General features: G+C 64.9%; 38 protein-coding genes (1 of these 38 cut by a window edge). 24 read left to right on the forward strand and 14 right to left on the reverse strand.

What is annotated here, in order from left to right:
* The 5 genes from folK to DWV00_RS30900 all read right to left on the reverse strand — a co-directional run.
* Nucleotides 1-490, reverse strand: the 5' portion of a protein-coding gene (gene folK, locus DWV00_RS30880; protein WP_115537415.1) for a 2-amino-4-hydroxy-6-hydroxymethyldihydropteridine diphosphokinase. The gene continues 41 nt to the left of window position 1, outside the view; only the first 490 of its 531 coding nucleotides appear in the window; its start codon is at nucleotides 488-490; its stop codon lies off the left edge, out of view.
* 54 nt (nucleotides 491-544) lie between these two features.
* On the reverse strand, nucleotides 545-2,104 hold the full coding sequence (pcnB, locus tag DWV00_RS30885; protein ID WP_115537416.1) for a polynucleotide adenylyltransferase PcnB: 1,560 nt from the start codon (nucleotides 2,102-2,104) through the stop codon (nucleotides 545-547).
* On the reverse strand, nucleotides 2,101-2,787 hold the full coding sequence (locus tag DWV00_RS30890; protein ID WP_115537417.1) for a histidinol-phosphatase: 687 nt from the start codon (nucleotides 2,785-2,787) through the stop codon (nucleotides 2,101-2,103). Before DWV00_RS30890 ends, pcnB begins: the two co-directional genes overlap by 4 nt.
* An 11-nt stretch (nucleotides 2,788-2,798) precedes the next feature.
* Nucleotides 2,799-3,542, reverse strand: a complete 744-nt coding sequence (gene hda, locus DWV00_RS30895; protein ID WP_181885650.1) for a DnaA regulatory inactivator Hda — start codon at nucleotides 3,540-3,542, stop codon at nucleotides 2,799-2,801.
* 110 nt (nucleotides 3,543-3,652) lie between these two features.
* The gene (locus tag DWV00_RS30900; protein ID WP_115537418.1) at nucleotides 3,653-4,729 is read right to left on the reverse strand and encodes an AI-2E family transporter; all 1,077 of its coding nucleotides are present in this window, start codon (nucleotides 4,727-4,729) and stop codon (nucleotides 3,653-3,655) included.
* 60 nt (nucleotides 4,730-4,789) lie between these two features.
* Between DWV00_RS30900 and purM the strand changes: the two genes are divergently transcribed.
* The gene (purM, locus tag DWV00_RS30905) at nucleotides 4,790-5,857 is read left to right on the forward strand and encodes a phosphoribosylformylglycinamidine cyclo-ligase (protein WP_115537419.1); all 1,068 of its coding nucleotides are present in this window, start codon (nucleotides 4,790-4,792) and stop codon (nucleotides 5,855-5,857) included.
* A 179-nt stretch (nucleotides 5,858-6,036) separates the two neighbouring features.
* On the opposite strand, the gene miaA is transcribed toward purM, so the two are convergent.
* Entirely contained in the window at nucleotides 6,037-7,026 is a 990-nt protein-coding gene (gene miaA / locus DWV00_RS30915) for a tRNA (adenosine(37)-N6)-dimethylallyltransferase MiaA (protein WP_245965104.1), read from the reverse strand.
* A gap of 5 nt (nucleotides 7,027-7,031) precedes the next feature.
* Complete coding sequence (gene mutL / locus DWV00_RS30920) at nucleotides 7,032-9,062, reverse strand: DNA mismatch repair endonuclease MutL (protein ID WP_115537422.1); 2,031 nt, start codon at nucleotides 9,060-9,062, stop codon at nucleotides 7,032-7,034.
* A gap of 207 nt (nucleotides 9,063-9,269) precedes the next feature.
* On the opposite strand from mutL, the gene DWV00_RS30925 reads away from it, so the two are divergent.
* From DWV00_RS30925 to DWV00_RS30945, 5 genes are all read left to right on the forward strand, one after another.
* Nucleotides 9,270-9,956 (forward strand): DedA family protein, encoded by a 687-nt coding sequence (locus DWV00_RS30925; protein ID WP_115537459.1) that lies wholly within the window; start codon nucleotides 9,270-9,272, stop codon nucleotides 9,954-9,956.
* 99 nt (nucleotides 9,957-10,055) lie between these two features.
* A complete protein-coding gene (locus DWV00_RS30930) occupies nucleotides 10,056-10,682 on the forward strand; it encodes a ParB-like protein (RefSeq protein WP_115537423.1) in 627 nt (208 codons plus the stop codon).
* Nucleotides 10,683-10,726: 44 nt separating this feature from the next.
* A complete protein-coding gene (locus DWV00_RS30935; protein ID WP_115537424.1) occupies nucleotides 10,727-12,454 on the forward strand; it encodes a SulP family inorganic anion transporter in 1,728 nt (575 codons plus the stop codon).
* 94 nt (nucleotides 12,455-12,548) lie between these two features.
* Nucleotides 12,549-12,878 carry a DHCW motif cupin fold protein gene (locus DWV00_RS30940; RefSeq protein WP_115537425.1) on the forward strand — a complete coding sequence of 110 codons (330 nt, stop codon included), beginning with the start codon at nucleotides 12,549-12,551 and terminating at the stop codon, nucleotides 12,876-12,878.
* 212 nt (nucleotides 12,879-13,090) lie between these two features.
* A complete protein-coding gene (locus DWV00_RS30945; RefSeq protein ID WP_115537426.1) occupies nucleotides 13,091-14,104 on the forward strand; it encodes a zinc-binding alcohol dehydrogenase family protein in 1,014 nt (337 codons plus the stop codon).
* Between the two features lie 118 nt (nucleotides 14,105-14,222).
* Here DWV00_RS30945 and icmH read toward each other — a convergent pair whose 3' ends face one another.
* From icmH to tssJ, 3 genes are all read right to left on the reverse strand, one after another.
* Nucleotides 14,223-15,005 (reverse strand): type IVB secretion system protein IcmH/DotU, encoded by a 783-nt coding sequence (gene icmH, locus DWV00_RS30950; RefSeq protein ID WP_115537427.1) that lies wholly within the window; start codon nucleotides 15,003-15,005, stop codon nucleotides 14,223-14,225.
* Complete coding sequence (gene tssK / locus DWV00_RS30955) at nucleotides 15,002-16,348, reverse strand: type VI secretion system baseplate subunit TssK (RefSeq protein ID WP_115537428.1); 1,347 nt, start codon at nucleotides 16,346-16,348, stop codon at nucleotides 15,002-15,004. Before tssK ends, icmH begins: the two co-directional genes overlap by 4 nt.
* Before the next feature lie 91 nt (nucleotides 16,349-16,439).
* Nucleotides 16,440-17,099: a type VI secretion system lipoprotein TssJ gene (gene tssJ / locus DWV00_RS30960; RefSeq protein WP_115537429.1), complete on the reverse strand. Its 660-nt coding sequence runs from the start codon at nucleotides 17,097-17,099 to the stop codon at nucleotides 16,440-16,442.
* 363 nt (nucleotides 17,100-17,462) lie between these two features.
* On the opposite strand from tssJ, the gene DWV00_RS30965 reads away from it, so the two are divergent.
* The 9 genes from DWV00_RS30965 (at nucleotide 17,463) to tssA (ending at nucleotide 28,264) form a co-directional block, all read left to right on the forward strand.
* Entirely contained in the window at nucleotides 17,463-18,128 is a 666-nt protein-coding gene (locus DWV00_RS30965) for a tetratricopeptide repeat protein (protein ID WP_115537460.1), read from the forward strand.
* A 37-nt stretch (nucleotides 18,129-18,165) separates the two neighbouring features.
* Nucleotides 18,166-18,696: a type VI secretion system contractile sheath small subunit gene (gene tssB / locus DWV00_RS30970; protein ID WP_115537430.1), complete on the forward strand. Its 531-nt coding sequence runs from the start codon at nucleotides 18,166-18,168 to the stop codon at nucleotides 18,694-18,696.
* 18 nt (nucleotides 18,697-18,714) lie between these two features.
* Nucleotides 18,715-20,205 (forward strand): type VI secretion system contractile sheath large subunit, encoded by a 1,491-nt coding sequence (gene tssC, locus DWV00_RS30975; RefSeq protein WP_115537431.1) that lies wholly within the window; start codon nucleotides 18,715-18,717, stop codon nucleotides 20,203-20,205.
* Nucleotides 20,206-20,282: 77 nt separating this feature from the next.
* Nucleotides 20,283-20,786: an Hcp family type VI secretion system effector gene (locus DWV00_RS30980; protein ID WP_115537432.1), complete on the forward strand. Its 504-nt coding sequence runs from the start codon at nucleotides 20,283-20,285 to the stop codon at nucleotides 20,784-20,786.
* A 135-nt stretch (nucleotides 20,787-20,921) separates the two neighbouring features.
* Entirely contained in the window at nucleotides 20,922-21,434 is a 513-nt protein-coding gene (tssE, locus tag DWV00_RS30985) for a type VI secretion system baseplate subunit TssE (RefSeq protein ID WP_115537433.1), read from the forward strand.
* A gap of 41 nt (nucleotides 21,435-21,475) precedes the next feature.
* Nucleotides 21,476-23,314, forward strand: a complete 1,839-nt coding sequence (gene tssF, locus DWV00_RS30990; protein ID WP_115537434.1) for a type VI secretion system baseplate subunit TssF — start codon at nucleotides 21,476-21,478, stop codon at nucleotides 23,312-23,314.
* On the forward strand, nucleotides 23,278-24,363 hold the full coding sequence (gene tssG, locus DWV00_RS30995; protein WP_115537435.1) for a type VI secretion system baseplate subunit TssG: 1,086 nt from the start codon (nucleotides 23,278-23,280) through the stop codon (nucleotides 24,361-24,363). The genes tssF and tssG overlap by 37 nt, the downstream gene beginning before the upstream one ends.
* A gap of 42 nt (nucleotides 24,364-24,405) precedes the next feature.
* Entirely contained in the window at nucleotides 24,406-27,138 is a 2,733-nt protein-coding gene (gene tssH, locus DWV00_RS31000; RefSeq protein ID WP_115537436.1) for a type VI secretion system ATPase TssH, read from the forward strand.
* A 1-nt stretch (nucleotide 27,139) separates the two neighbouring features.
* On the forward strand, nucleotides 27,140-28,264 hold the full coding sequence (gene tssA / locus DWV00_RS31005) for a type VI secretion system protein TssA (RefSeq protein ID WP_115537437.1): 1,125 nt from the start codon (nucleotides 27,140-27,142) through the stop codon (nucleotides 28,262-28,264).
* Nucleotides 28,265-28,369: 105 nt separating this feature from the next.
* Here the strand turns inward: tssA and DWV00_RS31010 are convergent, their stop codons facing one another.
* From DWV00_RS31010 to DWV00_RS31025, 4 genes are all read right to left on the reverse strand, one after another.
* Nucleotides 28,370-29,389 (reverse strand): OmpA family protein, encoded by a 1,020-nt coding sequence (locus DWV00_RS31010; RefSeq protein WP_245965106.1) that lies wholly within the window; start codon nucleotides 29,387-29,389, stop codon nucleotides 28,370-28,372.
* Between the two features lie 4 nt (nucleotides 29,390-29,393).
* On the reverse strand, nucleotides 29,394-30,380 hold the full coding sequence (gene tagF / locus DWV00_RS31015) for a type VI secretion system-associated protein TagF (RefSeq protein ID WP_115537438.1): 987 nt from the start codon (nucleotides 30,378-30,380) through the stop codon (nucleotides 29,394-29,396).
* Nucleotides 30,377-34,276, reverse strand: coding sequence for a type VI secretion system membrane subunit TssM (gene tssM / locus DWV00_RS31020; RefSeq protein ID WP_115537439.1), 3,900 nt, complete (start codon nucleotides 34,274-34,276; stop codon nucleotides 30,377-30,379). The genes tagF and tssM overlap by 4 nt, the downstream gene beginning before the upstream one ends.
* A 109-nt stretch (nucleotides 34,277-34,385) precedes the next feature.
* Nucleotides 34,386-35,252, reverse strand: a complete 867-nt coding sequence (locus tag DWV00_RS31025; protein ID WP_115537440.1) for a M15 family metallopeptidase — start codon at nucleotides 35,250-35,252, stop codon at nucleotides 34,386-34,388.
* Between the two features lie 127 nt (nucleotides 35,253-35,379).
* Here DWV00_RS31025 and DWV00_RS31030 point away from each other — a divergent pair, with 127 nt between their 5' ends.
* From DWV00_RS31030 to DWV00_RS31070, 9 genes are all read left to right on the forward strand, one after another.
* A complete protein-coding gene (locus tag DWV00_RS31030; protein WP_115537441.1) occupies nucleotides 35,380-36,294 on the forward strand; it encodes a phage tail protein in 915 nt (304 codons plus the stop codon).
* A gap of 419 nt (nucleotides 36,295-36,713) precedes the next feature.
* Entirely contained in the window at nucleotides 36,714-37,055 is a 342-nt protein-coding gene (locus tag DWV00_RS31035) for a DUF6916 family protein (RefSeq protein WP_147298015.1), read from the forward strand.
* Nucleotides 37,056-37,115: 60 nt separating this feature from the next.
* Complete coding sequence (locus DWV00_RS31040; RefSeq protein ID WP_115537443.1) at nucleotides 37,116-37,736, forward strand: phage tail protein; 621 nt, start codon at nucleotides 37,116-37,118, stop codon at nucleotides 37,734-37,736.
* Between the two features lie 165 nt (nucleotides 37,737-37,901).
* Nucleotides 37,902-38,480: a thiamine phosphate synthase gene (locus DWV00_RS31045; RefSeq protein ID WP_115537444.1), complete on the forward strand. Its 579-nt coding sequence runs from the start codon at nucleotides 37,902-37,904 to the stop codon at nucleotides 38,478-38,480.
* Nucleotides 38,481-38,501: 21 nt separating this feature from the next.
* Nucleotides 38,502-38,696 carry a hypothetical protein gene (locus tag DWV00_RS31050; protein WP_115537445.1) on the forward strand — a complete coding sequence of 65 codons (195 nt, stop codon included), beginning with the start codon at nucleotides 38,502-38,504 and terminating at the stop codon, nucleotides 38,694-38,696.
* A gap of 332 nt (nucleotides 38,697-39,028) precedes the next feature.
* Nucleotides 39,029-39,634, forward strand: coding sequence for a GNAT family N-acetyltransferase (locus tag DWV00_RS31055; RefSeq protein ID WP_115537446.1), 606 nt, complete (start codon nucleotides 39,029-39,031; stop codon nucleotides 39,632-39,634).
* 84 nt (nucleotides 39,635-39,718) lie between these two features.
* Nucleotides 39,719-40,060: a DUF6916 family protein gene (locus tag DWV00_RS35155; protein WP_115537447.1), complete on the forward strand. Its 342-nt coding sequence runs from the start codon at nucleotides 39,719-39,721 to the stop codon at nucleotides 40,058-40,060.
* Between the two features lie 82 nt (nucleotides 40,061-40,142).
* Complete coding sequence (locus DWV00_RS31065; protein WP_115537448.1) at nucleotides 40,143-40,763, forward strand: phage tail protein; 621 nt, start codon at nucleotides 40,143-40,145, stop codon at nucleotides 40,761-40,763.
* Nucleotides 40,764-40,812: 49 nt separating this feature from the next.
* Nucleotides 40,813-43,560: DUF4347 domain-containing protein (locus DWV00_RS31070; RefSeq protein WP_115537449.1), on the forward strand; the 2,748-nt coding region annotated here is incomplete at its 3' end.

Raw genomic sequence — 43,560 nt, forward strand, 5'->3', positions numbered from 1 at the left:
TTGCGCAGCGGCAAGTCTTCACCTTCTCGATGCGCTGATCGGCGACCGCGGGCAACAGCGCATCGGCGCGGCCGCGGCCCGGAATCGCGATGTCGGGATCGATCTCGACCAGCGGCACGAGCACGAAGGCGCGCTCGAAGGCGCGCGGATGCGGGATCACAAGATCGGGCTCGTCGATGCGTGCCTCGCCGTACAGGACGATGTCGATGTCGAGCGTGCGTGGCGCGTTGCGAAACGGCCGCTCGCGGCCGAAATGATGCTCGATCCGATGGCAAAGCGCGAGCAAGACCGTCGCGCTCATCGACGTCTCGAGCTTGACGACGAGGTTGTAGTAGTCGTCGCCGTTCGCATCGATCGGCGCGGTGCGGTAAAGGCTCGATTTCGCGAGCACGGTGACCGCGTGCTGCTGGGCGAGACAGACAACCGCATCCTTCAGGGATTGGCGAGCGTCCCCGAGGTTCGCGCCTAGACCGAGATAAGCAACCGTCATGGCATGGCTTCCTACGACTTCATGACTTCCGTTCGGCGGCGCACCGCCGCCCGTTCAGTCTTCTTGCGGGCTTTGCGCGTCTTGCGCGCCGGCCGGCTCCGCCTCTCCGCTCTTGCGGCTGCGTCCGCCGCGGCGGCGCCGCTTGCGCGGCGCGGCGGCGCGGCCGCCTTGCGACAAAAGCGTTTCGCGCTCGGCAGGGTTGCCGTCTAGGAAGGACGACCACCAAGCGCCGATCGCGGGATCGAGCTCGCCCGATTCGCACCGTAACAAGAGGAAATCATAACCCGCTCTAAATCTTTGGTGTTCGACGAGCTTCAGCGGGCTGCGGCCCGAGCGTTTTTCGAGCCGCGCCTGCAAGCCCCAGATCTCGCGCATATCGGCCGAGAAGCGCTTGTGGATCGCAAGCTTCTCGGTCTGCATGTCGAGCACGTCGTCCATCGCATGATGGAGCGCGGGCACCGCGAATTCGCCGTTCGCCTCGTATTGCTGCGCGCGCTGCTGCACGTCGTGCCAGAGCAGCGTCGCGAACAGGAACCCCGGCGACACGCCCTTGCCGGCTTTGACACGGGCATCGGTGCTGTTCAATGCGAGCGTGATGAACGATTCGCCGTGCGGCTGTTCGAGCACGACGTCGAGCAGCGGCAGCAGGCCGTGATGCAAGCCCTGCTTGCGAAGCTGCTTCAGGCAGGCCAGCGCGTGGCCCGAGAGCAGCAGCTTGAGCATTTCGTCGAACAGCCGCGCGGCCGGCACGTTGTGGATCAGATCGGCCAGCGGCTGGATCGGCTCGCGCGTGGCTTCGTCGATCTCGAAGCCGAGCTTGGCCGAGAAACGCACGATGCGCAGCATCCGCACCGGATCTTCGCGGTAGCGCGTGGCCGGATCGCCGATCATGCGCAACAGGCGGGCGCGGATGTCGCCCATGCCGTTGTGATAATCGAGGACCGTCTGCGTCGCCGGGTCGTAGTACATCGCGTTGATCGTGAAGTCGCGCCGGGTGGCGTCTTCGTGCTGTTCGCCCCAGACGTTGTCGCGCAGCACGCGGCCGCTCGCGTCGACGGCATGCGTGCGCCGATCGAGTTCGTCGCGGCGCAGGCGCTTAGGCGGAGCTTCCGCGGCCGGTGCAGGCGGCGGGGCATCGACGAGTGCGCGGAACGTCGAGACTTCGATGATCTCTTGCCCGAACTGCACGTGCACGATCTGAAAGCGCCGGCCGATCAGCCGAGCTCGGCGGAACAGGCGCTGCACTTGTTCGGGCGTGGCATCGGTGGCGACGTCGAAATCCTTCGGCGCGATGCCGAGCAGCAAGTCGCGCACGGCTCCGCCGACGATGAACGCGCGGAAACCGGCCTGCTGCAGGGTGTCGGTGACCCGCACGGCGTTGCGCGAGATCAGCGACGGATCGATGCCGTGGATATCGGACGATAGGATCACGGGCGCCTCGGGCCCGCCTGCGCTAGCTTTGGGCGCGGCCTTTTTGCGGCGTGGCTTGGCGACGGCCGCCGATTCCGCGGGCGCATCGAGCGCCGCGGCTTCTTCGGCGAGGGAGTCATCCCCGGTGGGGGCGGCCGTATCCGTGTCTTGGCCGAACAGCTTGCGGATGAGTTTCTTGATCACGACGGTTGGAATAGATCGAAGATGCGCCAGCCCTTCGCTTGCGCATGGGCAAGCAGCGTGGCGTCGGGGTTCGTCGCGATCGGATCGGTGACTTTCTCGAGTAGCGGAATGTCGTTGTGCGAATCGCTGTAGAAGTAGCTGTGTTCGAAGTCGGCCCAGGTTTTACCGAGCGAGGCGAGCCACGACTCGACGCGCACGATCTTGCCTTCGCGATAGCTGGGCGTGCCCGTGCCGCGGCCCGTGAACGGCGAGTGCGGCTGGCCGTCCGTGGTTTCGACTTCGCAGGCGATCAGCATCTCGACGCCGAATGCATCGGCGATCGGGCGCGTGATGAACTCGTTCGTGGCGGTGACGATGCAGCACAGATCGCCCGCCTCCTGGTGCTTGCGCACGAGTTCCAAGGCAACGGGCGTCAGGGCGGGCTTGATCACTTCGTGCATGAACTGCTCGTGCCACGCGGCGAGTTGCGCGCGCGGGCGATGGGCGAGCGGCGCGAGGATCGTCTCGAGATACGCATGGATGTCGAGCTGGCCACGCTTGTAGTCGGCGTAGAAGCGATCGATGTCACGCAGGTAGGTTTCGGCATCGACAATGCCGAGCTTCACGATGAAGCGGCCCCATTCGTGGTCGCTGTCGGTCGGGATGAGCGTGTGATCGAGGTCGAAGAGTGCGAGATTCGTCATGAGTGCGCATTTTACTTGAAGCGGCTCGGCGTGGCCGGCGAGCCTTCGGGAGCGGCGTCGGCGGCCGGCTGCGCGAGCATCGTGCGCAGCAGCGGCAGCGTGATCGCGCGCTTTTGTTCGAGCGAGAAGCGGTCGAGCGCATCGAGCAGGGCCATGAGGCTCGGCATGTCTCGCCGAAAGTGCGTGAGCAGGTAGGCGGGCACGTCGTCGGCCAGCGCAATGCCGCGCTCCTTCGCCGCGTGCTTGAGCACGGCGCTCTTGCGCTCGTCGGGCAGCGGAGCCAAATGGAACACGAGCCCCCAGCCGAGGCGGGTGCGCAGATCCTCGCGCACGGCGAGCCCGAGCGGCGCGGCGTTGCCGGTTGCGACAAGCGCGCTCGTCGGATGCGCGCGCACCTCGTTGAAGAGGTTGAACAGCGCGATCTGCTGCGCGCCCGAGAGCTTGTCGCAGTCGTCGACGGCGTAGATCGCCACGCTCGGATCGAACGCGAACGCCGCCAGCGCGCTTTGCGGCCCGAGGAACGAGGCGTGGCCGGGTGCCGCGCTTTGCACGAGCGCCGAGAGCAGATGGCTGCGGCCGCTGCCGCTCTCGCCCCAGACGTAGAACGTGCGGTCGGCGAGCGGGCCCGCCGCCAGCGCGCCCTCGAGCTCGGCGAGCCGGGCGACGAGTTCCGCGTTGGCGCCGGCAAAGAAGTTATCGAACGTCGACGGCGGCGGTGTGCCGAGGTCGAGCGTCAATTGGCGATGCACAGTCACGATGTGGGAAACGAGCAATCAAACGGTCAAACAAAAAATCAAATAATCCAACGAACGAAAAGGACCTAAACGATCGAACGAACGAAGCGCTCGATGTCACGCTCGGCTCCTCAATTCTTATAGAGCGAACTCGAGAGGTAGCCGCGCCGCACTTCGCGCAGGGCCGTGGACAGAATCGCGCTGACGGGCAGCGCGAGCAGTATCCCGAAGAAGCCGAACAGCTGGCCGAATGCGAGCAAGGCGAAAATCACCGCGAGCGGGTGCAGGCCGATGCGCTCGCCCACGAGGCGCGGCGTGAGAAACATGCTCTCGAGAATTTGCCCGACCCCGTAGACGACCGCCACGGCGACGAAGCCGTAGACGCTGCCGAACTGCAGCAGCGCCGCGAGCAGCGCGAGCGCGAGGCCGATCGCGAAACCGACGTACGGGATGAACACGGCCAGCCCGGTGAAGATGCCGACCGGCAGCGCGATCTCGAAGCCCGCAATGGTCAACGCGATGGCGTAGAACGCGGCGAGCACGCCCATCACGAGCAATTGGCCGCGCAGATACTGCGACAGCGTGCGGTCCATTTCAACCGCGAGTTCGAGCGTCTTGGGCAGCCAGCGGCGCGGCACGATCGACGCGAAGCGCGCGAGCATCTTGTTCCAGTCGTACAGCAGGTAGTAGAGCACGAGCGGGACCATGACCACATCCCCGATCACGGTGATCATGACGTTGCCGCTCGTGCGCAGCGACTTCCAGGCCGCGAGCGCGACGGTTTGCGCGCTGCCTTCGAGCTGCGATGTGAGCATGTCGCGCAGGCTCGAGAAATCGAAGATGTCGCCGTAGCCGAGCGCCGCGAGCTTGGGCTGCAGCCAGTCGTGCAGATGCGAGATCAGCCCCGGAATCTGCGCCTTCAGTTCGGGCCCTTCCTTTTGCACGACCGCGAACACGAGCAGCACGAGCAGCGAGACTACGAGCGCGAACACGAGCATCATCACGAGCGCCGCGAGGCCGCGGGGGATCCGATGGCGCACGAGCCAGGCGACGCCGGGCTGGAGGATGTAGGCCAGGATCGCGCCGAGCAGGAACGGCGTCAGTACGGGGCTGAGCAGCCACAGCAAGATGCCTAGGCCCAGCGCGACGGCGCCCCAGAAGAGCGCTTGGCGCTGGTAGGGCGTGAGAATCGGTGAATTCTGCGACAAAGGCGTATCCCAGTCAGCATCGGTTAAAATCGCATTTTACCGACCTTCTCGCTCTTCCCCATGAATCAACCGAAATCCTCGCCGGACGCCAACGCTGGCGCCCAGGGTCTGTCGTACCGTGACGCGGGCGTCGACATCGATGCAGGCGACGCGCTCGTCGACGCCATCAAGCCCTTTGCGAAAAAGACGCTGCGCGAAGGCGTGCTGGGCGGTATCGGCGGGTTCGGCGCGCTGTTCGAGGTGCCGAAGAAGTATCGCGAGCCCGTGCTCGTGTCGGGCACGGACGGCGTCGGCACGAAGCTGAAACTGGCGTTTCATCTGAACAAACACGATACGGTCGGCCAGGATCTCGTCGCGATGAGCGTGAACGACATCCTCGTCCAGGGCGCCGAGCCGCTGTTCTTCCTCGATTACTTCGCCTGCGGCAAGCTCGACGTCGGCACGGCCGCCACGGTCGTGAAGGGTATCGCGCAGGGCTGCGAACTGTCCGGCTGCGCGCTGATCGGCGGCGAGACGGCCGAGATGCCGGGCATGTACCCGGACGGCGAGTACGATCTGGCGGGCTTTGCCGTCGGCGCGGTCGAAAAGAGCAAGATCATCGACGGCAGCACGATCGCCCCGGGCGACGTCGTGCTCGGCCTGGCTTCGAGCGGCATCCATTCGAACGGCTTTTCGCTCGTGCGCAAGATCATCGAGCGCGCGAATCCCGACCTGTCGGCCGATTTCCACGGCCGCTCGCTGGCCGACACGCTGATGGCGCCGACGCGCATCTACGTGAAGCCGTTGCTGGCGTTGATGGAAAAGATCGCCGTGAAGGGGATGGCGCACATCACGGGCGGCGGGCTCGTCGAAAATATCCCGCGCGTGCTGCGGGACGGGCTGACGGCCGAATTGCAGGCGTCGGCTTGGCCGATGCCGCCGCTGTTCACGTGGCTGCAGCAGCATGGCGGCGTTGCCGACGCCGAGATGCATCGCGTCTTCAACTGCGGGATCGGGATGGCCGTCGTCGTGGCGGCGGACGTGGCCGATGAAGCCGTGCGCGAATTGACGGCGGCCGGCGAGCAGGTCTGGAAGATCGGCGTGGTGCGCGCGAGCAAGGAAGGCGAGGCGCAGACGGTCGTGGTTTGAGGCGCGTGCGAGGTGCTCGTTTGAAAGACAGTCCCGAATGCGGGTTGCTTACGCCTGCTCGGCGCAAGTATTCGCTAGATCAGTGGGTTGCGGCGTGCGATTCGGAGGCCCCGCTGCCGGCCGATCTTGCCGCCTGGGGTGGGGGCGAGCCGGTCGGTCGCGAAGTATGGCGCGGCGCGTCAAGTTCGAACGTGGGGATGTCCTGAAGGCCCCTCGTTCACCCCGACGGCTGCTTCGACCGCGCGTACGGCCCCGTCCGTAGCGCTCGGCGCGCAGCAATCGATGACGATCCGCTCGGGCATCGAGCGCAGCCAGGTCAGCTGCCGCTTGCAGAGCTGCCGCGTGGCGAAAATCCCCCTGTCGCGCATCGTCGCGTAATCGATCGCGCCGTCCAAGTATTCCCACGCCTGCCGGTAGCCGACGCAGCGCATCGACGGCAAGCCCGGATTCAAATCGCCGCGCGCTCGCAGGCGCTGCACTTCGTCGACGAAACCATTTTCGAGCATTGCATCGAAGCGCTGCGCAATGCGCGTGTGCAGCACCGACCGGTCGCTTGGTTCGAGCGCGATCGGTACGAAGCGGTAGGGCGTTTCGTTTTCATCTTTGCGTTCGGGTGCAGCCAGCAATGCCGACATCGGCTGCCCCGTCAGCATGAACACTTCGAGTGCGCGCTGGATGCGCTGCGCGTCGTTCGGCGCCAGGCGCGCCGCCGTTTCCGGATCGACGCCCGCAAGCCGCGCGTGCAACGCGGGCCAGCCTTCGCGCGCCGCATCGGCTTCGAGTGCGGCGCGCACATCGGGATCGGCGCCGGGCAAATCGTTCAGGCCCTGCGTCAACGCCTTGTAGTAGAGCATCGTCCCGCCGACGAGCAGCGGCACGCGGCCGCGCGCAACGATCTCGCCGATCGCGCGCAGGGCATCGGCGCGGAAATCCGCCGCCGAGTACGCTTCGGTCGGCTCACGCACGTCGATCAGATGATGCGGCACGCGTGCCTGCTCGCCGAGCGTTGGCTTGGCCGTGCCGATGTCCATGCCGCGATAGACGAGCGCGGAGTCGACGCTGACGATTTCCGAGGGATGCTTGGCCGCGAACGCGAGCGCCGCCGCGGTCTTGCCCGACGCCGTCGGGCCCAGCAGGCAAGCGATGGCGATGCGATGAGGCTCGTTCACGCGCTTCACTGCCCGCGCAAGAAAAGACGGTCGAGATCGCCGAGCGTCAGCTGATACCAGGTCGGCCGGCCGTGATTGCACTGATCGGCGCGTTCGGTCGCTTCCATTTGGCGCAGCAGCGCGTTCATCTCGTCGAGCGTCAGGCGCCGGTTCGCGCGCACGGCATGGTGGCAGGCCAGCGTGCCGAGCAGTTCGTGCTGGCGCTCGGTCAGCACGCGCGAGCCGCCGTAGGCGTGCAGATCGGCCAGCACCGCGCGTGCGAGCGCCGGCAGGTCGGCGTCCTTGAGCAGCGCCGGCACGGCGCGGATCGCGAGCGTTGTGGGCGAGAGCGCGGCAAGATCGAAGCCGAGCGCCTCGAGGGATTCGCGTTCTTCCTCCGCCGTGCCGATTTCGACGGCGTCGGCCGTCATCGAAACGGGAATCAGGAGCGGCTGCACGGCCACAGTCCGCTCGGACAACGCGCGCTTGAACTGCTCGTACAAGATTCGTTCATGCGCGGCATGCATGTCGACGATCACGAGGCCGCGCGCGTTCTGCGCCAGCACGTAGACGCCGTGGATCTGGCCGAGCGCGAAGCCGAGCGGCTGGTCGAGATCGGCGGCCATCGCCGCTTGCGATCCGCCGAACGCCGCCGGGCCCGCGGCATCCGCCGCACCGTCGCGCGCTTCGAAGGGCGACGATGCGGGCGTGGACAGCCAAGGTGCGCCATCGACGCGCCCCGCATCGCCCGCGTTCGCGCCGGCGCCGGCCTGCGCGGCATCCTTGCGCCCGAACAGCGCGTCATAGAGCGCAAGCGGCTGCGCGACGGGCAGCGTGCCCTGCGTCATCCGCGAATCGCGCATCCAAGTGGTACCGCCGCGGCTCGCCGCCGAAAGCGACACGCCGCCGGCCGCCGAGCCGCCCAAACCGGCTCCGCTCACTTCGCCGAGGCCAGCTCCAGCACGCGGTTCGATCTGAGCCGCATGGCCGAGCGCCGTCGTCTCGGGCGAAGCGCCGGCGTGGCGCGCGAGCGCGCGCTGCAGCGCATGGAACACGTACTGATGGACGGCGCGCGAATCGCGGAACCGCACTTCGATCTTCGACGGATGCACGTTGACGTCCACCGCTTCGGGCGGCAGATCGAGGAACAGCACGTACGACGGATAGCGATCGCCGTGCAGGACGTCTTCATACGCCGCGCGCACGGCGTGCGTGAGCAGCTTGTCGCGCACGAAGCGGCCGTTGACGAAGAAGTATTGCTGGTCGGCGCGGCCGCGGCTGGCCGTCGGCAGCCCCGCGCAACCGTACAGCGCGATTTCTCCGGCAATTTCCTCGAGCGGCAAATGCGCGCTCGCGAACGCTTCGCCGAGTATCTTCGAGACGCGCACCGGCGGCTCGCTCGCATTCCAATGCTCGAGCGCGCGGCCGTTGTGCATGACCGAAATCGCCACGTCGGGCCGCGCGAGCGCCGCGCGCCGGATCATCTCGACGCAGTGGCCGAGCTCCGTTTGTTCACTTTTGAGGAACTTCCGGCGCGCCGGCGTGTTGAAGTAAAGCTCGCGCACTTCGATCGTCGTGCCGACACCGCCGGCGGCTGGGGCCAGTACACCCGTCTGCGCGTCGATGCGCGTGGAATGCGCGGTGTCGGGCGTGCGGCTCGTGATGAACATTTCGGCCACGGAAGCGATCGAAGCGAGGGCTTCGCCGCGAAACCCGAGCGTGGCGACGGCCTCGAGTTCGGCCAGCGAGCGGATTTTGCTCGTCGCGTGGCGCATCAAGGCGAGCGGCAATTCGCTCGGCGGGATGCCGCAGCCGTCGTCGGCGATCGAGATCCGTTTGACGCCGCCCGCGTCGAGCAGGATGCGCAGCGTCTTGGCGCCGGCGTCGAGCGCGTTTTCGAGCAGTTCCTTGACGACCGAGGCCGGCCGCTCGACGACTTCGCCGGCGGCGATTTGGCTGATCAGCTGATCGGGCAGCGGGGCGATCGCGCGGCGTACCGCGGCCATCGCGGGCGCGGCACGCTCGGCGTCGGCCGGCGATTCGGGAAATTCGGACATGCGGCGATTATAGCGATTTGCCGCCGGTCGATTCTCAAGGCAGGCGCGGTTCGCCGAGCCGTTTCGAGATCGGTCATGTAGTTTCGGTATCATGGCGCGATGATTCGCGCGCAGGGAGCGGCTCTGTCGATTTCATAGATTGCGGCCTATTGCACTGTATTGCGCCGCGCGCCGCTTGGCTCGTTTTGATTTTAGGAAGGAATGCCTTTGGATACGCTGCTTCATCTCGTCACGCTGGTTCTGCACATCGACAAGTTCCTCGGTGATTTCGTCCATCAGTACGGTGCATGGGTATATGCCGTGCTGTTCCTGATCGTCTTTTGCGAGACGGGTCTCGTCGTCTTGCCGTTTCTGCCCGGCGATTCGCTGCTGTTCATCGGCGGGGCGTTCTGCGCGACGGGCGAAATGAATCTGGCTTCGTTGATCGTGCTGCTGCTCGTCGCGTCCGTCACCGGCAACACCGTCAACTACCTGATCGGCCGGGCGATCGGGCCTAAGGTCTTCAATACGCATATTCCGTTCTTGGAGCGCTTTCTCGATCGAGCCGCGCTGCAGAAGACGCACCGCTTCTACGAGCGGCATGGCGGCAAGACGATCGTGCTGGCGCGCTTCGTTCCCGTCGTGCGCACGTTCGCGCCGTTCGTGGCCGGCGTCTCCGAGATGCCGACGGGCCGTTTCCAGCTGTTCAACGTGACCGGCGCCGCACTGTGGGTCCTGTTGCTCGTGCTGGCCGGCTATTTCTTCGGCAATATTCCGTTCATTCGTCAGTACCTGAACGCGATCGTGCTGGTGGGCGTCGGCGCGGCGATCGTGCCGGTGGCGCTGGCCGCGCTCTACAAGCTCATGCGAAAGAAGTCGTCCACGGGTATCGCGCCGAACGGCGGCAACCGTTGAGCGGGTGCGCCGGGCTCGGTGCGGTGCGGTGCTTGAAGTAGGCCGCACGCAATAGCAATAAGACACGACGTGTCACGAGAAGAAAGGGGGGATGTCACCATGCAAGGTCCGACCGCCGATGTTCGCCTGATCACGGTCAAGCTCGAGACGCTCCGGCCCACGCAAGTCACGGTGGGCTATCACGAGGTCGAGGTCAAGCGCGAGCACTGGAAGTCGCTCGACAAGAAGGGGCGCGCGCAGGCCATCTCGACGCATTGGTTTCCCGCCGTGCTCGGCCCCGAGCGGCAACACTTCATCGTCGATCACCACCATCTCGGGCTCGCCTTGGTCGAAGAAGGCGTCAGCGAGGTCCAGCTGATGGTGCAGCGCGACCTCTCGTGGCTCGATCCCGTCATCTTCTGGCGCATGATGGAGCACTGCCAGTGGGTGCATCCGTTCGGCGCGGACGGCACGCGGTGCGACTACGACGATCTGCCCAAAACGTTGACCGAACTCGTCGACGATCCCTATCGCAGCCTGGCGGGGGCCTTGCGTCACGTGGGCGGCTATGCGAAAGACATGGCGCCGTTCAGCGAATTTCTTTGGGCCGACTATCTGCGTCCGAGGATTCCCGAAAAGCGCGTGCGCAAGGATTTCGACAAGGCCCTGGCGGCGGCGCTCGCCTGCGCGCACGATCACGAGGCGCGCTACTTGCCGGGCTGGGCGGGCAAAACCGCGGCACGCTGATTTCCACCTCGCTTCCACCTCGCTTCCACCTGGGGCTCGAGGCTATGACGATCGATACGGGGCACGCAGCCGCCGCGCATCTGCAGGATCCGTGTCAGTACGCACAGCCCGGCGCGCCGACGCCGCCGGCGCAGCGCGCCGTGAAGGACGCGCTCGCCGGGATGTCGATCGCCGGTTTGCTGCTGCCTGAAGCCGTCGCCTACTCGGGCATCGCCAATATGCCGCCGCAAGCCGGCGTCGTCGCGCTGCTCGCGGGGCTGACCGTCTATGCCTTGCTCGGGCGCAGCCGTTTTGCCATCGTTTCGTCCACTTCGTCGTCGGCGGCCGTGCTCGCGGCTACCGTCGGCGCGCAAGCGGGCGGCGGTGCCGCGGCGCACCTCGCCTATGCGGCCGCGCTCGTTTGCGCGACCGGCATTCTGTTCGTGCTCGCGGGCTGCGCACGGCTGGGCGGCATGTCCGACTTCGTCGCCAAGCCCGTGCTGCGCGGCTTTGCGTTCGGGCTCGCGCTGACCATCGCCGTCAAACAGCTGCCGACCATTCTCGGCGTCTCGTCGCACTACGGCGACGTGCCCCGCATGGCGTTCGATCTCGCGCGCCAGCTCTTCGCCTGGAACCCGCACAGCGTCGCCGTGGGGGGCATCGCGCTCGCCATCCTGTTTGCGCTGGGCCGCAGCGCGCGCATCCCCGCGACGCTCGTCGTCATCGTGCTCGGCATCGGTGCGGGGTACTTCATCGATTGGCATAGCTGGGGCATGACCGTCGTCGGCGCGATCGACGTGCAGGACGTCCGCTTCGGGCTGCCCGCGTTCGCGCGCACGCAATGGCTGCAGACGATCGAACTCGGCTTCGCGCTGATGCTGATCCTCTATGCGGAGTCGTACGGCTCGATCCGCAGCTTCGCGCTCAAGCACGGCGACCCGATGTCGGCCAATCGCGATCTCGTCGCGCTCGGCGGCGCGAACCTCGTCTCGGCGCTGCTGCAGGGGATGCCCGTCGGCGCGGGGTACTCGGCTTCGTCGGCCAACGAAGCGGCCGGTGCGCAGACGCGCTGGGCGGGGCTCGTCGCCGCGATCGTAGTCGGTTTGATCGTGCTTTTCCTACGGCCGCAGCTCGCCCGCATTCCCGAGCCCGTGCTCGCGGCCATCGTCATCTACGCCGTCAGCCATTCGCTGCATCCGGACGTGTTTCGGCCCTACATCGTTTGGCGCCGCGACCGGCTGTTGACGGCCGCGGCGCTCTTGGCCGTGCTCCTGCTCGGCGTGCTGCACGGCCTGCTCGTCGCGATCGGGGTGAGCCTGCTGCTGACGCTGCGCAATTTCTCGGTGCCGATGGTGAGCGTGCTCGGTCGCCTGCGCGACAGCCACGATTTCGTCGACCTGTCGAAGCATGCCGATGCGCGGCCCGTCGACGGCGTCATGATCCTGCGTCCCGAAGAGCCGCTGTTCTTCGCGAACGCCGATCGCGTGCTCAGCGAGGCGCGCAAGCTCATCGGCGCGCAGGCAAGCGTGCCCGGCACGGTGATGCTGAGCTTGGAGGAAACACCCGACGTCGACAGTACGTCGATCGAGGCGCTGCGCATCTTTTCCGCCGAGTTGCGCGCGCATGGCGAGCGGCTTGTACTCGTGCGCTTAAAGCCGCGCGTGCTCGAGGTGCTCGGCCGCGCCGCCGACGAAACGCTGCCGCGTGATGCGCTCCATGAACTTAGCGTCGACGAGTGCGTACAATCGGTGCTGGCGCAACTACCCCGCTTGCAAGTGCCGCAGCAGGGCTGACCTGACCCGGGCTGGCTCGGCGCTTTCGACGCATCCCTCCGCCTCACCTCACATTGCCTTATCCGTTTCCCCTTCCACAAGGAACGATCCGCCTATGAAGATGAGCGATATCCCCTTCGGCGTGACCGACTGGTCCGACGTCGAACCCGAACCGCATCCCGGCGATTCCGGCACGGCTTACTGGCGCACGCGCAAATTCGGCGACATCCGCGTCCGGCAAGTCGAATACACCCCCGGCTACCTGGCCGATCACTGGTGCGTGAAAGGGCACATCCTTTACGTGCTCGACGGCGAACTGCACACCGAACTCGAGGACGGCCGCCGTTTCGTGCTGAAGGCGGGGCAGAGCTATCAGGTCGCCGATGGGGCCGAGCCGCATCGTTCGAGCACGCCCGTCGGGGCCAAGTTGTTCATCGTGGATTGACGATCGACATGGTTCGCCGGCGTTGGCGGCGAGCCTTGCACGGCGATTGCGGCGAAGCGATTTTCATCGCGGCGATGAAACTGTAAAGCCGCGCCGATGCTGTTTCCGGCGCGCGCGAGCCGCGATGATGCGGATCAACGGAGCGGTGCCGCGGGGGAAACGACCCGCGCGCTGCCGCTCCCCCGCCACCGAAAATCAAGGAGCCCGCCGCCATGAAAGCCGTTGCCTACTACCGCAATCTGCCGATCGACAATCCCGAATCGCTCGTCGATATCGAACTGCCCGATCCGCAGCCGGGGCCGCGCGATTTGCTCGTCGAGGTGCGGGCCGTTTCGGTCAATCCCGTCGACGTGAAAGTGCGCGCGGGCGCCGCGCCCGAGCAGGGCCAGCCGAAGGTCATCGGCTGGGATGCGGCCGGCGTCGTGCGTGCGGTCGGCGCCGACGTGACGCTGTTCCGGCCCGGCGACAAGGTCTGGTATGCAGGCTCGCTCCTGCGCCCCGGCACGAACAGCGAGCTGCATCTCGTCGACGAGCGCATCGTCGGCCACATGCCACACTCGCTCGACTTCGCTCATGCTGCAGCGCTGCCGCTGACGTCGATCACGGCTTGGGAGCTGCTCTTCGACCGCCTGCGGGTGCCGGAAGGCCAAACGCCGACGGGCCGATCGCTGCTCGTAATCGGCGCGGCGGGCGGCGTCGGCTCGATTCTCGTGCAGCTCGCACGCCAGTTGACCGGGCTGACCGTCATCGGCACGGCCTCGCGCCCCGAAACGGCCGAGTGGGTGCGCGAGTTGGGCGCGCATCACGTCATCGACCATACGAAGCCGCTCGCCGAAGAACTCAAGCGGATCGGCGTCGACACGGTCGATTATGTCGCGAGCCTGACGCATACCGATACACACTTTCCGCAGATCGTCGAAGCGATCAAGCCTCAGGGCAGTTTGGCGCTGATCGACGATCCCGAGGCGCTCGACGTCCGGCAGCTGAAGCGCAAGAGCGTGTCGCTGCATTGGGAGTTCATGTTCACGCGCTCGATGTTCGGCACGCCCGATCAAGTCGCCCAGCACGAATTGCTCGATCGCGTGGCGGCCCTCATCGATGCGGGTACGCTGCGCACGACGCTGGCCGATCACTTCGGCAAGATCGACGTGGCGAACTTGAAGCGTGCGCATGCGCTGCTCGAGAGCAATCGCGCGCGCGGCAAGATCGTGTTGGAAGGATTTTAAGGGATTGAACGCCGAGACGCGCTGGAAGCACTTTAGAAGCGGGCGGCCGATGCGGTAACCGGCCGTCGCGAATCGAATCGAAGCGGGGCACGCGAGCGCATGCCCCGCTTTCGTTCGTTTACGGCAGCGAAATCGTGAGATTGGCTGAATCCGCTTCGGGCTGCACGAGCTGCGAGTAGGGCGCGAGCGTGTGCATCGTCGAATTGCGCAGGTAGGTGTTGAGCCCGAAATAGGCCCCGAGTCCGACTAGCGCGAAGACGGCGCCGATCGTCCACAGCGGCAATTCATGCTTGAGACGGTGCGCGATCTGATCGGGCAGCGGCCAATGCGGCGCGAACGGCGCGCGCTTGCCTTTCATCTGAGCGATTTCGTCGCCGAGCCGGCCCGTCAGGTAGGACAGCTTTTCAGGGCCCTCGAGCAGGTACTTCCCTTGGAAGCCGAGCAGCAGACACATATGGAAGACCTCGAGCGACTGCAGCCGCGCGATGCCTTGGGCGCGGCACGTTTCGAGCAGCTCGAAGAACTTCTCGCCGGCCAGTTGTTCGCCGAACAGCGTGAGCTGCAGCGGGCGGCGCTCCCATTCGGCGCGGATCTTGAACGAAGAGGCGAGCACCGCTTCGTCGATGGCCGCGCAAAAAGCGAACTTCGACGCGTAGACGTCGTCGGCCGGCGCGTTGAGCTTTTTCGCGCCGCGTTCGAAATCGGCGAGAAACGCCTGCACGCGGCCGCCGAACTCGGACGCTTCCCCGGGCTCGCGCCCCTGCTTGAGCAGGAACACCATGAAAAAGCCGTCGTACAGCAGATCGCGCAGCGAGCGTGCTTGAAACGGTCCTTCGGTTGAAACCGAGGGCGGCGCGGACATCGGTGCGCCGGCACCGAACAGCGAAGGCATTTGACTCAAGATGTCACCGCGATGAGTTCGAGTTTCAGATCGTTGATACCGGACGGCGCGTAGATCATCGCCGATTGCGCCTGCAGCATCCGGTCATAGAGGCTGCTGCGCGATTCGAACGCGAAATAGCAGGCGCCCGGCCGCACGGGCACGGCCGGCGGCACTTGCGGCGTATAGACGAGGCGTACGCCCGGCATCGCCGACAGCACGAGCTTGTCGACATCGTCCGGTGCGCCCACCTTGAAGCGCGCGGGCACCGCATCGACGAGTTCGACGGCGGGCATGTCGGCGGACACGGCAAGGAAGAAGGTTGTCTTCTCGTCGATCTTGCCCGAATCGAGCCGGCCGACGTGGAACGACGGACGCACTTCATCGAGCGCGATTCCGAAGTAGCGCGTCGAAATGACCGTCTCGAGCAGATCGCGCACCATCGTATCGAGCAGCGCGAAGCCCGGGCCGGGATCGTCGTGCCGGTACGCGGGCAAATCGGCGAGCGCGTAGCGCTTCGAGAACGTCATCAACTGCCCGGCGAGCCGAAGCAGCTCCAGGAACAGGCGTTCGGGATGCAGCGTGGGCTGCTGCAGCAAATGCACGAGCGAGGCCACCGCGCCGTTGGCCGTGTGCAGGAGCCAGAACGAGGCGATGTCGCCCGAACGGAATTCGATGATGTTCTTCGTCGGCTCGCGGTGAAAACCGTACAGCGCACTGACTTTCGCCTGCAGCGCGTCGATGAGCTGGCGCAGCCGCTGATGGAGAATCGGCGAGGCCTCGACGGCCAAACACGGCGGCACGAAGGACTCGTCGAACTCGAACCCCGACGTGGCCGTGCGCCGCAAGCGCGCGAGCGGCACGGCCAGCAATTGCGCGCGCGGCTCGGTATGGCTGATCAGCTTCACGCGCGACTTGAGGAACGTCAGGTTCGCGACGGCCGCATCGGTGAACTGATCGGCGACGCTCGCCTGCTTGGACGCGTAGCGCGAGACGAACACTTCGGCGGCGTCGTCCGCGCAGTTGCCGCCCGTCTCGCGCAGCGGATGCAGCGCGAGATAGAACGTGAATTCGGCCACGCCCTCGGGCAGCGTATCGAGCGCGATCGACTGCGGCAGCTCGTCGGCCAGCGGCGCCGCGTAGAGCGAACCGTCGGGGAAGACGAGCGACAATTCCGAGACGCGCAGCAGATTGTTCGCGAGCGCGTCGGCATCGAACCGCACGCTGCGCACGCCCCAGTTGAACGGCTGAATCGCCCTGATCGATTCGAACAGCCGCGCCTCGTGATAGGCATCCTGTTGCTGGAAATGCTGGGGCCGCAGAAAAAGCCCCTCGCCCCAAAGCAATTTCGCCGAATAACTCATCTGAATTCCGCCATCAGGTTTTCATATATTGCGCGCATGGCCGCCATGACGGGCGGCGCGCTCGACCCGCGAGAGATCAAAGGCCTGCGCACTAGCCGCAACTCACCGACGAGAGCAGATTGAGCCCTTGCAGCGGCAATTGCGGATCCGGCGAGATGACGGAGCCGGTCGCCACCGTCATCGCGCAGTTGTGAAGGCCGATCATTATGCCGGATTTCTCTGATTTAGCCGGATCGAACACGAATTTCCAACGTGAGAGCGCCGGGTCTCGAAACAAAGCCACGACACCGAACGCCTGAGCCTCGTGCGCGACTTTTTCGGTGATTTGGTAATGCTGACCGGGAATCAGCGTCACCTCGCGCACGCTCAGTAAATCGGTGCCGAGCGTGCTCTTTTCCTTGGCCGGATCGGTAAACGTGTCGAACGGCGCCTGCTGGAACGAAGTCGGATCCTTCAATGCGTACAGCCGCACGACGAGCGCAAGCGGGTGGTCGTCGTTGGCCGCGTTCAGGTTCGATGCGGCCGCGAGCGTAAGCGGGACATTGCGCGGCGGCTTCTGCGAATCGGGCACGGGCGGCTTGCCGATGCCGCTCGCCTGCAGCGCCGTGGAGGCGGCTGCCCCGAGCAAGGTCACGCCCGCGGCGCAGCCGCCCAATAACGCGCACACGGCGAGCGGCCATGCCAGGCGCGACCAAAACCGATAACCGAAAGCTTTACGACTCACGCCGGCACCCCGTCCAAGTTGACGCATTACCCATCTATTCATGTCGAATTCGTGACGTCGCCGACTGTTTGCCGATTCCGATTGCCCGTCGATTGACGAGCAGCCGCCGCGACGATAACACGCTAAGCAACGTACAAGTTTGTCTAGTTCTCTAGTTCAAACGATAGGAAATTTTTTCCATATATAAATTCATTTTGCATTGATTCGGAAATTATTTCAGCATCGGCTATCTGTGATATCACGGGCATTCAAATGTTAAGGATTCTGATTTGAAGCGGCCTAGTTGAATTATCGAAAATTGGCCGGTACTATACGCGCGCACTCGCCGCAAAGCAAAGTTGCGGTTTCCCTCCAGCGAATTAATAAGCCGCCTGGCAGTAAAGAAGAATGATGAAACAACGACTTTTAAAATTGACCGCGGCGGCGCTCGTGAGCGCCGCGATGGTCGGCTGCGCGACGCAAAACGCGAGCACGCAACCCACTCCCGAAGCCTTCAACAAAGCGCTGGCCGACGCCGATGCCGTCGCCAAGGGCGGCGATCAGACGCGCGCCCTAGCGCTCTACGATCAGTTGACGAAGATGGATCCGACGCGCGAGGAGCCGTGGTCGCGCATCGCGCAGATCCAGTTCCAGCAATCCCATTACGGCCAGGCCATCGTCGCGGCGCAAGAAGCGCTGCAGCGCGATCAGACCGACCGCGACGCGAAGAGCGTGCTGGCCGTGAGCGGCCTGCGCGTGGCGACCGAATCGCTGGGCCAGCTGCGGCAGGATTCGGCGCTCGCCGGCGATGCGAAGTCGGATGCGCAGGTGCTCGCGCATCAGCTGCGCGAAACGCTCGGCGAAAGCACGCTGTTTCCGGAAGAAGTCGAGAAAAAGCCGGTCGTGAAGAAGCGCCGCTACGTGCGCCACCCCGTCGCCGCGCAAAAGCCGGCTGACAAAGTAGCGGAAAACGCCGAGGCCGCTCCGGCAGCTCCGGCGGCCCCGGCCAAGAGCGCCGCACCCGCGCAGCCGGCCAAGAGCGGCGGCGCATCCGATCCCTTCAGTGCGCTTCGCTGATCGGCCCATTTGATCCAGTCGCTTCGGGGAGCCAACGATGGCGAAGAAGGAAAGCATTCAGAAACGCCTGCAAAAGGTGCGGCCGCCGCGCGTGCAGCTGACCTATGAAGTCGAGCGCGGCGACGCGATCGAAGTCAAGGAGCTGCCGTTCGTCGTGGGCGTGGTGGCCGATCTCGGCGGGCAGTCCGAGGTCGAGCAGCCGAAGCTGCGCGACCGCAAGTTCGTCAGCATCGATCGCGACAATTTCGACGACGTCATGAAAGGCGTCGAGCCGCGCGCCGCGTTCCAGGTCAAGAACGAGCTGACGAGCATCGGCGGTTCGTTCGGCGTCGATCTGCGCTTCCGTTCGATGGACGATTTCGGGCCCGACGCGGTGGTCGAGCAGATCGAGCCGCTGCGGCGCTTGCTCGATGCGCGCACGAAGCTGGCCGATCTGCGCAACAAGCTGGCCGGCAACGACAAGCTTGAAAGCCTGCTCAGCGAAGTGCTCGCCAACACGCAGCAGCTGCAGACGCTGGCCGGTGAAACGGGCGCGCGCGGCGATGGCGAAGACAAGCAAGACGAATAACGAAAGCGGGGTGTCAGCATGAATCAGCAAACGGCTACGGCCCCGAGCGGCGCCGCGCAAGCAGACGCCGGCACGTCGCTGCTCGACGATATCGTCGAGAAAAGCAAGGTCGCGAAATCGGATTCCGAGCATGCGCGCGCGAAGGATCTGATCGGCGAGCTCGTCCACCAGGTGATGGACGGCACGGTCGTCGTCTCGGACAACCTGTCGGCGACGATCGACGCGCGCATCGCCGAGCTCGACCGCCTGTTGTCGGCGCAGCTCAGCGAGGTCATGCACGCGCCCGAGTTCCAGCGCATGGAAAGCACCTGGCGCGGGCTCAATTACTTGGCCAAGGAAAGCAACACCGGCTCGACGATCAAGATCCGCGTGTTGAACGCCAACAAGCGCGAGATCGTCCGCGATTTCAAGGCGGCCGCCGAGTTCGATCAGAGCGCGCTGTTCAAGAAGGTCTACGAAGAAGAGTTCGGCACGTTCGGCGGCGCGCCGTTCGGCACGCTGATCGGCGACTTCGAGCTGACGCGTCAGCCCGAGGACATGTACTTCATCGAACAGATGTCGCATGTCGCGGCGGCGGCGCATGCGCCCTTCATCACGTCGGCCTCGCCCGAGATTCTCGGTCTCGAGTCGTTCTCCGATCTCGGCAAGCCGCGCGATCTCGGCAAGGTGTTCGATACGGTCGAATACGCGAAGTGGAAGTCGTTCCGCGAATCGGAAGATTCGCGCTACGTCGGCTTGACGCTGCCGCGCTACCTGGGTCGCCTGCCGTTCCATCCGAAGGACGGGCTCATCGCCGAAACCTTCAATTTCGTCGAAAACGTCGACGGCTCCGATCACAGCAAGTACCTCTGGTGCAACGCGGCGTGGGCATTCGCGGCGCGGCTGACGGCGGCGTTCGACGATTTCGGCTGGTGCGCGGCGATCCGCGGCGTGGAAGGCGGCGGGCTCGTCGAAGATCTGCCTACCCACACGTTCAAGACCGACGACGGCGAAATCGCCCTCAAGTGCCCGACCGAAATCGCCATTACGGACCGGCGCGAGAAGGAACTCAGCGATCTCGGCTTCATCCCGCTCGTGCACTGCAAGAACTCCGACTACGCGGCCTTCTTCGCGGCGCAGTCGGTGCAAAAGCCGAAGAAGTACAACACGGACAGCGCCAACGCGAATGCCGTGCTGTCCGCTCAGTTGCAGTACATCTTTTCGGTGTCGCGCGTTGCCCATTATCTGAAGGCGATGATGCGCGACAAGATCGGCAGCTTCGCTTCGGCGCAAAACGTCGAGACGTTCCTGAACCGTTGGGTCGCGCAATACGTGCTGCTCGACGACAACGCCACGCAGGAACAAAAGGCGCAATTTCCGCTGCGCGAGGCCTCGATCCAAGTGTCCGAGATCCCGGGCAAGCCGGGTTCGTATCGGTCCGTCGCCTTCTTGCGGCCGCATTTCCAGCTCGACGAACTGTCGATCTCGCTGCGGCTCGTAGCAGATCTGCCGAAAGCAGCCGGCGCTTAAACCTAGAAGCATTCCGAGTGCGGTCCGGGCCTAGAGCCCGGGACCGCGTATAAACCGCTACCTGGGAGTGAGAAGTCATGTTGAATATATTTTTGAAGTTTGGCACGCCCGCCATCAAGGGCGAATCGGCCGACAAGGACCACAAGGACTGGCTCGAAGTCACCTCGTGGAACCACTCGATCGTCCAGCCGCGCTCGGCCACGGCCTCGACGGCCGGCGGCGGCACGTCCGAGCGTTGCGAGCACGGCGACATGATGTTCACGAAGGAAATCGACGTCGTCAGCCCGCTGCTCTACCAACACGCGTCGGGCGGCACGACGTTCGACGAAGTGACGGTCGACTTCATGCGTTCGGACGGCGAAGGCAACCGCGTCAAGTACCTCGAAATCAAGATGAAGTACGTCATCATTTCGAGCGTGACGCCGAGCGTCGTCGGTGAAGGCCTGCCGACCGAACAGTTCTCGCTCAAGTACGCCGCCGTGCAATGGAAGTACACGCAGCAGAAGGTCGGCGGCGGTCAAGGCGGCAACGCGCAAGGCGCGTGGAGCCTGACGAAGAACGACAAGACCTACGCGGTCTAAATCGTGACCGATACGCCGCTTGCTTCCACGCGGGGCGGGCGGCGTATCGATTTAGGCGTGTCCGCTTGTTCCGTGTGTTTTGTTCGTTCCGTTCGTTTCTTTTTCTTCGTTTGACTTGCTTGAGTACGCCGCCCGATGAAGCGCTTCGAACCGAGTTTGCTCGATAAGCTCTTCGACGATGATCCTCGCTCGCCCGCGCCCGTGGCGATGCGCCAGTGGTCGCTCGAGGAGCTCAAGGGCCGCGTCGCGCGCGACGTCGAGTCGCTGCTGAACACGCGCATCGTGCTGACCGAGGACGAGCTCGAGAAGCTGCCCGAATGTCAGCGCTCGGTGCTCACGTACGGGTTGAACGATTTCGCGGGCCTGAGCCTGGCGAGCCACTACGATCGCACGTTCATCTGCGAATCCATCGAGCAGGCGATCGCCCGGCACGAGCCGCGCCTGCGCGAGGTGCGCGTATCGCTCGAAGTCAACGAGCAATCGACGAACGCGCTGTACTTCGTCATTCGCGCGAAACTCGTCGTCCATCCGGCCGAAGAGCCGGTGAGTTTCGATGCGATGCTGCAGGCCTCCACGTTGCAATATTCGGTCACGCGGTCGCGCCGCGGCACGGATGCCGCGCGTCCCCGCGCGCGCGAGTTCGGCTAGCCGATAAGAGAAGAGCGTAAAGCGACGCTCGGGGATCACAGATGCAAGCGTTGCTGCCTTACTACGAGCGCGAGCTGGCGTTTCTGCGCCGCTATTCGAGCGATTTTGCCGACCGGTACCCCAAGATCGCGGCGCGTCTCGCCCCGACGGGCGAGCAGAGCGACGACCCGCACGTCGAACGGATGATCGAATCATTCGCGCTGCTGTCGGCCCGCATCAACAAAAAGCTCGACGACGATCGCCCCGAATTCACCGAAGCACTGTTCGAAGTGCTGTATCCGCACTATCTGCGGCCGTTTCCGTCTTGCTCCATCGCGCAGTTCGGCTTGCCGCGAGGCGGCATGCCGGCGCACCCGATGACGATCCCCCGCGGCACGGCCTTGACCTCGCGCGAAATCCGCGGCGTGAGTTGCCGTTTCCGCACCGCCTATGACGTGACGCAGGCGCCGCTGCGCTTGGCGCGCGCGCGGCACACGCCGCTCGCCGAGGTGCCGCCTTCGGCCGTCACGCTGCCCGGCGATGCGTCCGCGCTGCTGTCGTTCACGTTCGAGACGACGCTGCCCGAAGGCACGCTCGGCGAATTGAACCTCTCGAAGCTGCGGGCCTACCTCCACGGCGAACAATCGTTCATCGCGGCGCTGACCGATTGCCTGTTCATGAAGGCGATCGGCGCGTACGTCGAAACGCCGGAGAGCCGCCTCTGGCGCCCGCTCGCCGCGATGCCGATCGAGCCGGCGGGTTTCGCCGACGCCGACGCGCTGATCGATTACCCGGCCAAGTCGCACCCCGCTTATCGCTTGCTCGCCGAATACTTCGCGTTTCCCGAGAAATTCGATTTCATCGACTTCGATTTTGGCGCGATGCTCAAAACCGCGGGGCGCTGCCGGCGCTTGACGGTGCACGTCGCGCTGGGCGAGCTGCGCGACGTGCCGCATATCGAGCGGCTCGTCGAATCGCTGAGCGTCAATCATGTGCGCCTGTTCTGCACGCCCGTCGTCAATTTGTTCACACATCGCGGCGAGCCGATCCATGTCAGCCACGAAGCCGTGTCGTATCCGGTCGTGGCCGATGCGAGCCATGCGGGCGATTACGAGGTGTACTCGATCGACGACGTGCGCCGCGTCGAGACGCGCGCCGATGGGCAAACGATCACCGAGCTTCGGCCGTTCTATGCGCTTCACCACGACGAAGCGGCGCGGGTGGGGCGCTATTGGTTCGCCCGCCGCAACGATTGGGTCGCGCGGAACAGCCCAGGCTACGAAACCGAGATTTCGGTCGTCGACGCCGATTTCGATCCGCTCGATGCGCGCACCGACACGCTGAGCCTCGCGTTGACGTGTACGAATCGAGATCTGCCGGCGCGGCTCGCCATCGGCCTCGAAGGCGGCGATCTATTCGCCGAGCCGGACGTTGCGACCGGCGCGATCGGCTTGCTGTCGCGGCCGAGCCCGAGCGTGCGTGTCGCGCGCGGCACCCCGATGCGCTGGCGGCTCGTTTCGCATCTCGCGCTCAATCATGTCTCGCTCTCGGCCGACGGCCTGGCCCCGCTCAAGGAGTTGCTCGCGCTCTACGACACGCGGCGCACGCCCGTCTCGGCGCGGCACATCGCGGGCATCGTCGGCATCGAGCAGAAGCCGGCCGTGCATTGGCTGCCGGGCCGTCCCTACGCGACGTTCGTACGCGGCGTCGAAGTGCGATTGACCGTCGATGAATCGTATTACGTGGGCACGAGCCTCGCGACGTTCGTGCGCGTGCTCGATACGTTCTTCGGCCTGTTCGTGAGATTGAACAGTTTTGTCCAACTCGTGGCCGTGGCAGGCCGCACAGGCGAGGAGATCATGCGATGCAAACCGCGCAGCGCGGAATCGACGCTGGCGTAGTCGAGCGGCTGCTCGACGAGCCGTATCGGTTCCAATTCTTTCAGGCGGTTCGCGTGCTCGAGACGTGGTTCTCGAGGCAAGACGAGGCCGATCTCGGCCCGCGCGGCGAGTCGGGCATCGCGTTCCGCAACAGCCTTGCGCTGACCTTTCCGCCGAGCGAGGTCGAGCGGGCGATCTCGTACGACGCCGCCGGCGAGGCGCTCGCCGGCCAAGAGGCCGTGCGGGGCGCGCTCGCGCAAAGCAAGGTCGGCCGGGTCGAACTGACGCCGGCGTTCTTCGGCTTGCTGGGCGGCCAAGGGGCGTTGCCGCTGCATTACACGGAGCAGCTGATCGCGCGCGCGCAATTGCAGCGCGATCATGCGGCGCGCGAGTTCTTCGACGTGTTTTCGAGCCGCGCTACGGCGCTCTTTTACTCCGCGTGGAAGAAGTACCGGCTGCCGTTTCATTACGAGCTCGATCGGGACGAACGCTATCTGCCGCTGCTGCTCGCGCTGGCCGGCACGCCCGATGCGGCCACGCGCGCGCACCTGCAGCAAGGGCGTGGCGCGCTGATCGACGAGGCGATCGCCGGCTATGCGCTGCCCGCGCGCCACCGGCCGATGTCGGCCGCCTACCTCACGCGCACATTGACCGATTACTTCCGCGCCCCCGTGCGCGTCGAGCAGTTCGCGGGCAAGTGGTACGCGGTGCCTTCGGCTCGGCTGACGGTGCTGGGCCGCGAGAACGCGACGCTCGGCGCCACGGCCCTCGCGGGCGAGCGCGTCTGGCAGCGCGATATGCGCGTGCGCGTCGTCGTCGGTCCGCTGACCAAGCGCGATTACGAAGCGTTCCTGCCCGGCGAGGCGCGGGCGATCGCGCTCGAACGCATGCTCACGCTGCTGGCCGGCATCACCATCGAATACGAAGTGTCGCTCGTGCTCGCGCGCAAGGAAGTCGGCACGAGCCGCCTCGGCGCGGGAACGCGGCTCGGCTACGACGCGTTCCTTTGCACGCGCGAGGCCGAACGCGACCGCGACGACGCCCGTTACGAACTGAACGTCATTCATTGACACTGAGATAGATCCGACAAGACAGAAGAGAACCGATCCGATATGAGCACTCCCCTGAAGACTCTCATCGCGAAGCTCGACGCGCTGTGCCTGAATGCCGCGACGCGCGCGGCGAGCCTATGTCTCGCGCGCGGCCACTACGAAGTCGATCTCGAACATCTGCTGCTCGCGCTGATCGAAGATCGCACGAGCGATCTATCGGTCGTGCTGCGCGCGAGCGGCCTGAGTGCCGAGGTGCTGCGCACGGATCTCGAACGTGAGCTCGAGCGTTTCAAGACGGGCAATACGCGCACGCCCGTGTTCGCTACGCATTTGATCTCGCTGCTCGAGCAGGCGTGGCTGATCGCGTCGCTCGATTCGCATGCCGCGCGCATTCGCTCGGGGCACATGCTGCTGGCGCTGCTGACGTCGTCCGAGTTGGCACAATTCGCCGAACGGATGTCGCCGCTCTTCGCGCGCGTGCCCGTCGAGTCGCTCAAACACCGGTTCGACGAAACGACGGCGGGCTCGAGCGAGGCGGTGCACGCCGCCGGGGCGGACGAGGCGGGAGGCGGCGCGGCTGCCGGCGATGCCGAACGCGATCCGACGCGGCCGGCCGCGCCGTCGAAGACGCCCGCGCTCGATACCTACACGACGAATCTCACGCAGCGCGCCCGCGACGGAGAGATCGATCCCGTGATCGGCCGGGAGGCCGAAATTCGGCAAACGATCGACATCCTCATGCGCCGCCGCCAAAACAACCCGATCTTGACGGGCGAGGCGGGGGTGGGCAAGACGGCTGTCGTCGAAGGGCTTGCACTGCGGATCGCGGCGGGCGACGTGCCGGCGCCGCTCGTCGGCGTGGCGCTGCACGTGCTCGACATGGGGCTGCTGCAGGCCGGCGCGAGCGTGAAGGGCGAGTTCGAAAACCGCTTGAAGAACGTGATCGACGAAGTGAAGAAGAGCGCGACGCCGATCATTCTGTTCATCGACGAAGCGCACACGATCATCGGCGCGGGCGGGCAGGCCGGGCAGAACGATGCGGCCAACCTGTTGAAGCCGGCGCTCGCGCGCGGCGAGCTGCGCACGATCGCGGCGACGACCTGGGCCGAGTATCGCAAGTACTTCGAGAAAGACGTCGCGCTCGCGCGGCGCTTCCAAGTGGTGAAGGTCGAGGAGCCGAGCGAGGCGCTCGCCTGCGCGATGGTGCGGGGGCTCGCGCCGCGCATGGAGGCACATTTCGGCGTGCGCATTTTCGACGAGGCGATCACGGAGGCAGTGCGCCTGTCGCATCGGTACATCACGGGGCGGCAACTGCCCGACAAGGCGATCGGCGTGCTCGATACGGCTTGCGCGAAGGTGGCGCTCGCGCGAGGGGCGACGCCCGCTGTCATCGACGACACGCGCAAACGGATCGAGCGCATCGATGCCGAGATCTCGGCGCTCGAGCGCGAGAGCGCGACGGGTACGGCCGGCACCGCGCACGACGAGCGGCTCGGGCAGTTGCGCGCGGCGCGCGAGGCCGACGTCGCGTCGCTCGCGGCCGACGAGGCGCGCTACGAAGAGGAGCGAGTGCTTGCTCAGCGGATCGAAGCATTGCGCGGCGAACTCGCCGCCGCGGCGGCGGCGTCCGGGGAGCAGAACGAGGAGGGTAAGGACGGTGGCGCACATTCCGGCGCTCACGCACACGCCGGCGCGCAATCGCCACTGCGCGAGGAACTGGCTCAGCTCACCTCGAAGCTTCAAGCGCTGCAGCAGTCGAGCCCGATGGTTCCGCTGCAGGTCGACGGCCACGTAGTAGCCGAGATCGTCGCCGCCTGGACGGGCATCCCGCTCGGCCGCATGGTCAAGGACGAGATCGGCACGGTGCTGAGCCTGAGCGGCCTGCTGGCCGCGCGCGTGATCGGCCAAGATCATGCGCTCGATGCGATCGCGCAACGCGTGCGCACCGCCAGCGCGAACCTCGAGGATCCGCACAAGCCCCGCGGCGTATTTCTGTTCGTCGGGCCCTCGGGCGTGGGCAAGACCGAGACGGCGCTCGCGTTGGCCGATATCTTGTACGGCGGCGAGCGCAAGCTCGTCACGATCAACATGAGCGAATATCAGGAAGCGCACAGCGTGTCCGGCCTGAAAGGCTCGCCGCCGGGCTATGTCGGCTACGGCGAGGGCGGCGTGCTGACCGAGGCCGTGCGGCGCAATCCGTATTCGGTCGTGCTGCTCGACGAAATCGAGAAGGCGCACCCCGACGTGCTGGAAATGTTTTTCCAAGTTTTCGACAAAGGCACGCTCGACGATGCCGAAGGACGCGAGATCGATTTCCGGCATGCGCTGATCATCCTCACGTCGAACGTCGGCTCGGCCGCCGTGATGCAGGCCTGCTTGAATCAGGAGGCCGAGGCGCTGCCCGATGCCGATGCGTTGGCCGAGCTGCTGCGGCCGCAGCTGTACAAGGCGTTCAAGCCGGCGTTCCTCGGGCGCGTCAAGGTCGTGCCGTATTACCCGATCTCCGACGACGTCCTCGTCGAGATCATCGAGCTCAAGCTCGGGCGGATCCGCACGCGAATCGCCGATAATCACCGTGCCGTCTTCTCGTGGGACGAATCGCTCGTCGATGCCGTGCTCTCGCGCTGCACGGAGGTCGATTCGGGCGCTCGCAACGTCGACCACATTCTCAACGGAACGCTGCTGCCGGAGCTGGCGCAGCACGTGCTCGGCCGGATCGCCCAGGGCGAGCGCATCGAGCGCATCGCCGTGCGTGCGCTCGAGTCGGGCGAATTCGAATACAAGGTGAGCTGATATGCCGATCGATCTATCCCCGCTCATCGCGCCGCTCGAGGGCGCTTCGCCTTGCGGCGAGGATCTGCTGTTCTCGTCCGATTTCGACGCGATTCAGCACGCGCGCCGTTTCGACGACCCTTCGCTCGATCAGGGCGAGTGGATCACCGAAATCAAGGAAGCCGATTGGGGCTTCGTCATCGAACGCTGCTCGATGCTGCTCAAGACGCAGACCAAAGACCTGCGCCTCGCGGCGTGGCTCAGCGAAGCATTGGCGATGAAGCAAGGCGTGGTCGGGCTGTCGCAAGGCTACGTCCTGCTCTCGGCGCTCGCCGAGCGCTACTGGGACAGCGTGCATCCGCTGCCCGAAGGCGACGACACCGAGTACCGGCTCGGCAACGTGAGCTGGCTCGTCGGCCGCACCGCGCAGCTGCTGCGCGAGGTGCCGCTCACGCAGTCGTCCGGCGGCGAATTCAGCGGGCTCGATTGGGAAGTCGCCACCCACGTCGCGCAAGCCGTGCGCCGCGATCCCGATCATGCCGACGAGCTCTCGCGCGGCAAGCCGTCGCTCGAACAGATCGAAGCGGCCAAGCGCGCGACGCCGCCCGCGTTCTACAAGACGCTGTTGACCGACTTGAAGGGATTCGAGGCGGCGATGCAGGCGCTCGAGCAGGCGCTCGACGCGCGTGCCGGCAACGCGGCGCCGAGCTTTCGGCAGGCCAAGGAGGCCTATGAGGTCGTCTTCGGGCTTGCGGAGCGCTTCGGCCGCGACGTCGGCGCGAAGATCGAGCCCACGCCGGCGCAGCCACAGCCCGGTGCGGGCTCGGCCGAGCGTGCCGAACCCAGTTTCAAGACGGCCCCTTCCCTCGAGACTACGATGCCCGCCAACACTGCCGCTCTTGCACCCGTGCGTCCCGTCCCGGTCGGCCCGATTCAGACCCGTGCCGATGCCGTCGCGCAACTGCGCGCGGTCGCGCGCTTCTTCCGCGCGACCGAACCGCACAGCCCGGCCGCTTACCTGGCCGATAAGGCCGCGGAATGGGCCGACATGCCGCTGCACGAATGGCTGGCGACCGTCGTGAAGGACGACGGCTCGCTGGCGCATGTGCGGGAATTGCTGGGCGTGAAGCCCGGCGAGGCGAGCTGAGGTCGAGTTGAACGAGTCGGGCGCCGGCTTGGCTAGATTGGACTGAGCCGCCACGTCGCATCGCTTGCACCGCGAACACGGTGCGTGCGATGCGCGCTCACACGCTCATTGGCCGACGCGGAACTCGATGCGCCGATTGCGGGCGCGGCCGTCTTCGGTATCGTTGGAGGCGATCGGCTGGTCGGGGCCGACCCCCATCGTTTCCATCGATCGCGGAGCGACGCCCTTCGTGACGAGATAGCCTTTCACGGCATCGGCGCGCGCCTGGCTCAGCGCGATGTTCGACGCGCGGCTGCCCGAATTGTCGGTGTGGCCGATGATCTCCACCGTCTTGCCCGGCATCTTGACGAGCACGCTCGCCATTTGATCGAGGATCGCGCGGCCTTCGGGCGCGAGCAGCGCGCTGCCGGTCTCGAATTCGATCGTGCGGTTCGCCAATGTCGTATCGAGCAAGCCTTGCTCCGACGCGCTCACGCGCAACCTGTTGTGGATCGTGTAGGTCGGGTTCAGCGCGGTGGCCATGTCGCTGGCCACTTGCTGGCGCTGCGCTTCGTTCGAGACTTCGCCTTTCACGTCGATCTGCGTGCCGTCGATCTTGAGCTGGCCTTTGCTGATCTGCTTCAGTTGCGGGCCGAGCAGCTTCTGGACGTTCGCGCTCCAGTTCGGCGGCGTCGCGACGCTGCCCACTTCGATCTGATCGACGACATTGCCGGCGCCGTACGTCTCGCGCAGCCGCGCGAGCACGGCGCTGTGCGTCGCTTCGTCGGGCACCTTGCCGCTCACGACGACTTGTCCCGGCGCCGCATTGGCCGGCGCGGGCATGCGCGTCGGCGTGTTCGGCGAGCCTGCCGACCCCGATGAATCCGGCGTATTGGCCGACGCGAGCTGCATCGGCGCGGGCAGCGTCGTCATGCGGACGTGGACGCCGCTGTTGTCGACGGGTGTGACGGTGGCGGGCGAGCCGTCGTCGGCATGGGCCGAGAGCGTGGCGAACGAGCCGGCCAGGGCGAGCGCCAGTGCGGCGATGCGCCATGTGCCGCGGGGCAGGCGCGGATGCCGATGCGGAAGCGGAGGCCGATGCTGGTACGGGTACAGGTGTTGGTGCAAATGAGTTGTGCCCATCATCGCCTCACGCCCCGACGAACACTTCGCGGAACGTATCGACGGCGAGACGCAGCGATAGTTGCGGTTGATCGAGATAGCTGACGAGCTTGCTGATTCCATGTTCGTTCTGGGCGTGGTCGTCGATCCATTCGGGATCGTCGATGTCGATGTTGTGCGCCGCGTAAGCCTGGGGATCGATGACGCTGTGCAACGTCTTGGCCGAGGCGCCGTTGAAGCCGATCACGAGACGTTCTCTTTCGGCGATTGTGCCGATGAAGATCGCGATTTCGAAATCGGCCTGAGCCAGGAACGGCGCTATGAGTTCGAGCCAGAACGTCGCGACGAGGCTGCGATAGAACGTGTCGTTCGGCAGCGGCAGCGTGAGCCCGCGCTCGAGATTCGGCGCATGGCTCAACATGACGGGCTTGAGCAGCGAGCCGAGCGCGAGCATCGCGCCGCGCAGCCGCACAGGGTGGCCGCTGGCGAGCAGCATTTGCTCGAGGCCGGCGAGCGTCTGATGCTCGACGAAATCGGCGAACGTGCCTTCGTGCGAGGTCGCGACGCCGACGTCGATCGGCACTTGCGTGTCGCCAAGCGCCTGCAGGGCGGCAGCCGGCTCCTGGCAGTCGTAGAGCGTGCGCATCTGCGTGGCGGCCCGGGACCACAGCCGCGCGAACGCGAGGGGGCTGCGCGCGAGGAAGGCGAGGGGGCGCTCGACCTCGAGCGCCGTGGCGGCGAGCAGCGGGAAGCGGCGCGAGGAGACGTCGTGGCTCGTCATCATGTGGCCCGCGATCGCGAGCCGGCTTTGCGAGCCGAGGAACGCGAAGTGCATCGGCTTCGCGTTGTCGTAGACGATTTTCCAGCGTGGGTCTTCGGCCAGCAGCTCCGTTGCTTGCGCGACCCAGCGGTCGAGCGTCTGGAGCAGCTGCGGGTTGTGCGTGCTTTTGACGAAGTCCCCGCGCGAAGGAATCTTGCCGAAGTAGGCGAGTTGCGCCTGCACGGATTGCGTCATTGCGCGGCTCCTGTTCCTGGGTTCGAGACCGCCGCGGCGGCGGTCGAGGGGGAGGGGGTGTTCGACTGCGCGGGGGCCGGGATCGCACCGGGCGCGGCCGGCGACGAGCCGCTGACCGCCGTCGCCGCCGCGCGCGCCGCCGCGACGTCGACGACCGATTCGGGCAGGCGCACGCCGGTCAGGCTCGCCTGCTGCGGCGCGTTGTTGCCGCCGCCGCTCGACGGCTGGGACGTGCTGATGATCTTCATGCTCAGTGCGACCGTCACGCTGCCTTGCGTCCACGACAGCGCGAACGTGCCGTCGGCGTTGCGCGTGCGCTTGGCCGAGTTGATCAGCTTTTCCAGCCCGTAGCGGCCCGGTTCGTTGACGAGCTGGATCGTGCGGCCGTCGAACGACGTCGCCGTCAGCGTCGCGCCGGGCGAGCCCTGCGGATTCGGCCAGACGAAGTTCGTCCATTGCGGCGGCGTATTGCGATAGCGCAGCTGCTGACCGTCGATGTCGATCGTGTACTCGGTCGTGCCTTGGCCCGGCTGCGGCAGGATCTGGAACACCGTCTGCGGCTCCGTTGCCGCGCCGCCGCTGCCTCCGCCGGCCGCCGCACCCGAAAGCGGGGCGACCCAGCGCGCGAAGCCGCTCGTGAAATCGGGCGAGAGCGCGATGCCCATCCCGCCCCACGTCCGCGGCGAGAGCGTATCGCCGCGCCGCACCGCGAGCGGTCCGAGCGTCGTGCCGACGAACTTCGAGATCGCGCCGTCGGGGCCGAACACTTGCGCGATTTCGCTCGCGCCGGCTTCGACCTTGGCGTCGCTCGAGAACGGATATTTATTCGCGAGCGCCGATTGGAACGTCTGATAGACCTGCGCGTTCCACACCTTGTTGACCTCGTTGCTGGCGGGTTCGACGACGACGGCGAACGCCTGCATCAGCGGCCGCACGAGCAGCGGACGCAGCGCCTTGCGTTGATCGTCGTTCAGGCCTGTGAGCATCTGTTCGTCGACGAACTTCAACGAATCGGCGAGTTCGGAGCCGCTGCCGTCGAGCGTCTGCTGCATGAGCTCGCGCGCGCCCGGCCCCGGATCGCCCTGGTTTTTCAGGATGTTGAAGCGCGTGCGGACCTTGGAGAGCGAATCCATGTAGCCGTTCAGGAGCGATGCGTTGTCCTGCTTCGCGACGATCCGGGCTAGGCCGCTGAACGCGATGCCGACCGGGCCCGCGCCCGTGGAGCCGTCGAGATTCACGTCGACGTCGACACCGGCGTTCTGTGCCGCCTGCTGCTTCGACGCGAACAGCCGCTTGAACCAGCCCGTGACGCCGTTTTGTGCCTTTTGCAGCGGGCTCGACGCGAGCGTGGGGTTGTCCCAGGACGTTTGGTCGTAGGCGGTCTCGAAGATCTTGCGGATCGGCGAGTCTTGCGGATCGCCGAGGCGGTTCATCGAATCGACCGCTTGTCCGAAGCTGCCGAAATCGCGCACGGCGATGCCTTGCATGAAGCGCTGCCAATGCTGGGCGTACTCGGTCTTGTACATGCCGACGAGCGCCTTCTGGATCTGCTCGGGGCTGCCTTCGAGCGTGAGATCGTCCTGCGACGTGGTGCCGAGCACCCAGTCCTTCGCCTGCAGTTCCTTGGTGGCGGCATCGCGGATCGCACCCTTCACGTAGCCGAACCATGCTTCGCGCGTGAACGTGCCGGGAATCGCGTAGCTGCCGCCGACGAGGTTCGCGTTGTTTTCGCCGACGATGCGTGCGACTGTCATCGGCGCGTAGCGCGTCGAGGCGCGTGCCTTGATCTCTTCGTACACGCGCTGGCGGGCGGGCATGCCGCGCACGACGTGGCGCAGGTTCTCGCGCGTCTGATCGATCAGCGACAGATTGGCGTCGATCATCGGCCAATCGTCGTCGGACACGCGCGAGAGGTAGAACGTGATCATGCGTTCGGCGCTGCGGATCATCTCGTCGCGGGACATGTTGCCGCGATTGGTCTCGAGCCAGCCGCGCCAGAAGCGCGCGAGCTGATCGGTCAGATGCGCGGCTTCGACGTGGCGCTTGTCCGACAGCATCAGGTAGGTCTTCAGCGCGTTGTAGGCGTCTTCCACGTTCGTCGGAGACGCGTCGCTGTACAGGCCGCCTTGCGTGGTCGCGGTCATCGGGCTGGCATGCGCCGACACGGGCGTCGCGCCGGATTCGGGCGGGTGCGTGAGCGGCGCGAGCTGGTCCGGATGCGTGTTCACTTCCTTCAGGAACGACACGAGGTTCTGCGAGACCGGGTCCAGCATCAGCTGCTTCACACCGCGGTAGTACTCGGCCAGCAGGCGCTGCTCCATCCGGTCGCCCTGATACAGCCCGAGCGAGACGGACAGCGGCCGGTTGCGCTTGAACTGCTCGAGCTGCTCGATGCGATCCTCGAGGATGTCCATCGCCTGCAGGCGCGATTGGAGATCGTTGCGGTTTTGCTGCAGCCGCACGATGTTGTCGAGATCGGCCTGGACGTTCGACGCGAGCTGCTCGTTGCCGATCGTCGACCAAGTCCAGCCGCCCAGCGCGAGCGCGAGCACGGCTACGAACGCGAAGAACGTGCCGTAGCGCAGGCGCGTTTTCGCGGGGCTCGCGAATTGGCGGACGGTTTGGCGGTCGGCGAAGATGACCTTCGAGAACAGATCGCGCAGGAAGAAGCCGTTCTTGGACGACGCGGCTTGCGGCTGGGGCAGGTTGTCGACGGCGAGGCCGAAGCGCGTGCCTATGCGTTCGGCCGCGGCGCTGCTCGTTTGGCCCTCCTGCAGCGCGCTCGTGAAATAGAAGCCGCGCATGATCGGCTTGTATTGGAACGGATTGCTCTCGAACAGCGTGGCGAGGAAGACGCGCAGCGCCGGCTTGATCGCCAGGAATTCGAGCGGAAAGCTCAGCTGCCCCGGCGAGAGCAGGCCGCCGCGGTTGATCGACATCTGTGCGACGCTGATCTCCTTCAGCCCTTCGTAGAGTTCCTCGAAGCGCTCGTCGAACAGGGCGACCACGTCGCGTTTCTCGTCTCGTTCGTAGGGCAGGGTGGCGCCCCAGACGCGATCGTATTCGTGACGCTCGCCGCCGCTGAAGAACTCGGCGAAGCCCGTGATCAGGTCGGCCTTCGTGAACATCACGTAGACGGGCGCGAACACTTCGAGCTTTTCGGTCAGTTCCTGCACGCGCTGGCGCAGGCTGCGCGCGAGGTTGATCGTGGCGTCGGGCCGGCTGCTCGTGAGTTCGGCGATGCTGGCCGTCACGATGATGCCGTTGATCGGCGCCTTGGGCCGGTACCGCTTGAGCAGATTCAGAAAGCCGATCCACTCGGTGCGATCTTCCTCATGGACCGAATAGCGCCCGGCCGTATCGAGCAAGATGCCTTCGGTCGTGAAGAACCAGTCGCAGTTGCGCGTGCCGCCGATGCCGTGGACGATCGCGTCGCTCTTTTCGGCGAAAGGAAATTGAAGGCCGGAATTCAGCACCGCGCTGCTCTTGCCCGCCGCCGGATTGCCGATGACGATGTACCAGGGCAGCTCGTAGAGCGCCGAGCCTCCGGACGCCTGGCCGATCTTCGACGTTTTGATCGTGCGCACCGCCTCGGCGAGCCGCGTGCGCAGGACGTCCAGATCGGGCTGCTTGGCGCCGCTCGGCTGCGGCGCCTTGCCCGTCTCGGCCTGCTGCTCGAGCATCTCGCCGAGCTTGCTGCTGGCCCGCCGCGCCGCGATGCGCCGCCAGAGCCAGACGATCAGAATCAGTGCGAGCAGGGCCGCCACCGCCACGGTGGGCCATAGGAGCGGAAGGTCGTACCAGAGGGCGATGCCGAACAGGAAGGCTGCGATGACGACCACCCCAAGGACGGTCATCGTGCGTTTGCTGGTCAGCGCGTTGAGAAAGCGTTGCATAAGGCCTTAACTTAACGTTCTAAGTCTTGATCTGATCTCGACGAATGGCCCGGCGCTGAACGGTGAACAGCGCAAGGCATTGCGTGCGGTATAGGGCGATTCGATTCGCCTATTGCCCGGGGAGCGGAACTACTGGCTTGCTGCGTCCTAGGACGAAACCGGGCTTGTGATATTCAACGTGTCCGTAATCTCTCAATTTCCATCGCCCGCCCCATACCAGCCCAACTTGCTCGGCCGTTTGCCCGTACAGCTCATAGCCGCGCATGGCGTAGGGATCTTTTTCTGAAATGACGACCTTGCCGTCGCGTAAAAACGCGTTGTCGGCGGCAAGCCCGTATTGGTGATAGCTTTGATATGCGGCTGCATTGGTCACGCCCCCCAGCTGCGCGAGCCGGTTTTGTCGCTCCGGGCTCCGATAACCTTCCAAAAGCACCAAGTCATACCCGTACTGCTCGTGCATGATCTTGTAGACGAGCAATAGGCGAGTTCTGAAATCGGCATCAAGCAAATTCCAATCGCGGCTGGCGTCGCGCAGTGCCGGACGGACTTGTTCCACTTCCTTGGTCGCAAAGACTTCGGGCGGCAACGGCGGCGGCGGAACGAGCTGCTCGCCATTGAGCAACGCTGCGATTTTCTCGTCCGGTACACGCGTGTCGCCATCAAACTGAAACAATTGGCGGCCGCGCAAAGCAATTGCAATCAATGGAGGCGCGGCAAGGATACCTGCCGTAATCAAAATCAGCAAGCGTCGCCGAATCAGTATTTTTTTCGTATCACCTAAAGCGGTATGAGAAATTCTTACTGATTTATCGATTCCATTTCGAAGATGTGAGATCCCACGCGATGTCCGGCGCGACATGCGGCGTTGTAATGCGAGGGCGGCCGAGACCAGTGCGCCGCGGGCTGCAGGCAATAAGAACAATGCCGCGATGGTAACGGCGACGGCGAAATAAGCGGCGAGTGCGACGGCAATCAAGATAGGCCCCGGGGGAAATGAATTGTATTTTGTAATGCTTGCTCTTAGAATCTGGCCTGCTTGCCATGGGAGGCCGGATTCCTATTATCACGGCGAATTAAACAACGATTCAACGAGATACTACTGAATGAGTGCACCGGAAACCACATCGAAAGGGCGGCCGAGCCTGCTGTCCGAGACGGCTCCCGGTGCTCCCGACAACAGTTCCCGCATTCTCGCGAGCCTGGAAGGGCGCGTGTCGGCGCAGCAGGCGCCGCGTCCTCGCCGTTCGAAAAAACCGCTAGCCGTGGCCGCGCTGGTTGTGGCGGGCCTGGCAGCCGCCGGTGTGTGGCAATGGCAGCGCACGCTCGACGGCGGGCATCCGGCCGTGGTGGCCGCAGCCGGTAACGGCAAAGACGGCAAAGCGCAGTCCGTGGCCGGGGCGAGTGCCGCGACGGTCGTGAACGCGAGCGGGGCCGTCGCCTCGGTGCGCGTGGCACAAGGCGTGGCATCGGCGCCGCAGGCCGCCGTCATCGTGGCCGACAATACGTCGGCGTCTTCACCTGGCGGTGCCGCTATGGATCCGCTTTCGAGCGCCCTCGCGAACGGTGCGGTGCCGTCGACGGATAAGGGGGCTTCCACGGTGGGTGTTGCGGCGGCTTCGAGCGCGGCCTCGGTTTCGAATGGAAAACCCGCCGCGGGCAAACCGGCCGTCGCGCGCACGGAACGCGAAACCGCGAAGAGCCGTCGCGCGGAAAAGCTGGCCGCCGAGCGCAGGCATGGGAAGGGGGCCGTCAGGCATGACGACCCCGATGCCGATTTGCTGGCGGCACTCGTCGCCCGCACCGAGCCTTATGACCCGCATGCGCCGAAGTCGGCCAGTGCCAGCAAGGCGTCGCCCGCTAAGGCGCGTCCCGTGAGCCTGGCGGCGCAAATCAAGCAATGCGACAAGTCTAATTTCTTCGAAGCGCAGCTCTGCCGCTGGCGTGTCTGCTCCGATCACTGGGGCAAAGATGCGGCCTGCCCGAGCGCGAATGCCCCGTCCACGTCGGAGCCGCGCTAATGGTCGGGACGGTTTACGCGGCGAGCGATTCGAACGGCGGCCTTGATCGGTCGCCGTTTTGCTTTTTGGGCGCGTTCTGTCAAACGCGTAGCCGATCGAGGGGGCCACGTAGGGCCGCGGTTGCGATGCGTTTGCTAGTGCTGATTCTCTAGATTAATATCCAGACCGAAACTGCCGCTAACGCCGTTGTGGAAGTTCGCGAGCCGCGCGATAGACCAAGCACCATGGCGGTCCGCCCCTCCTTGGAAAGAGGTGAGATCTCAGATGGTCGACGGGGGCCGATGCGCCCGCGTTGGCTGCTTGCCGTGGGGTGAGCGGCTCGAACAGGCAGTGAAAAGCAGTGAAACAAGAGACCATGGCCGGCTGTGCCGGCCGCGATACGCAGTCATAGACACGCAGAAAACGACTCGGGGGCGTGCTTGTCGTCTATTCCATCTCACGCGGAGTTGCTCGAAGCAGTCGGGCAACGTTTTACCTTCGTCGCACCGAACGGTGCGGCCGTCGAGGCGCTTCTCGTGCAGGCGCCCTCCGGCATTCCCATGGATGACAGTTTCGTCTGCTACTCGGCCACTTTCGAGTTGCCCGCGGGCGTGTTCACGCCGCAGGACGTCTATCGTATCGGCTCGCCGTCCGGCCGAGCGTGGGATCTGCTCGCGACGCCGACGAGGCCTACCGAAGACGGGCGTTCGACGCTGACTGTCGTGGTGCATTGTCGTGCCGATGAACTGGGCGATGCCGCTGGTTCGCGGGACGCTAAGTAGGGCATTTCTTCAAAAAATCTCAAAACTTCGAAATCAAGAAATCTCGACAGGAGGCTTTAAATGAGTGACCCGTATATCGGTGAAATTCGCATGATGGGGTTCAACTATGCGCCCTACGGCTGGGCGCAGTGCAACGGCCAAGTGGTCAACATCGTGCAGAACCAGGCTTTGTTTGTGCTGTTGGGCACGATTTACGGCGGCAACGGCTCATCGAATTTCAATTTGCCGAACCTGCAAGGCCGCAGCCCCGTGGGTATGGGCCAGGGGCTGGGGCTTTCGAACATCAGCATCGGCGAGCAGGGCGGGGTCGAAAACGTCTCGCTGACGACCCAAAACATGCCGTCGCATACGCACGTGGCGTCGGTGACGGGCGGCGGCGCCGTGACGGGACAAATCTCGATTCCGGCAACGACGAGCACGGCATCGGGGACCCAAACCGCGGCTCCGGGAACGACCGCGGTGCTGGGGCCGGTCAGCGTCAGCGATCGCCAGGGCCAGCTTTACAGCACCGCGACAGACGGCGCGACCACGCTGAAGCCGTTCAACGTGACGCTGCAGGGCACCGCGCCGGCGATCACGAACAGCTTGGTGGGGAACAACACCCCCATCGCGCTGCGTAATCCTTTCCTGGGTATCAACTTCTGCATCGCGCTGCAAGGCGTTTACCCGACGCGCCAGTAATGAACGCGTGGGCAATGCGGATTTGACGTCGATCGAGCACTCGATCGATAAGGTCCCAGCGCGTGGGGCTTCCTTCGGCGGCGCGAACGGACCAAAGACGCAATGAATCGATGGGCGCGCTCGCGGGAGGTGTACGCGGCGCGCGTCTTTTGATAGCGTCGGCGTATGCCGCCCGATTCGACCCTTCCCGATTTGCTCTTGATCACACCTGAGCCGCCTCGCGCGGCAGGTGTCGATCTGTTCCTCGATCGCTTGAGCCATGCCGTTGCGAGCGGCATCGCGCTCGTTCAGCTGCGCGCGAAGACGCTCGACATGCCTGCCTACCTGCGGCTCGCAAGCGAGGTCTGCGCGGTTTGTCATCGCCACGGTGCTCGAGTCGTACTCAACGGGCCGCTCGACGGCTGGGATGAGGGCGATGCCGACGGCCTTCACTTGCCGAGCGCGCGTCTCATGCAAACGAATACCCGGCCTCCGCGGCAATCGAAGCTGCTTTCCGCGGCATGTCACTCGCCCGAGCAACTGCTGCATGCGCAGCGCATCGGCGTCGATTTCGTCACGCTGTCTCCTGTGTTGCCGACGACGAGCCATCCGGGCGAGCCGACGCTCGGATGGGCGCAATTCGAATCGCTCGCGGCGATGGTCTCGATACCGGTCTTCGCCCTCGGCGGGATGACGCGTGAACTCGCGGCGACGGCGCGTACGCATGGCGCGCACGGCATGGCGGGCATATCGGCGTTTTGGTGAGAACTGCCTGGCGGGGCGCTCGTGCTCGCTGCGCCTGACGTAAATCTGCCGGCATCGGTCAAGGCGGATATTCAGGCCGTAGCGAAGTCGGGCGGCAAGACGCGCTCGGTCGACCTCGTCGACGATTCAGGAAACGTCGGATTCGGGAAACGTCGCATCGTCGATAAAGCAGTAATTTCGACCGAATTATTACGTATTATTACGCGCGATGTTTGAATCGAGTGTCGGCCTGCGATTAGAGAGAATGTCGCGCTAACGTTTGCGCGTATCGAAAATCTGATATCCACGGTGTTTCGCGAGAAAAATTTATCTTCCGCGCGGCTCGAGCGGCGGCCTTGATCGGTCGCCGTTTCTCCGTCAGGCTTATTCCGCCAAGTTCTCAGTCGATCCGGGTATCCCCGTAGGGGGCGCCGGTGCGGCGCGATTGCTAGTGACGTTTCTCTAGATTAATATCCAGACCGAAAATGCCGTTAACTAAAGTTGTGTTGACGTTCACGACCCGGACGACAGATTAAATCTCTTGTCCGTCGACTTCTCTTCGGAAAGAAATGAGATCTCAGAGGGCCGACGGGGCCGACGACCATGGAGATTCGGGACAGCGAGGCACCGCGCTGGCCGACGCTCGGCTTTATCTGCGATCGGCTCGCGAAGACGATCGCGACTTCTTGTTCCGTGTATTCGAAAGTACGCGCGCGGAAGAATTCGCGCGGTTGGGGTGGGGCCCTGAGCGCGTTGCGGCGCTGCTGGCCGAACAGTTTTCCATGCAAGACATGTATTACCGCCGGCACTACCCGCATGGCCGCTTCGATGTGGTGATGCTGGGCGAAACGGCGATCGGGCGCTTTTATCACTACTGGCATGGCAGCGAGGCGCGCTTGATCGACATCGCGCTCCTGCCTGCTCATCGCGGGGCGGGGATCGGGACGCGGCTCGTGCGCGATTTCGTGGCGCGCGCGGCGGACAAGGCGATGCCCGCGGTGTTGTACGTAGAGATGAACAACCCCGTGCAAGCGCTTTATCGCATGCTCGGGTTCGAGACGGTGGGCGAGAACGGGGTGTATCACCAGATGCGGCGACCCGCCATGCCATTTGCCGATGAGCGTGTGCAGCCCGTGGAAGGGCTCGCGCTCGACGGCGGCTCGAACACGCAGTGAAAGGCAGTGAAACGAAAAACCAGGGCCGGCCGTGCCGGCCTCGATAAGCAGTCATAGACACACAGATAACGACCGGGGGCTTGTTTGTCGTCCATTCCTTCACATGCGGAGCTGCTCGACTCCATCGGGCAAAGCTTTACGTTGGTCGCATCGAACAGTGCGGCCGTCGAGGCGCTCCTCATGGACGCGCCCTCGGGCATCCCCATGAGTGACAGTTTCGCCTGCTACTCGGCCACCTTCGAGTTGCCGGCGGGCGTGTTCGCGCCGCAGGACGTCTATCGCATCGGCTCGCCGTCCGGCCGAGCGTGGGATCTGCTCGCGACGCCGACCAGGCCCACCGAGGACGGGCGATCGACGCTGACTGTCGTCGTGCACTGTCGTGCTGATGAGCCGGGCAATGCCGCCGGTTCGCGGGACGTTGCGTAGGGTATTTCTTCGATAAATCTCAAGACTTCGAAATCCAGACATCGCGAAATCTTGAATCTCGAATCTCGACAGGAGGCGTTAAATGAGTGATCCGTATCTCGGTGAAATTCGCATGTTCGGCTTCAACTTTGCGCCCTATAGCTGGGCGCTATGCCAGGGCCAAACGATTTCCATCCAGCAGAACACGGCGTTGTTTTCGCTGCTGGGCACGTTTTACGGCGGTGACGGCGTCTCGAATTTTCAATTGCCGAACCTGCAAAGCCGCAGCCCCGTGGGTATGGGCCAGGGGCTGGGGCTTTCGAACATCAGCATCGGCGAGCAGGGCGGGATCGAAAACGTTTCGCTGACGATCGCGAACATGCCGTCGCATACGCACGTGGCGGCGGTGACGGGCGGCGGTGCCGTGACGGGACAAATCTCGATTCCGGCAACGACGAGCACGGCATCGGGGACCCAAACCGCGGCTCCGGGAACGACCGCGGTGCTGGGGCCGGTCAGCGTCAGCGATCGCCAGGGCCAGCTCTACAGCACCGCGACAGACGGCGCGACCACGCTGAAGCCGTTCAACGTGACGCTGCAGGGCACTGCGCCGACGATCACGAACAGCTTGGTGGGGAACAACATCCCCATCGCGCTGCGCAATCCTTACATCGGCATCAACTTTTGCATCGCGCTGCAAGGTGTCTTCCCGTCGCGTGGGTAATGAAGGACTGCGTGCCGCGGGAGCGGCACGCTTTTGAGGATTTGAAGCCATGAAACTCGCCGCCAGCCTCTCGAAGCTTTTCGCCGCGATGCGCGCATCCGAAACGAGCGGTCGCACGCAATACGCCGCCGTGCCCGCGCCGCTGATCGTCGCGCTCGAGCCGCGCATCGTCTACGATGCGTCGGCCGCTTCCATCGGCATGGCGGCCGCTGTCGCGGCGCAGCATCATCACGCGAGCGCGGAGGCGCACGATGCGGCGACGCCGGCGGCGGTGTCCAACTCTGCGGCGTCGGCGGGGAGATCGGCGGCTTTCTCCGTGAGTTCTTCGGACGCGGCTGCGTCGCAGCGCGCAGTGCACGGCTACATGACGGCGCAGTCTTCAACAGGCATTGGCGCGGGTGACACGTCCACGATGCGCGCCGTGCACGGCTACACCGACTTGGCGGTCACGTCGGCTGACAAGCAAGTCGTCTTCGTCAATTCGAACGTCACCGATTACCAAGCGCTCATCGCAGGGGTGCCGCAGGGCACGCAGGTCGTCATCCTCGATTCGACGAAGGATGGCCTCTCGCAGATGGAGCAGTATCTGCAGCAGCACCCGGGCGTCAGCGCGATTCATCTTGTTTCGCACGGGGCCGACGGCGACTTCGAGATCGGCAGCACGTGGATCAACGAAGCGGATTTGTCGACGTACAGCGCGCAGCTCGCGCAGATCGGCGCGGCGATGAAGCCGGGCGGCGATTTCCTGATTTACGGCTGCGACGTGGCCGAGAACGCGGACGGCAAGGCGCTCGTGCAGCAAATCGCATCGATCACGGGATTGAACGTGGCCGCGTCGACCGATATCACGGGCGCTGCCTCGCTCGGGGGGGATTGGACGCTCGAGTACGACGTCGGCAATGTGCACACGAACGTCATTTTCTCTGCTGCGGCGGAGAAGAGCTACGACTACACGCTAGCGCTCATCGACGAAAACTACGACAGCCACGTTGGATTCGACACCGGCGGGACCGGCGTTTCTTCGACGACGCTCGACGGCCTGACCTATACGGGCGATCAGCCGGTCGAGTATCAGGTCGTCTCTGGGTCGCTTCCCAACAGTGCGACGGGTGGCGAATTGGTCGTCAACACGCAGGGCACCGCGATGTCCACGATGACAGTCTCACGGGCGGACGGGTCGTTGATGGCCGTGCAGAGTTTCGACATCGATATTTTCTTGAGCAACGACGTGACGGTCCAGGCGATCGGCTCGTCCGGACAAGTGCTCGGAAGCATCGACTTGAATTTGAACGACGGTGCCAGCACCAACACCTACGATGCGGGTCACTCGAGCGGCACCTCGCTATTCCACGTCAATTTAACCAGTCTTGCGGCGTTCTCGCAGGTCAAGAGCATCAAGTTCATAGAAAATAGCGGAAACGGCACGTACCTTTCGCCCACGCTGGACAACTTCACCTATCTCGATCCGACGTCGCCGCCGACGCTCACGGCAAGCGGCGGCACCGCGTCGTTCACGGCCGCCGACAACGCGGCGTCGACACCCGTCGTGGTCGATCCGGGCATCACGCTGACCGACGGCAATTCGGCCACGGCCACGAGCGCCACCGTTACGATCACGGGCAACTTTCAAGCCGGCGAGGACCAGCTTGCCTTCATCAATAACAATTCGACGACGTACGGCAATATCGCCAACGGCTCGTACAACCCGAGCTCGGGCGTCCTCACATTAAACGGTACGGCGTCGATCACGCAATGGCAGGCTGCGCTGAGCGCGGTCACGTATACCGATACCGCAGTGACGCCGAATACCGCGATGCGCACCGTCAGCTTCGAGCTGACGAGCGACGGGTTTACGCCGAGCAATACCGTGACGCGGACGGTCACCGTCGCGGATACCGATCAAACGCCAATCGTGCATACGACGGGCGGCACGACGAGCTACGCCGACGGCACCTCTGCCGTCACGATCGACAGCGGGGTCACGGTCACCGATCTGGACAACACGACGCAAGCATCGGGTACCGTCTCGATCAGCGCGGGTTTTCAGAGCGGAGACACGCTTAGTTTCACGGCCAACAGCTCGACGATGGGCAACATCGCCATTCAATCGTACAACTCGGCAACAGGCGTTTTGTCGCTGACTTCCGCTAGCGCGCTAGCCACCAAGGCGCAGTGGGCCGCAGCATTGAGCGCGGTGAAGTTCTCGAGCACGAGCACGACCTACGGCAACCGGACGATTTCGTTCACGACGAATGACGGCACGCAGACGAGCGCGGCGGCGACCGACACCGTCGATGTCGTGAATCCCCTTCAGTTGACGACGGATTCGGGCTCGGCCGCGTTCGTGGCGGGTGACAACGTGACGTCGACGCCGGTCGCCGTGGACTCCGGCTTGACGCTGACCGATGCCGCTACCGGTACGCTTTCATCGGTGACGGTCGCGATCACGGGCAACTTCGATAGTAGTCACGACCAACTGCAGTTCACGAACACGGGAAGCATCACGGGCTCGTACAGCTCGGCGACGGGCGTGCTGACGCTGACCGGCGCATCGGCCACGCTCACGCAATGGCAGAGCGCGCTGCAATCGGTGACGTTCGAGAACACGGCGGTGACGCCGAGCAATGTGCCGCGCACCGTGACCTTTACGGCGGTTGATAGTTTGACCAATACGAGTACCGCCACGCGCACGGTGACGGTGACGGATACGGATCAAACGCCGATCGTGACGACGACGGGGGGCACGACGAACTATGTGGGCGGCACGTCGGGTGTGACGATCGACAGCGGGGTCGGG

It is taken from the genome of Trinickia dinghuensis (assembly GCF_003367175.1).
In the GTDB taxonomy this organism is placed as follows: domain Bacteria; phylum Pseudomonadota; class Gammaproteobacteria; order Burkholderiales; family Burkholderiaceae; genus Trinickia; species Trinickia dinghuensis.

Bases quoted from the DNA above. Each gene is read 5' to 3' on its own strand.
- DWV00_RS30890 (WP_115537417.1), bottom strand. From the start codon at position 2,787: ATGACGAATCTCGCACTCTTCGACCTCGATCACACGCTCATCCCGACC.
- purM (WP_115537419.1), top strand. From the start codon at position 4,790: ATGAATCAACCGAAATCCTCGCCGGACGCCAACGCTGGCGCCCAGGGT.
- mutL (WP_115537422.1), bottom strand. From the start codon at position 9,062: ATGTCCGAATTTCCCGAATCGCCGGCCGACGCCGAGCGTGCCGCGCCC.
- DWV00_RS30930 (WP_115537423.1), top strand. From the start codon at position 10,056: ATGCAAGGTCCGACCGCCGATGTTCGCCTGATCACGGTCAAGCTCGAG.
- DWV00_RS30935 (WP_115537424.1), top strand. From the start codon at position 10,727: ATGACGATCGATACGGGGCACGCAGCCGCCGCGCATCTGCAGGATCCG.
- DWV00_RS30940 (WP_115537425.1), top strand. From the start codon at position 12,549: ATGAAGATGAGCGATATCCCCTTCGGCGTGACCGACTGGTCCGACGTC.
- DWV00_RS30945 (WP_115537426.1), top strand. From the start codon at position 13,091: ATGAAAGCCGTTGCCTACTACCGCAATCTGCCGATCGACAATCCCGAA.
- tssK (WP_115537428.1), bottom strand. From the start codon at position 16,348: ATGAGTTATTCGGCGAAATTGCTTTGGGGCGAGGGGCTTTTTCTGCGG.
- tssJ (WP_115537429.1), bottom strand. From the start codon at position 17,099: ATGCGTCAACTTGGACGGGGTGCCGGCGTGAGTCGTAAAGCTTTCGGT.
- DWV00_RS30965 (WP_115537460.1), top strand. From the start codon at position 17,463: ATGAAACAACGACTTTTAAAATTGACCGCGGCGGCGCTCGTGAGCGCC.
- tssB (WP_115537430.1), top strand. From the start codon at position 18,166: ATGGCGAAGAAGGAAAGCATTCAGAAACGCCTGCAAAAGGTGCGGCCG.
- tssC (WP_115537431.1), top strand. From the start codon at position 18,715: ATGAATCAGCAAACGGCTACGGCCCCGAGCGGCGCCGCGCAAGCAGAC.
- DWV00_RS30980 (WP_115537432.1), top strand. From the start codon at position 20,283: ATGTTGAATATATTTTTGAAGTTTGGCACGCCCGCCATCAAGGGCGAA.
- tssE (WP_115537433.1), top strand. From the start codon at position 20,922: ATGAAGCGCTTCGAACCGAGTTTGCTCGATAAGCTCTTCGACGATGAT.
- tssF (WP_115537434.1), top strand. From the start codon at position 21,476: ATGCAAGCGTTGCTGCCTTACTACGAGCGCGAGCTGGCGTTTCTGCGC.
- tssG (WP_115537435.1), top strand. From the start codon at position 23,278: ATGCAAACCGCGCAGCGCGGAATCGACGCTGGCGTAGTCGAGCGGCTG.
- tssH (WP_115537436.1), top strand. From the start codon at position 24,406: ATGAGCACTCCCCTGAAGACTCTCATCGCGAAGCTCGACGCGCTGTGC.
- tssA (WP_115537437.1), top strand. From the start codon at position 27,140: ATGCCGATCGATCTATCCCCGCTCATCGCGCCGCTCGAGGGCGCTTCG.
- DWV00_RS31010 (WP_245965106.1), bottom strand. From the start codon at position 29,389: ATGATGGGCACAACTCATTTGCACCAACACCTGTACCCGTACCAGCAT.
- tagF (WP_115537438.1), bottom strand. From the start codon at position 30,380: ATGACGCAATCCGTGCAGGCGCAACTCGCCTACTTCGGCAAGATTCCT.
- tssM (WP_115537439.1), bottom strand. From the start codon at position 34,276: ATGCAACGCTTTCTCAACGCGCTGACCAGCAAACGCACGATGACCGTC.
- DWV00_RS31030 (WP_115537441.1), top strand. From the start codon at position 35,380: ATGAGTGCACCGGAAACCACATCGAAAGGGCGGCCGAGCCTGCTGTCC.
- DWV00_RS31040 (WP_115537443.1), top strand. From the start codon at position 37,116: ATGAGTGACCCGTATATCGGTGAAATTCGCATGATGGGGTTCAACTAT.
- DWV00_RS31045 (WP_115537444.1), top strand. From the start codon at position 37,902: ATGCCGCCCGATTCGACCCTTCCCGATTTGCTCTTGATCACACCTGAG.
- DWV00_RS31055 (WP_115537446.1), top strand. From the start codon at position 39,029: ATGAGATCTCAGAGGGCCGACGGGGCCGACGACCATGGAGATTCGGGA.
- DWV00_RS31065 (WP_115537448.1), top strand. From the start codon at position 40,143: ATGAGTGATCCGTATCTCGGTGAAATTCGCATGTTCGGCTTCAACTTT.